Origin of the sequence: Tateyamaria pelophila (assembly GCF_019966495.1) — a bacterium.
In the GTDB taxonomy this organism is placed as follows: Bacteria; Pseudomonadota; Alphaproteobacteria; order Rhodobacterales; family Rhodobacteraceae; genus Tateyamaria; species Tateyamaria pelophila.
This window is the reverse complement of sequence record NZ_JAIMIA010000030.1, coordinates 1-46,184: the sequence shown is the minus strand read 5'-3', so window position 1 is coordinate 46,184 and position 46,184 is coordinate 1. Positions and strand designations below refer to the sequence as shown.

General features: G+C 57.9%; 44 protein-coding genes. 20 read left to right on the top strand and 24 right to left on the bottom strand.

The window, feature by feature from the left end:
- The first annotated feature begins 98 nt into the window (after positions 1-98).
- Entirely contained in the window at positions 99-2,351 is a 2,253-nt protein-coding gene (locus LC354_RS11725; RefSeq protein WP_223424009.1) for an alpha/beta hydrolase, read from the top strand.
- 529 nt (positions 2,352-2,880) lie between these two features.
- Here the strand turns inward: LC354_RS11725 and LC354_RS11720 are convergent.
- The 12 genes from LC354_RS11720 to LC354_RS11670 all read right to left on the bottom strand — a co-directional run bounded on the left by LC354_RS11720 (position 2,881) and on the right by LC354_RS11670 (position 13,530).
- Positions 2,881-3,678, bottom strand: coding sequence for a substrate-binding domain-containing protein (locus LC354_RS11720; protein WP_223424007.1), 798 nt, complete (start codon positions 3,676-3,678; stop codon positions 2,881-2,883).
- Positions 3,675-4,391, bottom strand: a complete 717-nt coding sequence (locus LC354_RS11715; RefSeq protein WP_223424005.1) for an ABC transporter ATP-binding protein — start codon at positions 4,389-4,391, stop codon at positions 3,675-3,677. The genes LC354_RS11720 and LC354_RS11715 overlap by 4 nt, the downstream gene beginning before the upstream one ends.
- Positions 4,385-5,089, bottom strand: a complete 705-nt coding sequence (locus LC354_RS11710) for an ABC transporter permease (RefSeq protein WP_223424003.1) — start codon at positions 5,087-5,089, stop codon at positions 4,385-4,387. Before LC354_RS11710 ends, LC354_RS11715 begins: the two co-directional genes overlap by 7 nt.
- Positions 5,090-5,119: 30 nt before the next feature.
- On the bottom strand, positions 5,120-5,248 hold the full coding sequence (locus LC354_RS27695) for a hypothetical protein (protein WP_263289388.1): 129 nt from the start codon (positions 5,246-5,248) through the stop codon (positions 5,120-5,122).
- Position 5,249: 1 nt separating this feature from the next.
- Complete coding sequence (locus tag LC354_RS11705; RefSeq protein WP_223424002.1) at positions 5,250-6,545, bottom strand: c-type cytochrome; 1,296 nt, start codon at positions 6,543-6,545, stop codon at positions 5,250-5,252.
- A 30-nt stretch (positions 6,546-6,575) separates the two neighbouring features.
- On the bottom strand, positions 6,576-7,787 hold the full coding sequence (locus LC354_RS11700; RefSeq protein WP_223424000.1) for a formate dehydrogenase subunit gamma: 1,212 nt from the start codon (positions 7,785-7,787) through the stop codon (positions 6,576-6,578).
- Between the two features lie 85 nt (positions 7,788-7,872).
- Positions 7,873-8,466 (bottom strand): formate dehydrogenase FDH3 subunit beta, encoded by a 594-nt coding sequence (fdh3B, locus tag LC354_RS11695; protein WP_223423998.1) that lies wholly within the window; start codon positions 8,464-8,466, stop codon positions 7,873-7,875.
- A gap of 13 nt (positions 8,467-8,479) precedes the next feature.
- Positions 8,480-11,449 (bottom strand): formate dehydrogenase subunit alpha, encoded by a 2,970-nt coding sequence (locus tag LC354_RS11690; RefSeq protein ID WP_223423996.1) that lies wholly within the window; start codon positions 11,447-11,449, stop codon positions 8,480-8,482.
- 113 nt (positions 11,450-11,562) lie between these two features.
- Positions 11,563-11,751: a twin-arginine translocation signal domain-containing protein gene (locus LC354_RS11685; protein ID WP_223423994.1), complete on the bottom strand. Its 189-nt coding sequence runs from the start codon at positions 11,749-11,751 to the stop codon at positions 11,563-11,565.
- Positions 11,752-11,807: 56 nt separating this feature from the next.
- Entirely contained in the window at positions 11,808-12,395 is a 588-nt protein-coding gene (locus LC354_RS11680) for a TorD/DmsD family molecular chaperone (protein WP_223424013.1), read from the bottom strand.
- Between the two features lie 14 nt (positions 12,396-12,409).
- The gene (locus LC354_RS11675; protein WP_223423992.1) at positions 12,410-13,003 is read right to left on the bottom strand and encodes a DUF3306 domain-containing protein; all 594 of its coding nucleotides are present in this window, start codon (positions 13,001-13,003) and stop codon (positions 12,410-12,412) included.
- Positions 13,000-13,530 (bottom strand): DUF3305 domain-containing protein, encoded by a 531-nt coding sequence (locus LC354_RS11670; protein ID WP_223424011.1) that lies wholly within the window; start codon positions 13,528-13,530, stop codon positions 13,000-13,002. Before LC354_RS11670 ends, LC354_RS11675 begins: the two co-directional genes overlap by 4 nt.
- 348 nt (positions 13,531-13,878) lie before the next feature.
- Between LC354_RS11670 and LC354_RS11665 the strand changes: the two genes are divergently transcribed.
- A complete protein-coding gene (locus LC354_RS11665) occupies positions 13,879-15,825 on the top strand; it encodes a 4Fe-4S binding protein (RefSeq protein ID WP_223423990.1) in 1,947 nt (648 codons plus the stop codon).
- On the opposite strand, the gene LC354_RS11660 is transcribed toward LC354_RS11665, so the two are convergent.
- On the bottom strand, positions 15,819-16,544 hold the full coding sequence (locus LC354_RS11660; protein ID WP_223423988.1) for a hypothetical protein: 726 nt from the start codon (positions 16,542-16,544) through the stop codon (positions 15,819-15,821). The genes LC354_RS11665 and LC354_RS11660 overlap by 7 nt on opposite strands.
- A 94-nt stretch (positions 16,545-16,638) precedes the next feature.
- On the opposite strand from LC354_RS11660, the gene LC354_RS11655 reads away from it, so the two are divergent.
- Genes LC354_RS11655 through LC354_RS11640 form a run of 4 tightly spaced genes read left to right on the top strand, consistent with a single transcriptional unit; the run spans position 16,639 to position 19,086 of the window.
- Positions 16,639-16,830 carry a DUF6494 family protein gene (locus LC354_RS11655; RefSeq protein ID WP_223423986.1) on the top strand — a complete coding sequence of 64 codons (192 nt, stop codon included), beginning with the start codon at positions 16,639-16,641 and terminating at the stop codon, positions 16,828-16,830.
- The gene (locus LC354_RS11650) at positions 16,831-17,889 is read left to right on the top strand and encodes an Mrp/NBP35 family ATP-binding protein (RefSeq protein WP_223423984.1); all 1,059 of its coding nucleotides are present in this window, start codon (positions 16,831-16,833) and stop codon (positions 17,887-17,889) included.
- Positions 17,886-18,587, top strand: coding sequence for a biotin/lipoate--protein ligase family protein (locus LC354_RS11645; RefSeq protein ID WP_223423983.1), 702 nt, complete (start codon positions 17,886-17,888; stop codon positions 18,585-18,587). The genes LC354_RS11650 and LC354_RS11645 overlap by 4 nt, the downstream gene beginning before the upstream one ends.
- 4 nt (positions 18,588-18,591) lie before the next feature.
- A complete protein-coding gene (locus LC354_RS11640; RefSeq protein ID WP_223423981.1) occupies positions 18,592-19,086 on the top strand; it encodes a DUF6505 family protein in 495 nt (164 codons plus the stop codon).
- Between the two features lie 27 nt (positions 19,087-19,113).
- Here LC354_RS11640 and LC354_RS11635 read toward each other — a convergent pair whose 3' ends face one another.
- Positions 19,114-19,395 (bottom strand): hypothetical protein, encoded by a 282-nt coding sequence (locus LC354_RS11635; protein ID WP_223423979.1) that lies wholly within the window; start codon positions 19,393-19,395, stop codon positions 19,114-19,116.
- A 184-nt stretch (positions 19,396-19,579) separates the two neighbouring features.
- Between LC354_RS11635 and LC354_RS11630 the strand changes: the two genes are divergently transcribed.
- Together LC354_RS11630 and LC354_RS11625 are read left to right on the top strand one after the other, a co-directional pair.
- Positions 19,580-19,795, top strand: coding sequence for a hypothetical protein (locus tag LC354_RS11630; protein WP_223423977.1), 216 nt, complete (start codon positions 19,580-19,582; stop codon positions 19,793-19,795).
- Positions 19,796-19,837: 42 nt separating this feature from the next.
- A complete protein-coding gene (locus LC354_RS11625; protein ID WP_223423975.1) occupies positions 19,838-20,215 on the top strand; it encodes a YmgD family protein in 378 nt (125 codons plus the stop codon).
- A gap of 241 nt (positions 20,216-20,456) precedes the next feature.
- Here the strand turns inward: LC354_RS11625 and LC354_RS11620 are convergent, their stop codons facing one another.
- On the bottom strand, positions 20,457-21,356 hold the full coding sequence (locus LC354_RS11620; protein ID WP_223423973.1) for a DMT family transporter: 900 nt from the start codon (positions 21,354-21,356) through the stop codon (positions 20,457-20,459).
- 424 nt (positions 21,357-21,780) lie between these two features.
- Positions 21,781-22,743, bottom strand: a complete 963-nt coding sequence (locus LC354_RS11615; RefSeq protein ID WP_223423971.1) for a Gfo/Idh/MocA family protein — start codon at positions 22,741-22,743, stop codon at positions 21,781-21,783.
- A 232-nt stretch (positions 22,744-22,975) separates the two neighbouring features.
- Here LC354_RS11615 and LC354_RS11610 point away from each other — a divergent pair, with 232 nt between their 5' ends.
- From LC354_RS11610 to LC354_RS11585, 6 genes are all read left to right on the top strand, one after another.
- Positions 22,976-23,884 carry a DMT family transporter gene (locus tag LC354_RS11610; RefSeq protein WP_223423969.1) on the top strand — a complete coding sequence of 303 codons (909 nt, stop codon included), beginning with the start codon at positions 22,976-22,978 and terminating at the stop codon, positions 23,882-23,884.
- Positions 23,885-24,143: 259 nt separating this feature from the next.
- On the top strand, positions 24,144-24,407 hold the full coding sequence (locus tag LC354_RS11605) for a hypothetical protein (RefSeq protein WP_223423967.1): 264 nt from the start codon (positions 24,144-24,146) through the stop codon (positions 24,405-24,407).
- Between the two features lie 278 nt (positions 24,408-24,685).
- Positions 24,686-25,669: an extracellular solute-binding protein gene (locus LC354_RS11600; RefSeq protein WP_223423966.1), complete on the top strand. Its 984-nt coding sequence runs from the start codon at positions 24,686-24,688 to the stop codon at positions 25,667-25,669.
- A 68-nt stretch (positions 25,670-25,737) separates the two neighbouring features.
- Positions 25,738-26,829 (top strand): ABC transporter ATP-binding protein, encoded by a 1,092-nt coding sequence (locus tag LC354_RS11595; protein ID WP_223423964.1) that lies wholly within the window; start codon positions 25,738-25,740, stop codon positions 26,827-26,829.
- A complete protein-coding gene (locus LC354_RS11590) occupies positions 26,829-28,475 on the top strand; it encodes an ABC transporter permease (protein WP_223423963.1) in 1,647 nt (548 codons plus the stop codon). Before LC354_RS11595 ends, LC354_RS11590 begins: the two co-directional genes overlap by 1 nt.
- Positions 28,476-28,483: 8 nt before the next feature.
- Positions 28,484-29,440: a hypothetical protein gene (locus LC354_RS11585; RefSeq protein WP_223423961.1), complete on the top strand. Its 957-nt coding sequence runs from the start codon at positions 28,484-28,486 to the stop codon at positions 29,438-29,440.
- Between the two features lie 270 nt (positions 29,441-29,710).
- On the opposite strand, the gene LC354_RS11580 is transcribed toward LC354_RS11585, so the two are convergent.
- Both LC354_RS11580 and LC354_RS11575 read right to left on the bottom strand, forming a co-directional pair.
- Positions 29,711-30,652, bottom strand: coding sequence for an ROK family protein (locus tag LC354_RS11580; protein ID WP_223423959.1), 942 nt, complete (start codon positions 30,650-30,652; stop codon positions 29,711-29,713).
- Positions 30,645-31,748 (bottom strand): tagatose-bisphosphate aldolase, encoded by a 1,104-nt coding sequence (locus LC354_RS11575; protein ID WP_223423957.1) that lies wholly within the window; start codon positions 31,746-31,748, stop codon positions 30,645-30,647. The genes LC354_RS11580 and LC354_RS11575 overlap by 8 nt, the downstream gene beginning before the upstream one ends.
- A gap of 134 nt (positions 31,749-31,882) precedes the next feature.
- On the opposite strand from LC354_RS11575, the gene LC354_RS11570 reads away from it, so the two are divergent.
- Genes LC354_RS11570 through LC354_RS11545 form a run of 6 tightly spaced genes read left to right on the top strand, consistent with a single transcriptional unit; the run spans position 31,883 to position 37,956 of the window.
- A complete protein-coding gene (locus tag LC354_RS11570; RefSeq protein ID WP_223423956.1) occupies positions 31,883-32,641 on the top strand; it encodes a FadR/GntR family transcriptional regulator in 759 nt (252 codons plus the stop codon).
- Positions 32,634-33,785, top strand: a complete 1,152-nt coding sequence (locus LC354_RS11565; RefSeq protein ID WP_223423954.1) for an aminotransferase class I/II-fold pyridoxal phosphate-dependent enzyme — start codon at positions 32,634-32,636, stop codon at positions 33,783-33,785. The genes LC354_RS11570 and LC354_RS11565 overlap by 8 nt, the downstream gene beginning before the upstream one ends.
- Before the next feature lie 40 nt (positions 33,786-33,825).
- Complete coding sequence (locus LC354_RS11560; RefSeq protein ID WP_223423952.1) at positions 33,826-35,085, top strand: ABC transporter substrate-binding protein; 1,260 nt, start codon at positions 33,826-33,828, stop codon at positions 35,083-35,085.
- Positions 35,067-36,017 carry a carbohydrate ABC transporter permease gene (locus tag LC354_RS11555; RefSeq protein WP_223423950.1) on the top strand — a complete coding sequence of 317 codons (951 nt, stop codon included), beginning with the start codon at positions 35,067-35,069 and terminating at the stop codon, positions 36,015-36,017. The genes LC354_RS11560 and LC354_RS11555 overlap by 19 nt, the downstream gene beginning before the upstream one ends.
- Positions 36,018-36,024: 7 nt before the next feature.
- Positions 36,025-36,867, top strand: a complete 843-nt coding sequence (locus LC354_RS11550) for a carbohydrate ABC transporter permease (RefSeq protein ID WP_223423948.1) — start codon at positions 36,025-36,027, stop codon at positions 36,865-36,867.
- A gap of 9 nt (positions 36,868-36,876) precedes the next feature.
- Complete coding sequence (locus LC354_RS11545; protein WP_223423946.1) at positions 36,877-37,956, top strand: ABC transporter ATP-binding protein; 1,080 nt, start codon at positions 36,877-36,879, stop codon at positions 37,954-37,956.
- Between the two features lie 72 nt (positions 37,957-38,028).
- On the opposite strand, the gene LC354_RS11540 is transcribed toward LC354_RS11545, so the two are convergent.
- From LC354_RS11540 to LC354_RS11515, 6 genes are all read right to left on the bottom strand, one after another.
- The gene (locus LC354_RS11540) at positions 38,029-39,225 is read right to left on the bottom strand and encodes a cytochrome P450 (RefSeq protein WP_223423944.1); all 1,197 of its coding nucleotides are present in this window, start codon (positions 39,223-39,225) and stop codon (positions 38,029-38,031) included.
- On the bottom strand, positions 39,218-39,625 hold the full coding sequence (locus tag LC354_RS11535) for an OsmC family protein (RefSeq protein ID WP_223423942.1): 408 nt from the start codon (positions 39,623-39,625) through the stop codon (positions 39,218-39,220). Before LC354_RS11535 ends, LC354_RS11540 begins: the two co-directional genes overlap by 8 nt.
- Positions 39,626-39,640: 15 nt before the next feature.
- On the bottom strand, positions 39,641-40,933 hold the full coding sequence (locus LC354_RS11530; RefSeq protein WP_223423940.1) for a TRAP transporter large permease: 1,293 nt from the start codon (positions 40,931-40,933) through the stop codon (positions 39,641-39,643).
- Positions 40,933-41,463 carry a TRAP transporter small permease gene (locus LC354_RS11525; RefSeq protein ID WP_223423938.1) on the bottom strand — a complete coding sequence of 177 codons (531 nt, stop codon included), beginning with the start codon at positions 41,461-41,463 and terminating at the stop codon, positions 40,933-40,935. The genes LC354_RS11530 and LC354_RS11525 overlap by 1 nt, the downstream gene beginning before the upstream one ends.
- A 15-nt stretch (positions 41,464-41,478) precedes the next feature.
- Positions 41,479-42,492 carry a TRAP transporter substrate-binding protein DctP gene (gene dctP, locus LC354_RS11520; protein ID WP_223423937.1) on the bottom strand — a complete coding sequence of 338 codons (1,014 nt, stop codon included), beginning with the start codon at positions 42,490-42,492 and terminating at the stop codon, positions 41,479-41,481.
- 254 nt (positions 42,493-42,746) lie between these two features.
- Positions 42,747-46,064 (bottom strand): hypothetical protein, encoded by a 3,318-nt coding sequence (locus tag LC354_RS11515; RefSeq protein WP_223423935.1) that lies wholly within the window; start codon positions 46,062-46,064, stop codon positions 42,747-42,749.
- Positions 46,065-46,184: the final 120 nt, after the last annotated feature.

The window sequence follows — 46,184 nt, the reverse complement described above, 5'->3', positions numbered from 1 at the left end:
ACATCACGCAATTTCCTGTCGATGATCAAACTGGCATCCGTCAGGCTGTGGATCGAGTTTTATGAGTCCGCTGCCTAGATAATGCACTCAAAGGTTACGTGAAACGGATCGACGAAAGCTATGAAGAGTCAACGGAGGTCGCCAACGATCTCTGGAACTTGGCGAAGGATAAATTGGGCGGATTCACATTACGCGAGCGCTTCGAATTCGACAAAGCCTACTATAAGTGTGATATGCAGCACGATGTCGGTCCTGCATTCAAGGAAATTACTGCATATCTGGACAAGATCATTTCGATCATATTTGAGCCTAACGCACCAAATACCGAAAAAGCCAAGGATCTGATCAAATATTTTACCACGGTTGTCGGCGATATTTCTCCGTCTTTGAGCTTTGACGAAACGATGCGCGGCAGCTTGGGCACTCCGATTGCAGGTGTGGGGCGCGACAATCCAATCTCGGATGCCTATGTCGTGAACGCGGCGTCAGGTGCCGCAGAGGGGTGTACGGTCGTTGGCAACTTTACGGTCTTGTCACCGGATCTCGAAAAGACAACGAACGATTGCAACCATGCGGCGGGGCTTTCGGGTCATGTCATAATCAACCGCCCTGACGGAAGCGACCCCAAGGACTATACGATATCGAATGGTGTGTTCGAGTTGCTTAAGCTCGACACCGAACATGTCGACAAATGGTTGATGACCTATAGCGGTGACCTGGATAAACATAAGAAATTCAAAGGCTACAAGACACTTAACCGCCGTCCTGGCAGCAATTGGTGGACGGATTTGACGACGTTGAATGTCGATATCATCGAAGATGACGCTGTCATCCTGCAAGGCCAGATGAAGCTCGGGTTGCAAGATCTGCTCAAGCAGGCACAGACGATACGTGCCAAATACGACACTGACGAAACGATTACGGAGTTGGTCAAAACAGCCCTTGATGCTATTGCGGATCAGACCTTCAAGGATCTTGTCAAAGACAAGGACTATCTAAACAAGTTTTTTCGCTTTGCCATCAACTATTTTGGAAAGGATGCGGAAGGAAAGCCCAAATCGGCGCTTGCCGATCTTGAGATGTATTTCGAGGCCCAGGCCGGAGCGCTCTTTGCCAAGCTGGTCTTTGAAACCTATGGCGGCCTGCCTGCCTATCTGTACAATTTCCCGGCACAGAACGAGCCCAAAGATATCATGCCGCGGCAAGAGGACGGCCATGTGCCGGACTTCCCTGATATTCTCGGTAAGACGACCAAAGCGACGACGCCCGATGGCGCGCGCATCCAACTGACGCGCTTTGAAGCCGGTACCAAGGGCCCGGTCATTCTGGCCTCTGGCTTTGGCGTCAAGGCCATGAGCTTTGCGTTGAACACCACCGACACGTCGATCGTGCGCGAGTTGATCAAGGAAGGCTACGATATCTGGCTGTTTGATCACCGTGCCAGCCCTGCCAATACCCCGGCCAATGTCGGTGACTACTCGGTGGACGACATCGCCAGTGTCGACTGGCCCTGGGCTGTCGAAACTGTCCTCAAAGCACGCTCGGACGTCGACTCCGTTCAGGTCGTGGCCCATTGTCTTGGTGCCCTCACGGTCATGATGTCCGTGCTGGGCGGCTACAGCACCAATATCAGGCAACTGATCATCAATCAGTTCAGCGTTCATCCGGTCACCGGGTCGTTCAACCAGATCAAGTCGGACATCAACATCGCCAAGATGATCCGCGAAGGTCTGTCGCCGGAATGGCGTGCGGCGATCGAAAAACTGACGGGAAGTGCGGCCACGGCCAGCCTGTTTGCGCCCCGGAAATCTTTTGATCTGACGACGCATGCACCGCCGAGCGGCGACATGGACGACAAGGCAACGACCGATCTGATGATCAACACATTGCTTTGGAATGTTCCGTTCCCCAGTGGAGAGCCGTGTTACAGCCCGACGTGTCACCGGATTTTCGGAGCCTTCGGGCCCGTCTACCTGCATGCGAACCTGAACCAGAAAACCCATAACGCACTTGGCGAACTTGTCGGTCCGGTTGCCACCTTTGCGTTCGAGCAACTGGGGCTGATCATGTCCAAGGGGCGTGCGGTAAATGCCGCGGGCGAGAACGTCTACCTGACCCATCCGGAGCGGCTCGACTTTCCGGTTCACATGATGGCCGGGTCGCTGAATGAACTGGTATTGCCAGACACGACTTTGCGCACGCAACACTGGCTGCGCCATGCCTTACCGAGCAGCGCCGACAAGTTCACCCGTCAGGTCTTTTCCGGGTACGGGCATCTGGACTGTTTCTGGGGCCGTGATGCAGGGCGGGACATTTATCCTTCGATCCTGAAGGAACTCGCCAAATATTGACCTTTGGGTTCGCCCAAAACTCCCCGGTTCGGGTGAGGATTGGGCTGCCCTTTGATAAGAAAAGGAAAGGAACAGTTCAAATGTGAGCCCGGGACGGATCGTCAGGGTAGAGCTTCTTCTGAAAATGTTCGGCCACATCGGGCAGCGTTCTGAGACGTATCCAACCTTGACGACAGGATACACAAAAGACGAAGAGACGCGGTTTTTCAGGCAAATTCAAAGTGACGGCGGCGCCTGATCCGTCGCGTGCTGACAAGACGGCGCAAAAGATTGCGGCCAAGCACAAGGCTCATCTATTATCGGCAAGTGTTTGCATACAAACACTGAGAGGCGCCGCAGGTGACGACATGGAAGCGTCACGCCCTTGCAAGCCGGGTGATCTGGTACTGGTCTTGGCCAAATTGTACATCTGATCGTTGATATTCGGGCCGCGTCGGATTAGATATGATGACCCGACGAGACCCCTCTTTGTTAGCCGTATTTGTAGTTGAGGGTGATAGCACCAACCATAAATCGACATGGCTGTCGCCTACCCCTCGGCGTTGAACACAAACAGCGATGTGCCTTCGATCCTGTAGCCATTGATCAAAGCCTCTGCCTTTGGGCTGGTCAGCCAATCTTCCAAAGTGCGCTGTGCTTCGGCTTTGACATGAGGATGGCGCGCGGGATCGATCGGCAAATAGGCATACTGGTTGAAGAGCGCCGGGTCCCCTGAAAAGAGTAAGGCCAGCGTGCCCTTATTGGCAAAATTCAGCCAGCTTGCTCTATCCGCCAGAATATATGCATCCAGTCCCGACGCCGTGTTCAAACTGGCGCCCATGCCCGCACCGACGGCCTTGTACCAGCTGCCGAACTGCGCAGGGTCCAGCTGCGCGGCGCTCCATAGCGACAACTCCTTTTTGTGCGTGCCGCTCTCATCACCGCGGCTGACAAAGGGGGCTTCCGTCTCAGCAATACGGGTCAGCGCGTCGGCTGCATCCCCTGCACTTGCAATCTTTGCGGCATCCGACTGAGGACCGATGAAAACGAAGTCATTATACATGATCTCTCGGCGATAGGGCGCAAATCCCTTGGCGACAAACGCCTCCTCGGCAGCGCGGGAATGCACGAGGATGGCATCCACATCGCCCGCTTCACCCAGTCGCAAGGCCTGCCCCGTGCCGACGACAAGTAACTGAACCTCCAGTCCGGTGTCCTCGAGAATGACAGGGAGCAGAACATCGGACAGCCCGGAATTATGAAAGCTGGTGGTGACTGCGAGCTTCATCGTCTCGGCTGCCGCCATGGTTGAAAACAGCGACAAAACAAAAACCAGCAAACGTATCATTCGACAATATCTCCTTGGAAAAAGGCCTTGGCCTCAGGCGTTTGGGGCGCGCGTAACACGTCTGTAGCCCGCCCCTGTTCATGGAGTCTTCCATTCAACAGAAAGACGATGTCGCTGGCAAGACGCCGCGCCTGTCCCAGGTTGTGAGTGGTCATGATGATCCGGGTGCCCGCCGCGTTTGCCCTTTGCAAGACCCCTTCGATTTCACGGGTGGAGCGGCCGTCGAGATTTGCGCAGGGCTCGTCCAGAAAGAGAACCCGTGGGGTGCGGATCAAGGCACGCCCAAGGGCGAGCTTTTGTTTTTCTCCTCCCGACAAGCGTGTTGCGGGCCGGTCAAGCATCTCGGTCAGGCCGATCTGCGCGGCCCAGAAGGTCACGCCATTGTCGATGTCGGATGCAGATGCCCCGACCAACTTGAGTGGGTAGGCCAGGTTTTGGCGTACCGAGCGCCGCAACATGACGGGGCGCTGAAACACGTAGGCCTGCGTTTGCCGCGCGACCGCGTCCGGAACAGACCATTTGACGGTGCCCGATGACACCCGCTCGACCCCGTGCAGCACCTTGAGCAAGGTTGTTTTGCCCGCTCCGTTTGGCCCCAGCACGATCGTAAACCCGTCGTCCAAGAGGTCGAGATTGACTGGCCCGAGGATGGTTTTGCCCCGCCGTTTCACGCAGGTATCACGTAACGCTACAAGGATTGAGGCGTCTACCATGTCCCCTCCTGCTCTGTGCGCGACAGGGTGTGGATGGCAAAGTTCACCAGCAGGGCCAGCGCGATCAAAACGAAGCCCAGCCCAAGCGCCAGTGCAAAATCGCCCTTGCCCGTTTCCAACGCAATGGCCGTGGTCAGCACGCGCGTGGCGTGGTCGATATTGCCGCCAACGATCATGATGGCTCCGACTTCTCCGATGGCGCGGCCAAACCCGGCCAGCGCCCCGGTCAGCAAGGCGCGCCGCCCGTCCCAGATCAACGTGGCGATGCGCTGGCGGCTGGTCGTGTTGAGCGAAATCAGGAGGTCATGATATTCGGCCCAAAGCTCGCGCATGGCTTGATGGGTCAGCGATGCGATCAGCGGTGTGATGATGATCACCTGGGCGATGATCATCGCAGTGGGTGTAAAGAGCAGCCCCAGAACCCCAAACGGACCGGAGCGCGACAAGAGCAGGTAGACGATGAGGCCCACAACCACAGGCGGCAGCCCCATCAATGCATTCAGCGTGGCAATTGTCGCGCGCCGGAACCGAAACCGGCGGATGGCCAGCCATGTTCCCAAAGGCAGCGCGATGACGCACGCAATCACCAGAGCCGACAGGCTGACCTGCAACGAGCGCAGCGTGATTTCTACCAGATCGGCGTCCAGCGTCACAATCAGCCGGAACGCCGCGAGCATGCCGGCCCAGATCTCATTCATTGTGGCGCTGTCCTACCCAAAAAAGACGCGTCAGTCGTCCAGACGCACAGCCGCGCCCGACGCCCGTTCCTGGGTCGAGAACCCGACTTGCTGAAGGATGTAGTTGGACCCGACGGAGATGACGGCGATGGCCACAAAGGCTGCCAGCATGGCTTTCATTTCAGTTCTCTCCCTGCACCGTTTTGGTGCGCAAATAATCGATCAGGTCGTCCCGATCCCTTTTTCTCACGATCCGTTGCATCGGCATCTTGGTGCCGGGGATATAGTGATCCGGTCCCAGATCAAATAAAGCATTTATCGTCTCTGCTGACCAGATGATGTCGGAGCCGTCAAGCGTCTCCGAATAGGTGTAATCGGCGACTGCGCCCGCCTTGCGCCCGAAAAGACCATAAAGGCTTGGCCCGGCGCGGCGCGCACTGCCCTTGGTCAACGTGTGGCAGATGGAGCATTTGCGTTTGAACTGACGTTCCCCATTGGGCAGGGTCTTGGGATCTTCTAAAAACGTTCGTGTGCCGCCGTTCATCGGAACTTGTTGGCCTGTCGCGGCGACTGGCCAAGAATAAACGATATCCTCGATCCCGCCTGCATGGATGCTTTGTCCGTCTGGGGAAAACGACAACGCCCAGATCGGGCCAGAGTTTGAGGCGCGAAAATCATTCGAGATGCGGCGCGTGTCGGTATCAATGAACATGATGTACCCCTGCCCGTCCCCTACCGCCAGTGATCTGCCGACCGGATCATAGGCCATCGACAGGATCGGGCGGCGCCCAAGGGTAAAATCGGCAAGGCTCTGTCCCGTTTCCAGATCGATCATCCGGGTGCCGCCGTCAGTCGCGCCATAGGCCAGCCAGCCCTCTGCGTCGTTGACGACCAGCCGGTTCACCCCGAACCCGTGTTTCACCACCACCGTCGAGACAGCTTTGGGATCGTGCACTTGCCATGATCGGATGGTGCCATCCACGGATGCGGAATACAGCGTTTGACCGTCTTGCGTGAAAGCAATGGCGTTCACCCCGGCGCGATGACCGGACAGGTGCACGGTGTCACGCACCTGCCAAGTGGGTATCGGCCCATCAAGCCCTTTGACAGGGGTCAGCCCGATGGTGCTGTCCCATGAGGCGGTTGCGATGGTCCGCCCATCCGGGGAAACCACGACATCTGCAATCTTGGCCGTGTGCGCAGCGGCTTGCCGTCCCTCGGCAGTGGCCGTCGACCAGAGCCAGAGTTTGAAATCATCGCCGCCGGAGGCAAGCGCGCGGTCGTTCACGAAGCTGACTGTCGTCGCAGCCGCCCGATGCCCTTCCAGCCAAAGAGGACCGTCCGGTGTCCAGACGCCGACGGTATTGTCGAAACTGGCCGTGGCGATCTGACCTGACGGGGACACCGCGACATCCATGATCGGGCCGCCGTGTCCCTTGAGGGTATAAAATTCCTGCGCCGCCAGCGGCGACGCCATTACGGATGCTATGACAACCCCCCGCAGCATCTATTCTGCGGGCGTTGCACTTTCGGAAGCGGCCTTCTTCTCCTTGGCCTTGACCTCCTCGACCCACAGCGAATGGTGTTCGCGGGCCCACTGTTCCTCAACTTCGCCAGAGCCCATTGCGTCATAGGCCCCCTCCATCCCGAGCGATCCGATATAGATATGTGCCAGAACGATGGCCATCAGCACAAAGCTGACAATGGCATGCCAGAGTTGGGCGTATTGCATCTCTTCATGCGGGGCGAGCGTTGTGCGCAACTCACCCATACCCAATGCGTTGGAGATTCCGAAACTGTTGAGCTTGTCAAAAGTGGCGGCAAACATGTTGATTTCGAAGGGAAACAGCAGCGCCAGTCCGGTGATCGAAATTGACGTGCCAAGGACAATCACTGACCAGAAAATCAGCTTTTGACCAGCATTGAACTTCTTGGCCGGCGGGTGGCCCTTGGTAAAGATACCGCCGCCCTTGAGGATCCAGTTGATGTCTGTCCGGTCCGGCAGGTTGTGAATGACCCACATTACAAAGATCATCACCAACGCCAGCATAAACGCCCATGATACGTTGTTGTGCACCCATTTCGACGCGATCGCGAGCGTCGAAAATGCCTCGTGCCCGAAGGCGGGGATCAGGACCTTGCGGCCAAAGAGGGTGATGAGTCCGGTGATCCCAAGCAAGATGAAAGAGCCGGCCAACAGCCAATGACCAAAGCGTTCCACCGCCTTGAACCGTTCGATCGTGCGGCCGGTTTTCGGGCCGTCGATGCGGATCCGGCCCCGGATGAGGTAGAACAGGGCAAGCAACAGGATAGTGCCGCCCAGCAGATAGGCGCCATAGGTGGCCAGCGGCCCCTGACGCCAAAGCAACCATTGCATACCGCCATCCTGCACCAAGGTCGTGGCGGCCGGCCCGTTATACTGCGTTGTGATATCCGCAGATCCAAAGCGCAATTCGCGCCAGAGTTCGGGATCGGACGCGCCGCCCAGAGTGCCAAGCTGGTTGGCCATGCCCGCCGCGCTGTTCGGGTCGCCGATTGCTTCGGACCGAAACGCATTGTCGACGGCCTCACCCCGCTGGCGGGCCATGATGTCTTCGAGGGTTTGTGCCCCGCCGGTCGCGGAGCGGTCAGGCCCAGCGGCCGGTGCGTCGGCCTCTTGCGCCTGCGCCACGGTGATAAACGACAGGGTCAGCAACATAGCGATCAGCGCGCGCAGCATAGGTTTTCCTCTTGTTTCGTATAGGGCAAAAAGGGCGACCCGCGTGGGGCCGCCCTGATCTGTTCAAAGGTCCAGACAGGGGCGGTTAGCCGCCCTGCTGGCCGTAAGCCGAACCCCAGCCCCAGGCACCGGAGCCAAAGCCGCGGGCCACGACGCGTTCACGGTAGATGCCGGACACGACGTCGCCATCACCGGCAAGCAGCGCCTTGGTTGCGCACATTTCGGCGCAGATCGGCAGCTTGCCTTCGGCGATCCGGTTGCGCCCGTATTTGGCAAACTCGGCTGTGGAGTGGTTTTCCTCCGGGCCACCGGCACAGAAGGTGCATTTGTCCATCTTGCCGCGTGATCCAAAGTTGCCGGCCTGCGGGAACTGTGGCGCGCCGAAGGGACACGCATAAAAACAGTAACCACAGCCAATACAGAGATCTTTGGAGTGGAGCACCACCCCTTCCTCATTTTGATAAAAACAGTCCGTTGGGCAGACCGCCATGCAGGGCGCATCCGAACAGTGCATGCACGCCACCGAGATCGACCGTTCGCCGGGCGAGCCGTCATTGATCGTGACGACTTTGCGGCGGTTGATGCCCCACGGCACTTCGTGCTCGTTCTTACAGGCTGTCACGCAGGCGTTGCACTCAATGCAGCGTTCGGCGTCTACGAGAAACTTCGCTCTTGCCATTTCTCAGGTCTCCTTATGCTGTCCAGATTTTGCAGAGAGTGGCCTTGGTCTCTTGCATCTGGGTCACTGAATCGTAGCCATAGGTCTGTGCCGTGTTCGTGCTTTCGCCCAACACGTAAGGGTCTGCGCCCTCGGGATATTTGTGGCGCAGATCTTCGCCCTCCAGATGCCCGCCAAAGTGGAATGGCATAAAGACAACGCCTTCGCCGACCCGTTCGGTGACCGTGGCCATAACCTTGACCTTGCCGCCTTCGGGGCCTTCCACCCAAACCTGTGCACCGTCACGCACGCCCAGATTGTTGGCATCGCGTGTGTTGATCTCGATGAACATGTCTTGCTGCAACTCGGCCAGCCATGGGTTTGACCGGGTTTCATCGCCGCCACCCTCGTATTCGACCAAACGACCAGAGGTCAGGATCATTGGATAATCCTTGGAAAAGTCGTTTTCCTGAATGGACTTATACATTGTCGGGACGCGCCAGAACTTGCGGTCGTCATAGGTGCCATAATCGGCCACCAGATCGCGCCGATTGGTATAAAGCGGCTCGCGGTGGATCGGTACCGGGTCCGGGAATGTCCAGACAACGGCGCGGGCCTTGGCATTGCCGAAGGGGGCACAGCCATGTTTGATCGCAACCCGCTGGATGCCGCCCGAGAGGTCGGTCTTCCAGTTGACGCCGCCGATCTTGTCGGTCCAATCCGATGGATAGGGGCCTTGCTGCGATTGCTCGCCCACTTCCGCGGTGCCGGGCCGCGTGTCGCGGAAGCCGGAGACGAATTCGATCTCTGCACGTTCGCGCGGGGTCAGGTCACCGTCCCAGCCCAGATCGATCAGCATCTGCATCGTAAATTCGGGATAGCCATCCTGAATTTCCGACCCGACGGAATAGACACCATCCGCCAAGAGGTTTTCGCCGTCCCGTTCGACACCAAAGCGGGCGCGGAAGGTCAGCCCCCCCTCGGCCACGGGCAGCGACATGTCATAAAGGTTCGCCGTGCCCGGGTGATTCATCTCGGGGGTGCCCCAGCTGGGCCATGGCAGACCATAGAAATCCCCATCTGCGGGGCCACCGACGGCGCGCAGCGTGGTGCGGTCAAACGTATGCTGGTTGGCCATGTGCATCTTGAGGCGCTCAGGCGACTGGCCGGTATAGCCAATGGTCCACATGCCGCGGTTGAATTCGCGGGTGATGTCTTCGATGTTCGGCTCGTCTTCTCCGTCCATCGAAATGTTGCGGAACAGACGATCCTCAAAGCCGAATTTCTTGGCAAATTTCGCCATGATGACGTGATCCGGCAGGCTTTCGAACAGCGGGTCAATGACCTGATCGCGCCATTGCAGCGACCGGTTCGACGCGGTGACAGATCCGCGTGTTTCGTATTGCGTGGTGGCGGGCAACAGATACACGCCGTCCTGACGATCATGCAAAATCGCCGAGACCGTTGGGAAGGGATCAACCACCACCAACATGTCCAGCTTTTCCATCGCCGTCTTCATTTCCTTCTGACGGGTCTGGGAGTTGGGCGCGTGGCCCCAAAGAACCATCGCGCGGGTGTTGTCCGGCTGGTCGATGTTTTCCTTGTCCTCTAGCACCCCGTCAATCCAGCGGCTGACGGTGATCCCGTTGAGGTTCATCATCGAGGTGTCGCCATATGTGGCATCCGAGAACCGGCCCTTGAGCCAATCCAGATCCTCGTCCCAGACACGGGCCCAGTGTGCCCAGCTGCCTGCGGACAGGCCGTAATAGCCGGGCAGTGTATCGGCCAGAACGCCAAGGTCCGTGGCGCCCTGCACGTTGTCGTGGCCGCGGAAGATATTGGTGCCGCCGCCTGCCGTGCCCATGTTGCCAAGGGCCAGCTGCAAGATGCAATACGCGCGCGTATTGTTGTTGCCGTTGGTGTGCTGTGTGCCACCCATGCACCAGATCACGGTGCCGGGACGGTTGTTGGCCAGCGTCCGCGCCACGCGCTTGAGCTGGACGGGCGAGGCGCCTGTGACGCGCTCAACCTCTTCGGGCGTCCACCGGGCGACTTCTTCCTTGATCTGGTCCATGCCCCAGACACGGGTGCGGATGAACTCTCGGTCCTCCCAGCCATTGTCGAAGATGTGGTAGAGGATCCCCCAAACCAGCGCCACGTCCGAACCGGGCCGGAAGCGCACATATTCGTCCGCATGGGCCGCCGTGCGGGTAAAGCGGGGATCGCAAACGATGACAGGCGCGTTGTTCTGCTCCTTGGCTTTCAGAAGGTGCAGCAGCGAAACGGGGTGCGCTTCGGCCGGGTTGCCACCGATGATAAAGATCGCCTTGGAATTGTGGATGTCATTGTAGCTGTTGGTCATGGCGCCGTAGCCCCATGTGTTCGCAACGCCCGCAACGGTGGTCGAGTGACAGATCCGCGCCTGGTGATCCACGTTGTTCGTGCCCCAATAGGCGGCGAACTTGCGGAACAGGTAGGCCTGTTCGTTGTTATGCTTGGCCGAGCCCAGCCAGTAGACGGAATCCGGTCCGCTTTCGTCGCGGATTTTCATCATGCCGTCGCCGATCTCGTTGATGGCTTGCTCCCAGCTGATGCGTTTCCACTCTCCACCCTCTTTTTTCATCGGGTATTTGAGACGGCGCTCGCCATGGGCATGTTCGCGGACGGCGGCCCCTTTGGCGCAATGCGCTCCCAGGTTAAAGGGGCTGTCCCATCCGGGTTCCTGCCCTGTCCAAACGCCATTGCTGACTTCGGCCACAACGGTACAGCCGACCGAACAGTGGGTGCAGACGGACTTGATGGTTTCCACGGCGCCGCTGGCGGCGGTCGCTGCGGAGGCCTGAGTGACAGTGCCACCCGTCGCCGAAATCGCAGCAAGCCCTCCAATCGCCAGGCCTGAGCCCCGCAGGAATGCACGGCGGTCTACGGATTTCTCTGCGATGTCAGATAATATGCCAGTCCGCTGGGAGCGTCGCGCAACCCCGTTGGTTTTTTTCTTCAGCATCTTCGTTCCTCCCTTGCTCGCTCGGGACAACCCCCTGCTCGCTTGGCTTTTTTGCTACCAAGGACAGTCGGGCGTCACGCAACCAGTCGTCCATGGGTCGATAGAAAAGCGTCCTAAAAGCGGGCGCTGTCGAGATAAGCGCGAGTATGCGCCGTATCCTGCATCTTCTCTGATGCCAGATCCACAGGCTGTGCTTCAGCCTGCGTCGTGCCAGCGGCAATGGCCACAGCGGCAACCGGCGCGGTGGTTCCGGCCAATTTCAGAAAGTCGCGGCGATTTGTGCCATCGGTTTCCTTGGTCATGGGATGTCTCCCTCCTGGTTGTGGCAGGCATCCCCACCGGTGATTTTGTGATCGCCCTAGCGGGCGGTCATTCGAAAAGCTTCGCGTTCAATATTCATGAATGCACGCCCCACTGCGCCCAATGATGCGTAAAGGATCGAGTTCTTGGCGGCCTCAAGATCGGAAAAGAAATGTCCGGCCCATGGCGCGATGTGCTTGTTGAAAAACATCTTCTGGTCGTCCAGCGTTGCGGGCTTGCCAAAGCGGCCGACAATCATGCCCGCCATCATTTCCATGAGCGATGCGATGTTGTCTTCGGGTTCGTATACGTTCGGGGCGCGGGTCATCGCGCGTGCCGCCATATCCGATCGCAACGCCGCCAACGGTTTTTCATTGAGAAAACCGGTCAGGTAATAGCTGGCATAAGGCAGCAACTCGCCCCGACCCAATCCGATGAAAAGCGCGTTAAACTCGCTTTCGACGCTGCGCGGCTTGCTGGCCTTTGCCACGCGTGCCAGACCTGCGATCGCCTGGCCCATCTCGCTGTCATCCCCTGTCAGATGTGCACATTGGTCCAGCAGCATCTGATCCGGCGGACCGGACAACATCAGCCCCAGAAAGTTATAGAGGTCCGCACGCAGTCGGTCTTCAGTGGCAATGGTCATATCTTCGGCGGCGTTCACGCGGGTTCCTCGATGCTGAATTTCATGCGGCGCGGCACGACTGAGGCATATGTTTCGCCTTCTGGATCCTCGACGGTCTTGACGACCTCTGGCTGCGGATCCCGCTCCGGCGCTTCGGCGACATTGCTGTCTGTGTCCGTGTCTTCGATCGCGTCATCAGGTGCCGGTGGATTGGCACGTTCTTCGGCCTGACGGGCCATTTCCTCGACATGTTTCATCATGCCTTTGCCGACCTGATAGGCGGTCTGGATATTCTCGACTGCCATCGCCGCGTCGGTGAAATCGTCACCGTAATCGACCAGCATATCCACATTGGCCAAAACCGGATTTGATCGCCACAGCATCCGCAACGCCCGGCGGCGAAGCTGATCCGGTACGGCCTTGGCCATGAAGACAGAGAAGTCATCGCCTTGCTTCAGCGTATCGGGATCCGGCAGATCAAGGGCGGCCAACATCTCCGCCTCGTCCATTCCCTCAAAGACCGCATGGTCTTTGTGTATCTTCTCCGCCTCTTGAGCGGCCCGTTCGGCCTCCGCCTCCGCGGCGACCCCTGCCCTGCGACGGGCCCAGAAATCTTCGCGGGCGGTCAATGGACCGTCTCTTTTGCACCGGGGGCGCGGTAGACATCGGCCACCTGACGAATCCGTGCATCGCCGATCCCGTCTTCCTTGCGATCCACGCGGGCCTTATCGCGGCGGCGTTTGACGAACACCTCATCCTCGTGATGCAATTCGACGAACTCGCGGATCCAGGCGATCAGACCATCGGGCATCGGAACTTTCTCGACCAGTTCCTCCCCGGTATCGGTGTAGTCCTGTGCTTCATAGGGCGAGGCGGTGACCAAAACCATATCCAGCGGCTCATCGCTCTCGGATGGGCGCATTACCACATAAATGGAGGGCACCTTGGCAGACAGCCCGTGCAAATAAGCTTCCGTATCGGTGCGAAACAGTTCCAGTGGCAGTGTCGCGGCATGGTACTCGACCGCATCGCCATCGCGCCGCATTTCTTTCCAATCCGCTGACCCCGCGCCGGGAAGAACGGCAATTGCCTTCCATACATAAGTGGCCCAACGCGTCACGCCAGGCACTCTGCGGATCACAATTCCCAACGGGATTGAAGCGGATTTCTTGTCTTGGATACTCAACGTGTTCCCGGTTTCATATCTTTGGCTATCGCGATTATGGTCTGATTCATCGACGTTCTCAAAGAACTTTCTGTGCGGTATGCACTGGTATGCAAAAATTGATCTGGCCGGTGGGTGCCACAAATGTGTCATTCGGTCAACGCACTTTAGGCCGTTACGCCATTTGGATCTTTTAAAAAACGAGAAAGTATTCTTGATTTTTGCCATGCAAAAATGCGCCCCGGTCTCCTTGGTGAAATAAATGTGGTTTACCACCGGCGTCAAACCCGTCTAGCCTTCGGGCGCACCGCCATTTCTGGCCGGTGAAGGGGGGCGAAAATGGCAAAAAAGCTGATAGTGTGCGACTGTGCGGGCAGTCAGAACGTGGACACAGATGCCATATCAAATGCCAGCGGACTGGAATGTTCCAAGGTTTACAGTAGCTTATGCACCGTGCAAATCGGCGCTGCTGCCAAGGAATTGGCGCAAGGCGACGCAATCGTCGCCTGTCAGCAAGAACGACAAATATTTGAAGATCTGGCAGACGAGATCGGCGCGGACGCCCCCGGCTTTGTCGACCTGCGCGACCGCGCTGGATGGGGCGAAGGCAATCCGACCGCGAAAATGAGTGCTCTGGCGGCCGAAGCGGCGCTGTCCCTGCCGCTTGGAAAAGCAGTTGATGTGGTGTCCGAGGGGACATGTCTGATTATCGGGGGCGTCGCCGCGATTCAGGCCGCGGCTGACCTATGTGGCGTTCTGGCGGTCACTGTTCTGGTGGAGGATGCAGACCTGATCCCGGCGGACCGCCGGTTCGATTGCGTCCTTGGAACGATCCGTACGGTCAATGGCGCGCTCGGCGACTTCACCGTCAAGTTCAACGGGTTGCAACAGATCGTGCCGGGAGGACGCGGGGCATTCACACTTGGCGCGCCTCAGGATGGTGCTGTATCCAACTGCGATATCATTCTGGATCTGAGTGGGCGCACTCCCTTGGTCCCTGCCCCGGACAAACGCGAAGGATATCTGCGCGCGGACCCTACTCACCCGCCCTCCATCGCCAAGGCAGTGTTCGACGCATCGCACATGGTCGGCACATTCGAAAAACCGCTTTATGTCCGGCTGGAGGAGTCGCTCTGCGCCCACAGTCGCGCGGAACAGCCAGCTTGCTCGAACTGTCTGAATGTGTGCCCAACCGGGGCGATTTCATCGGCGGGCGAACATGTGGCGGTGGATCCGATGATCTGCGCCGGTTGCGGATCGTGTTCCGCGGTTTGCCCGTCAGGGGCGATCAGCTATGACGCGCCGCCTGTCGATGCGATCTTTCGAAGGTTGACGACTCTTGCAACCACATATCGCAATGCCGACGGGACGAACGCGCACTTGCTGGTGCATGACGCCGGTTACGGGCTGGAAATGATTTCACTTGGCGCCCGGTTCGGGCGGGGATTGCCCGGGCATGTCATCCCGCTGGAAGTCGATGCTCTTTCGGGCTTTGGTCATGCTGAAATGGTCGCCGCGCTTGCCTGCGGGTTTGAGCATGTCAATGTGCTGATGTCACCCAAGACCGAACTTGAGGTACTGGAGGGGCAAGCAGAACTGGCGCGGGCGTTGGCAGGCGCTGATGTGGTGCGACTGTTGCACGTGGCCGACCCGGACGCGTTGTGCGAAGCGCTGTCGGAACTTGTCGTGACGCCGCTGAACTGCGCCCCGATCCTGCCCATGGGATCGCGACGGCAGGTGGCCCGACTGGCCGCAAAGGCTCTGCAACCCGAATTGTCCATCACGGATTTGCCGACAGGCGCGCCATACGGTGCCGTTTTGGTTGATACCGATGCCTGCACTTTGTGCCTGTCCTGCGTCTCTCTTTGCCCGTCCGGCGCATTGGGCGACAATTCGGATCTGCCGCAACTTCGGTTTCAGGAAGATGCTTGCCTGCAATGCGGGTTGTGCAGCAACATTTGCCCGGAACAGGCGATCACGTTGAAACCGCAGATGGATCTGACCGGCGCCGCGTTCACCCAGCGTGTTCTGTATGAAGAAGAGCCCTTTGCCTGTATCGAATGCGGTAGCTTGTTTGGATCGAAGTCCACCATCGCAAAGATCACCGAAAAACTGGCTGGAAAACACGCGATGTTCGCCACGTCCGACGCGGCCAAAATGATCCAGATGTGCGAAAACTGCCGCATTCAGGCGCAGTTTCACTCAACGGACAACCCGTTCCAGGGTGGTGAGCGGCCTCGGGTGCGCACCAGTGACGACTATTTCAGCAAACGCAAGGATCACTGAATTTGGATTGGCGATCCCAGGTTCGCTGGCGCAATCGATCCGACATAGGCGGTGATCGCCTCGACCTCCTCCACCGTGACTTCGATTGGGACGATGGGAGACGGGAGGTGTTCGGGAAAGGGTTCGGTGACGTCGATAACCTGCGTAAAGGCCGCGTGGGGCCTGAGCATGAAAAACGTCTCGAACCGTGCCTGCCAGTCGGGAAATGTTCGCATCAGAGCGAAAGAAGGAGTCGAACCGATGGCGTTCATGCGGTTGGTTTCATTGACCACATGACAGCGTCCGCATTGCGTGAGACTGGTTTCCTCGCCAAGCGCCAGATCGCCGCTCGACGCGACCGTGGCGATCACAACGGTTTCGGTCACATCGGAACTGAACAGCGCGTTGCCGTTCGGCGCATAGGCCTCGATCGTGCGCTTGCCGACGTCCGACAACAGCCACGCTTCGAACACATTCGCGTCCGCGTCGCCGGAACTGGCAAAGCGCCATACGGTATCGCCTTGCTGGAACACAGGCGTGCCATCGTCCCCAAGCCTCGCATCGCCGGTTTGCGCAGACACGGAAATCCGAATACCGGTCTTGAGCGAGAACCGGGGCAGAAGATGCTTCAGAAATCCAGTTTCAACCAGTGTAGCGGGAGCCTGCAACACAAATGCCCTGTCCTGTGCCACGACAGGTTTGGCCAGCAACAACGCGAGGACAACCAATATTCTCAGCATTACGAACCCTTCAGCCTCGTTTGTCAGGTTGCACGTCAGCCTAGGGGCGCTAGGGTGCCGACGTCAACATTTCAGCAAACCGGGAAACGTCACCATGAGCGAAGATTTCAACATGTCGATGCGCAAATTTCTAAAGCAGGTGGGCGTGACCTCCCAGCAGGCCATCGAAGACGCGATGCGCAACGCGGGCGACACAGCCGGAAAAAGCTATGAGGCCAAAGTGGTGCTGACCATCGACGGGATCGCGCTGGAACATGTCGTGACCGGCAAGATCGAAGGCGCATAGGTGTCTGTTTCCCGAGACGCCGTTCTCGCCTGTCTGAGAGATGTCAAAGCGCCCTCCGGCGTTGATCTGGTCGAGGCTGGATTGGTCCGTGCGCTGAACGTGGAAGACGGCGCGGTGCGCTTTGTGATGGAGGTGGATCAACCCGATCCGTTCATGGCGGCCAAAGCGGAGGCAGAGGAAAAACTGACCGCTTTGGGGGCTGTGTCGGTAACGATCATCATGACGGCGCACAGCCAAAAGGCGCCGCCGCCGGATCTCAAGCTGGGCCGGGCCGCGGAAGCCAAAGGCCCGGAAAAAGTGCCCGGCATCGACCGCATCATCGCAGTGGCGTCGGGCAAGGGCGGTGTGGGTAAATCCACTGTGGCAGCCAATCTGGCCTGTGCGCTGGCGGCCGAAGGACGCCGTGTGGGCATGCTGGATGCGGATGTCTACGGACCGTCTCAGCCGCGCATGCTGGGTGTGTCGGGCCGCCCGCAAAGCCCCGATGGCAAGATCATCCTGCCCCTGCGCAACTACGGGGTGACGATGATGTCGATCGGTTTGATGACCAATGAGGATCAAGCGGTGGTCTGGCGCGGGCCGATGCTGATGGGTGCGCTGCAACAGATGCTGACGCAGGTGCAGTGGGGCGCGCTGGACGTGCTGATCGTCGATCTGCCGCCCGGCACGGGTGACGTGCAGATGACATTGGCGCAAAAGGCGCATCTGGATGGGGCAGTCATTGTTTCGACGCCACAGGATGTTGCCTTGCTGGATGCGCGCAAAGGCATCGACATGTTCAACCAGATGGGTACGCCCGTCATTGGCATGATCGAGAATATGAGCACGCATATCTGCTCCAATTGCGGGCACGAAGAACACCTCTTTGGCCATGGCGGCGTCAAGGCAGAGGCGGAAAAACTGGGCGTGCCGCTCTTGGCTGAAATCCCGCTGCATCTGGATATCCGCGTGGCAGCCGACGCAGGCGCGCCGATCGTGGTGTCGAAACCGGGCTCGCCGCAGGCGCAGGCGTTTCGGGACGTGGCCAGAGCATTGATCAAGGTCGGAAAAGGAGGATGACGAAACCGACCTTCCCTCCCCTCTTTGACGGGCTGGCGGTTGACGGCCGGATCGACCCGTTTGACAAAGCCTGCGTGGAGGCGGTGCGCGGTTGCGATGCGGGGCTTGTTGTCCACAATCTGGGTGCGGATACGCTGCGGGCTGCAATAGTGTTTGCGCCGGACGTGATCCTTGAGGATTCGATGACGATGCTGCCGCTGTGCGGGGTCGGGTTTCAAAACGCCCTTGGCGCGCTCGCACCGCCAGAGGTTGCGGTACATCTGGACTGGGCCGGAGGCATCCGGGTCAATGGAGCCTCCTGCGGGCATTTGCGGGCCGCCGCATCCGGATCCGACCCGAAGGAAGAGCCGAACTGGCTGGTGATCGGGCTGGAAGTGCCGCTCTGGCCTGCATCCGACGACACCGGTGAAATGCCTGATCAAACCGCGCTCTATGCCGAAGGCTGCGCTGATGTGGATGCGGTCGCGCTGCTCGAGGCCTGGGTGAAACACACATTGGTCGGTTTAAACACCTGGCTCGAAGACGGCGCCGCACCATTGCACAAAGAATGGCGTGGACTGGCGCACGGCATCGGGGAAGAGATCGAGATACGCGGAACCCGCGGGACATTTCTGGGCATAGACGAAAATTTCGGGATGCTGCTGCGGGACGGAGCCGTAACGCATCTGATCCCACTCACCAAAATGCTGGAGGGCTGAAAACATGATGCTGGCGCGCGCAATCCATTTTGACGAAAGCGACATGAACATTTTTCATTCGCCGGCCCGGACCGGGGAGTGGTGCCTGTCGGGCGGGTTTGAATTCTCGAACTGGTCAGAGGCGGATCTGACGGGCAAGGCCCGGCAAGCCTTCTCCAACGGCTGGTTGGGGATCGAGACCTTTGGCCGCGTGTCCGTGGTGGCTGTGACACAAGTCGAGCCGTCGGAGTTGGACGCACTGACCAACGCGCTTGCCCAACATTTCGTCGATGTCTACGGCGCGCCTTCGATCCAGGACGCGAAAGCTGTGGCCCGCGATGAGTTGATGCATATGGTCGACATTTGTGACGGCCAGCATCCCAATACGCTATTGCTGGTATCGCGCGAATTGACCGACGCTGGCGTCAAGGAAAGCTATCGGATCGTGGAGCCCCGCGACGCCGGATTGGATCAATTTGCCATTCACGGCGCGCTGGACGAGGACGGCCACCACCACTAGGTTTCAAAAGCGATATTCAATCACGGCTCAAGACAGGGCCTCGGCGCTTCGGAGATAAACATCGCAGGCTTCCACCTTTTGCGTATCCGGGCCTGCATCTGCGACGCATTTCTGATATTTTTCAACAAATTCAAGGCGCTGCGCCGAAACAGCCTCTTGAGCCTGATATGCTTGATTTTGCGAACGTGCTGCACTTCTGACTGTCGCGCCCGTACATGCCGACAAAGAGATGATCGCCAAAACGCAAATGAAAGCGGGAAGTTTATTGTACACGTTAATCGTCCTGTTCGGTTTATTGCCATGCTCCAACTGTCTTTTTCTTTGCCCGCTTGTCAAGTTTTCGACGCGCTTGAAAGAACCGCAACGCGGTAGTCATTTATTGCTGACAATTCATCCCAAACGCCATTACTGTCGTGTTGGAAACACACCAGATCTGCATCGCGTCGTGCAGATCTTGAGCCGGTCGTAAAACCCACAATACGGAGATCATTGAATGAAACGCATTCGGACACCTTTTTTCGTCGCAGTAGCGCTAACCCTGAGCGTGAGCCTGGCTCTGCCGACCCCGGCGGATGCCCTGAGCAAGCGGACCAGAAACACGGTCGGTGGCGCGGCGATCGGCGCCGGCGCGGGGTATCTTATTGGCGGCAACTCGGGCGCGCGATCGGGTGCCGTTGTCGGTGCGATTGCAGGCGCCGTGCGGAACTGAGCGCGCCATCACATTTCTGATCTCAAGTAAGGACAACACGTAATGATCCCGTATTCAAAAACCATGGCGGCCGCGGCTATCAGCATTTTGGCATTGTCTGGTGCCGTATCCGCTGACGAAGAGGCGGAGAGTATCCTGGACACCGCCACACCGTTCATGCACCACAGCTGCGAGAGCATTCTCGAAACATACGAAGACGACCATCAACAGATCTCCGACATCGTGGCATTGATGGTCATGGTGTCGCTCTACAACCGAGAGATCGACATACTGGTCGAAATCGAAGACGAAAATGACCGCGAAGCCCTGGACATCGAATTTGTGGAAGAGCTTGAAGACGCCTGTGACGACGATCCGGGTATGCTGTTGGCTGGCGCCGTGGACCTTGCCGTCTTGCGCACCATGGCTGCGTTCGACTGACAGCCGTCACAGGGGCGCCTTGACCAATTGCGGTTTGCACGGGTGCCACCTGCTGTGGATGCTGAGCCCGCGTGCTGTGTCTCGGCAGATCCTGACCCAGACGCTTTTCGGTCAGATTGCTGCGTTGCACAGGTACTCGGCAAAGCTCCAGCAATCTATCTTTTGGTCGATTGGTGAGCACAGGAACATTTTGGTGGCTGACCGCGCAGGGGCATATGATGCGGACGATGCCCGTCAAACGCTAAGTGATGCGCCGCTCCCGTTCAGCGGCTGGTTTGCGTGCCGTCAGTATTGCATCACCGATAATTGCCACACCGACAAGAAAGCCACCCACCAAGACGATCACTGTCGGAAATTCGCCGATGATCAACGCGACCCAGAGCGGTGACAGAATGACCTCGATCAGGGGCAACAAAGCCAGTTGTACGGCAGGGACTGTGCGCGCCCCGATTGTATAAAGGACCAGCCCTGCGCCCGTTTGAAAGATACCCATCAAGGACGCGACGATTATGTCGTCCATGGGCACCGCAAGACCGGTGCCTGTGACCTGCGAAACGACAAAGCAAATAATGGCTGCAAACACGCCTGACAAAAGAACCGTGGGCATCATGTCGCCGTCCTTGCGCCAGCGCAGAACCAAGGTGAAAAGCGCAAAGCAAAGTGCCGATCCGACGGCATAGAGATTGCCCAGAGCATTCCCGTTGGCGATGGCCCCGCCTTGCATCACGACGATCCCGGCCATGGCTAGACTGATGGCGATCCATGTCGATCCTTGGACCTTTTCAGCGAGAAACAGCCATCCAAGGACGGCTGCAAAGAAGGGTGCGGTCGCAAATAGCAAAACCGCATCCGCGATGGTGGTCTGCTGCATCGCAAGAATGCCAAAGGCATAAGCGAACACGAGGAAGATCGCGCCAACCGCGCCCGGAAAGCCGGTCCTGCGGATCGCGTCGAAAGACCCGCGCCCATATCGGAACAAGATCACGACCGACAGGAAAGCGGTGAGCGAAACCGATCTGTAAAACAGAATTTGCCAGGCGTCAGACCCTTCAATCAGCCGAATGGCCAACCCTTGCGTCGACCAGAACAAGCCGGCGCAAAACACCATGAACAAACTGTTGCGGTAGCTGCGAAGCATCATCTGGAGTTCGGGGCCTCAATCAAGGAATGATCCTGTATGACAATACGGTTTTCTAAGCCCGGCCAGACAGGGGTACCAGCGCAAAAATCACGCAGGAGATACTGGATACGATGGCCCCGAAGCGGAAACCAGCCGTGTAAAAGCCGTCCTGGGTCCGACCGAAACGTAAATCACAGCGACAACAAGGCGTTCCGGTGCAGTCATCTGACGGTGGTTGTCGACGCAAAAACCCGCGCGATGGTGTAAGAGTACCTGAGCGAAAACGCCTCTCATGCGCAACTTCTCGGCAGCGCGGTCATGGATGCGGCCGGGACTGCGCTCTGCTCAGAGGGTTTTGTGGCGATCGGACCATTTCCGGGATGGGCCATAATTTATCCCTCCCTCATTACTCGGCAGTCATTTGTATATGTCTGGCAGCAGCCGATCAGCTTTTGCCTGCAAGCATCGTTTCCACCAGTTTTTGTACGCGCAAAGCCTCGTCCAGAGTTGCAAGCCTGTGCGGCTGACCCGCAATGCACAACAGCAGCTCATCCAGTTGCGCCTTGAGACTGACGGCACGCGGATCCGAGGGGCGCTCGGCCAGTTCGGTGAATGGGCCACCATCGGACGCGGAATCGACAGAAAAATCTGTGATGCGGCGGCTGGTCAGAGACCCCTTGATGGTCACCTCTTGACGATCCGGCTGCGCCCCACCGACGCTGGCCATGATCGTGACCGGTTTTTTCTCCGCGTTTTCCAGACGCACAAGCATTTGTGTCTCACACAGCCGGGCATTTTCGGGATAGGAGGGCTTTGCCCAGACGACCGAAAGTGGTCCAAAGATGCGTTCAGAGAAAAACAGGAAATGCGAAATGACTTCGCGTGTCATTCCCCCTTCGTCCCGGAACCGCAGCCAGTCCGCCGCCTGTTGCCACGCGCGCGGCCAAGCGGCGTAGGTAATCACCATATCGACGCCGATCAGATCCCCCATCGCACCCGATCGGGCCGCGCTGGTCACATCGGACAATGCTGCTCCGGCTGCTTGGGTAAAGTTCACCGCAGCAGGAACACCCGCGGCTGTCAGCGCCGCAACAAGGACCTCGCTCTCGGCTACATCCACCCCGAGGGGTTTCTCCAGAAAAACGGCCTTGCCTGCATCAGCTGCGGCGCGCGCATAGGCTTTTCGGGGTTCAGGAGGACAGGCCAGATAGACAAGGTCTGCGGCTGCGATTGCCTCTTGGGGGGATGACATGACGCTTGCGCCCGGTGAAATAGCTTGCGCTGCGCGACAGGCTTCGCCATCCGGATCCCACAGGGCAACGGGTGCGTAGCCTTCGTGGCGGTCCATATGCTCCAGCATTCTTCGGCCCATAATCCCAAGTCCGATAATCGCTGTTGTGATAGGCATTTTGGTGTTCTCCGTGTCGGTCGGGGACGTGTCGCATTCCGGTCTGAACCGCAACATGGCTGGATTTATCGACCTGATGCAACCGTGCACGTACTGCGGCTTTGTCGTTCTGGACATCCATTGGGCACGCAATTTCTACCGCAGTGTCACAAGAGTGCCCGCCTTTCGCTGGCGCATGCCTGCACAATGGAGTTTAATCAACTGCACGAACACCCCGTCAAAGGCCGGATCGATGAACCTCCCGAAAACACGGGCACTTGGCCTCATGGCCGCCCTTGCCACTGTGACAATCTGGGCCGCCTTCATGCTGGTCACGCGGTTCGCCGTACAGGGCAGCTTCACGGTCGAAGAACTCCTGATCCTGCGTCTGGTGCCGGGTGCCCTGGTTATGGCTCCGGTCATGTGGCGTTTGGGTGTGATGCCGCAGGGGCAGTCCTGGCCGCGCGCGGTGATGTTGATGATCGGCGCAAGCGCGGTGTTTCCCTTCGTCGTATCCTCCGGGCTGGCTTATGCACCTGCTTCGGACGGCGGCGCGCTTGCGCCGGGCATGTTGCCGTTCTGGACCGCACTGGCCGCCTATGTCTTGACCGGAGAAGTGACCGGCCCGCGTCGGCGCCTTGGGCTTGCGATGATATTGATCGGCGCCATGATCGTCAGCCTTTGGCAAATATTCGCCGGAACGGTCGATGGCGCGTGGAAGGGCCATTTGCTGTTTTTGTCCGGGTCGGGGGCTTGGGCGGTCTATTCCGTGATTTTTCGTCAAAGCGGTCTCAGCCCGCTGCACGGGCTGGTCATTGGACTGTTTTGGGGCACGCTGCTGATGTCCCCTTTGCTGCTGGCAACCGGCAATGTCAGCTTTGCCACGTCCAGCCTGACGGATATCATCGTGATGATCGTGCTTCAGAGTTTCATAATCGGTATCCTTGCGATGTTCTTGTTCGGCTATGCCGTACAGATTCTGGGCGCTGCTGAGACGGCTGCCTTTGGGGCTCTGACGCCGATCCTTGCCTTGCTCGGAGGCGCGGCATTTCTCGATGAAACCGTGACACCGCTCAAGGTGTTTGGCGTGACCCTCGTGGCAGCAGGCGTGTTTCTGGCGTCTGGTGTGCTCAGCAAACCCCAATCCGCGCACACTTCCTGATCACGAACTCACCCTGCTTGCGTCAAGGGGCAGGCCATGACTGTGCAAACCTACCGCCTAAAATACCTCTATTGGTCCGAAACCACAGCCACATGGACAATCATTTTGCTGGCGCGACGGCTTGGGTGACGTTGTTGCGTACGGTAGCATTGGGAAACTTTACGCCGACACCCAAAGTTGGCATTGCAAGCCCGAGAGATACTCTATTGTGACACGAAGACCAAAATGAGATCGCAATCAGCGATCGAGAGAGGATGTTATGAAGGACAGTTTCATTCACGAGACCGACCCGGGTTTCGAGGATTTCATAGAAAAGACGATGCAAGGTCTTGCTGAGCAAGCGCAGGAGAACGGTATTTGCCCCGAATGCCTGAGCGACCGTCTGATCGTTGAACTGGTATCTGGGATGGTGCGTTCCGGTGCCCCTGTGTCGGCCATCCTCAGTATGGTCGGTGATGGGATCGACGGCGCGTACGGTGATCCGGATACCGAAGAGAAAGAGGGATCCCGCAGAATGCACTGAAGTGTCATGCAGATCAAATCACCGGGCAGTGCGCCGTTGTTTTTATCCATGACCCAATATCCAATCCATTTCACCTGCTGCGCTCCACCTTTCGGGCGACGGGACCTCGGTCATCGCTTGCCACAAGTGTTGCGGAGATGTTCGGCCGGAATAGTTTGCCCAAATCCTGAATCACGTTGACTTTGTTTTGTTGTGAAATGCAGTCTAATTCTGGACGTGGATCTTCTGCGTCAGGCTGTGCCGGTGAAACCGGCGACAATTCTCACCTGGGAGGTCTCGTGAAAAATACTTTCAAAACAATCGCACTCACATCCGTTTTGGCCCTGAACGCTTCAATTTCTTTCGCGGACGGGTTGGTGACTGTCTACACCGCCGTGCCGCAGAATTTCATCGATGCCCTGGTTCCGATATTTGAAGAGAAGACGGGCACCAGCGTCGAGATCATCAAGGCAGGATCCGGCGAGTTGCTCAACCGTCTGACAGCTGAATCGTCAAACCCATTGGCCGATGTCCTTTGGAGCGTTGACGGGACCGTCATCGACTTCAATCCCACACTCTTCGAAGCCTATGAGGCTGCCGGGACGGACATGCTGGCTGACGGCATGAAGCAGAGCGAAATGTGGAGCCCGTTCACGGCCGTCATCATGGCCTTTATCGTCAACGAGGGGGAGCTGGACGGCAAACCCGTTCCGGACAGCTGGCAAGCGCTCGCCGATCCGATGTATGACGATATGATTTCTTCGGCGCGTGCCGAAGCTTCGGGATCTGCCTATATCCAACTGGCCACAGTGCTTCAGGCCTTCGACTCTGAAGAAGCCGGATGGGACGTCTACGAGGGCATGCTGGGCAATTTCGTACTTTCGGACAGCTCCGGCGCGGTCCCGCGTTTCGTCAATGATGGTGAACTGGCGGTGGGTGTGACGCTCGAAGATGCAGCCCTGCGCTATGTTGAAGGCGGCGGACCGGTTCAGATCGTCTATCCGGCGGAAGGAACGGCCATTGCGCCCGACGCCATGGCGCTTGTCGCCGGGGCCCCGAATGCAGACAACGCCCGCGCGTTCCTCGACTTCATGTTGTCCGCCGAAGCGCAAACCGTGGTGGCAGAGCAGGGTCGACGGCCCGTGCGGTCTGACGTGGCTTCCAATCCCCGGTTGCTGCCTTTGAACGAAGTGAACTCGGTCGGCTACGACTCGCAATGGGCCGCTGACAATCGCAAGCGCCTTGTCGAAGCGTGGCAAGATATGGTCCTCGACGTCCAGTAGTTCCAAGCGCGGGGTGCGGCAGGACCGTGCCCCATGCGACCTCTGCTCTCATTTGACAGGACACCAGCATGGCCCTCGTGGAAATAGACGGGCTCCGCAAGCTTTATGGCGACGTGGTGGCCCTTTCGGATATCAGTATCACTGTCCCGTCGGGATCGTTTTACACCCTTCTGGGCCCGTCGGGATGCGGAAAGACCACTCTGCTGAGAACCATCGCCGGGTTTCACAATCAGAATGCGGGTCAGATCCGTGTGGACGGTACGTCGATCGAGGGCCTGCCCGCCTATCGGCGCGATGTCGGCATGGTGTTTCAGGACTACGCGATTTTCCCCCATCTCAGCGTCTACGACAATGTGGCTTTCGGCTTGAAACAGCGCAAGGTGCCGAGCGCTGAAATCAAAAGCCGCGTCGGGGAAGTCCTCGAGGTCGTGCAACTTGGCGCGTTCGAGCAGCGGATGCCTCATGAATTGTCCGGTGGGCAGCAGCAGCGCGTGGGCCTGGCCCGCGCCATTGTGATCAAGCCCAAGGTCCTGTTGATGGACGAACCGTTGTCAAACCTCGATGCCCGTCTTCGGGTCGACTTGCGCGCCGAGCTGCGGCGCATCCAGCAAGACCTTGGCATAACCACAATCTATGTGACCCATGATCAGGAAGAAGCATTGGCAATGTCCGATACGGTCTGTGTCATGTACGGCGGTGTCATCCAGCAAGCGGCGAGCCCGCTCGACATCTACCTCCGCCCGGCCAATCGGTTCGTAGCTACATTTGTGGGCGCGAACAATTTTCTGGGCGTGGATCAAAACGGCGCGGACCTGACGTTGCGGGCAAGCGGGGCAGACCTGTCAGACCTTTTGTCCAGCGCGCAGCGCCCTGTGGCGATCACCAGTGCGATCCGACCGGAGGCGATGCATGTGCAGGCGGGCGAAGCCGCGGCCTCTGCCGATAGAGTAGCCATTCCCGCATCGATCAAAGAGGTCAGTTTCATCGGGCGCGAAATGGAGGTTTTTGCCATAACAAAGTCCGGTGAGATCCTGAAATCAGTGGATCGCCCGGACCCTGCCATCATCGGCCTTACCCCGGGCAGCCCCGTTACACTGACCGCACCGCGCAATGAAATCATCTTTTTCGAAGACAGCGAAACCGGAGAACGTTTGACGTGATGAAACGGCGACCAGATTTTTGGACGGTGGTCACGGTTTTGATCATCGTGACGTTGGTCGTCTTGCTGATCGTGCCCATCCTACGTGTGCTTTTGCTGTCTTTCGTGGATGCCGATACGGGCGCGTGGACATTCGGAAATTACGTCGAAGTCTTTACCCGCAACTATTATCTTACCGGCTTCAAGAATACGCTTTTTGTCGGCCTCCTTGGCACATTGGGCGCTTGCCTCCTGGGCATTCCCTTGGCTTTTTTTACGGCGCGCTTTCACCTGCGGGGTCGCGCATGGATATCGACTTTGGCCATTCTGGTGTTGGTCGCACCCCCCTTCATCGGAGCCTATGCGTGGATCATGATCCTGGGTTCAAATGGTGTGGTCACCAATTTCTTCGAAGGGTTCGGGATCGAGATTCCCACTATTTACGGGGCCCATGGGATCATTCTGGTCTTCACGCTCAAACTCTTCCCTTTCGTGTTCCTGATGACGCAGACCGCGTTGAATGCGGTGAACAAATCCTTTGAGGACGCGGCGGAGAATCTGGGCTGTACCCCATGGCAAAGGTTTACCAAGATCACGCTGCCTTTGGTGTTCCCTGCCATCAGCACGGGAGCCATCATCTGTTTCGTGCTCGCAATTGCGGATTTCGGGACGCCCGCGATTTTGGGACGCGGTTTTCGGACATTGTCGACCATCGCATTTGCCGCCTACCGCTCCGAACTTGGCGGGTTGCCAACGATGGCCGTCACTGTTTCCATGATCATGATGGCGATCTCCATGCTGGCCCTGTTCGCGCAGCGCCGCATTCTGTCCCGCCGCCGCTATGCCAGTAGCCTGACGAACCTGCCCGTCAAACAAAAGCTGACCGGCTGGCGCAATGTTGCGGTGCATGGGTTCTGCCACGGTGTTGTTCTGCTGGCGATGCTACCGACGCTGGTCGTGGTCTATACGTCCTTTCTGAAAACCAATGGTCCGGTCTTTGTCGGGGGCTTCGGTCTGGAAAGCTATTCGCGCATTCTGCGTGACACGCCCGAGGCGATTGGCAACAGCTTTCTCTTTGCGCTTGCTGCGGTGGTGCTCATTACCGCATTTTCGTCGCTGATCAGCTACGTGATCGTGCGCCGCGATACCGCAGCGTCAGGCGCGATCGATTTCCTGATGATGGTTCCCTATCTGGTGCCGGGTGTCGTCATGGCGATCGGCTTTGTCACGACGTTTCGATCCGGGTCTTTTTTCGGCCTCGGCACCGCAACCATGCTGGTCTTGCTCTATTTCATTCGGCGCCTTCCTTACGGCGTGCGGTCGACCACATCGAGTTTGCGCCAGGTCAAACCCTCGATGGAAGAGGCGGCGATCAATCTTGGCGCACCGCCATTGACTGCCTTCCTCAAGGTGACGATCCCGCTGATCATGCCCGGTCTGATCGTTGGCTCCCTCATGAGCTTCATCACCGCAATCAATGAACTGTCGGGCACGCTCATCATCTACGACGCAGGTACGCTGACGATGCCTGTGAAAATCTATCTTGCGGTGCTGGATGGAGAGTTTGGCCTTGCCGCCGCGTTGTCCACGGTTTTGTTGTTGTGCACCGGGGTCTGTGTCTACGCTGTTTTCAGGTTCGCGGATAACCGCGATTCTGCATTCCTTTAGGGTCAAACATGCATTTCGAGCTCAAAAGCCAGTCGAAATATCGTGACGGGGTTCGGTTGGGGGACGATGTCCCGTTGATTGTTCCGGGCCAGATCTATGGTGTCTTTGATGGCGCGACCGACCCGCGCGGCACAATCGTCGGGGGGATCGGAACCGGGCGGTTGGCCGCTTTGACAGTTGCCCAGCTTATGACGGACATGGCATCAACGCCCGGCCTGCGCGATATTCCCGCTCCACAGATTGTACACCATCTGACATCAGGTCTGGCGACGCGCACGGACCCGCTTGCGCTGCCGATCCCGCCGTCGACAACCTTGGCGATTGCGTTGGATTGCGGAGACGAATGGCGCTTCATGACGCTTGGCGATACCGGGATTCGGTTGAATGGCACTGAAGTGCTGAGGCACGAAAAGCTGATCGACAGCGTTTCGACCGTTGCCCGTGTCTGTGTTTTCAAACGGTTGCAAGAACGGGAGGCCGATCCCGACGTGTTGGAGAAATCCGTGCGCCGCGTCATATTTCTGGGATTTGACGCGGCGGTGCGTGAGGCTGTGCTAGATCGCGCTGCGGCGGACCAGATCATCTCTCAAGCCATCGAAGCGAACGGTTTGGAAGCTGACGCGGCAAGCGTGGTGGCCTTTCTGAACGGGGGCATTCAGACGCAATTCCGTCTGGGAAACGCCACTGGTTCACCGCTGTGCTTTGATACGTTGAATGGAACCGTCCCGCAATTGGGGCACCTGATAGACATGGTGCGCCCCAAAAGTGATGTTCAAAGCATCGAGATATTCTCCGATGGCTATCCGGACTTTCCCGAAATGGCTGTAATGTCGGAGTGGGAAGAGCGCTTTCACCGCGCCGAAGAGGTTGATTTTCACAAGACCGGGCCGTTCGCGGCGGTCAAAGGATCGACCAGCGATGAGTATTTTGACGACAGAACTGTTTTGCTCCTGTCCGGTCTTTAGGCTGTTCGCGCACGGCATGCCGATCGGCAATGTTCAGCGCCGGGCCATTCTTCTGGATGGCAAACCCCAGGCTCTGCCGTTCTGGGATGCGCTGCCCCGTGCTGAAAGTCTTTCGAATGTGCCGCAATCTACAGACCCGGGTGCACAACAAACCCGGTGACCCAGTCGGCGACACTTTGGTTCGGATGACATAGACAGACGCCCGTGCGTCGCTCGACAAAGTCAATGTGAGTCGTGTGAAATCCGGTGGCAACCCATTCCGCGACGATATCACGAGCCCTTTGCATTACGTGCCATCACTGCTGCGAACGCGGCCCCTCGGGCGCCGCTTTGCGGGCCACCTTGCGCCAGGCAGATCATCGGTCCGGTCATAGCCGTCAAAAGCTTTCCGTCGAGGGCATTTGTCAATCCGGAGACCAAGCCGGGCGCTTTTGATGCGCCGCCTCCCAGAACAATGCAATCAGGGTCGACGGTCAGGCAAAGTTCCATCACGAGCTCCGAAAGCAGATCAATCCAGATGCTCAGACAGCGTTGCAGATCCGGCGCAATGTGATCCGGATTCTTGGCAAAGGCCGATGCATCGATATCCTCTCCCGTCACGTGTTTGGCGATGCGCGACAGGCCGACGCCCGAGCCCAGCGTTTCGTAACAACCGCTGCGCCCGCATCCGCACCACAGAACCGGCAGGCCGTATTTCTGCAAGAGATGTGTCGGAATTGGGATGTGCCCGAATTCACCAGCCGCGCCATTGGACCCTTTGATCAGATTTCCACCAAAGACGAGACCACCGGCAAGTCCTGTGCCGATCACCAATCCGACCACCGTTTCGTGATCATGCCCTGCACCCAATACGGCTTCAGACAGGGCAAAGGCCCGGCAGTCGTTGATGATTACGGGATCAAATCCGGCCAGCCGCTGCACCAGATCCGTCCACAGGGGGTGGCCGGAGGCCGGCAAGTTCGCCGTCAATACGGCGCCGGTTCGGGGGTCGACAATCCCGGGCAATCCGATGCCGATCGGGATTTGCACACCGTCTCCTGTAGCGTGCAGCCAGTTGATTTCATTGACGATCACATTCAACAGGGACGCGTAGCTTGTCTTGGGCGTCGCCACCTCTCTGGCGTCGATAACATTCCATGTTTCGTCAAAAAGCTGCGCTGCAATTTTTGTACCGCCAACATCCAAGCCCGCAGCATGCCCCAGTCTAGCCATCCGGTTGCCCCAAGGGATACAGCGTCACACCGCTCACGACGCGTGTCAGCGTCGCTTGCCCCTCAAATGGGTTGTCAACATTGAGGTTCAGGGACTTTGCCCAATGCACTGCCAGCAATTGCGCAACCATGACATAGAGAACTGTGTTGGTGACGTCGGAAAGACCGGCTTCAAATGACAGGTCAGCGGTAGGATTTGTTCCGATGCAGGTTGTCGAAGCGTGCGGGAATTGCAGGGCCAACTCGGCCATCAGATCGGTATCATAGCGCAGGCTGTGCGGGTCAGACGACATGAAGCCCAGAATGGGGGTGTCCTCATTCACAAAGGCTTTGGGGCCATGCCGAAACCCGAGCATGGACTCCCACAAGGCCGGAATGCGGCCCGCACTCAATTCCATGACCTTCAGCGCCGCTTCGCGCGCAGCATAGGCCAGAGGGCCAGACCCGAGAACGACCAGTCGCGACGGTATTTTCCGGGTTTCAGCCCACTGGCTTGCCGAGTTCAACAAACTGTCTCCGACGCGCGACAACAAGTGCATTCTGTCCACGAATGCATCTGGTCGGGATTCAAAATCCGGATCCAAAATCCCCAAAGCGGTCAGCAGCATCGTTGAGAAACTGGCGGTCATCGCAAACCCGGCGTCATGGGTTTCCTCCGGCAAAACAACGACGCGTTGGTTAAAACCGCTCCGGGTCGCCAATACGCTGCCTGCATTGCATGTGATGTTCAGCCGTGGCGCGTCTGGCCAAAGCGCATCCAGCACATCCAGCGTGCCTATGCTTTCGGCGCTGTCTCCGCTTCTGCCAAAGGATACCACCAAAGGCCGGACGCCTGCGCGGCGAAACAGATGCGGTGCCGAGACCAGATCGGTCGATGCGATGGCACGCAAAGGCAATGCGCTTCTCGCCCCCAAACCTGACGCTACGATGTCACCGATGAAGGCAGACGTTCCTGCGCCGCATAGCCATATTTCGGTGGCACCGCTTTGTGCGACCCAACTGCGCAGAGCCACTAACCGCTCCGAAAAAGCCTCACCCCACGCTGCCCAAACAACTGGTTGTTGCCTGATTTCCTGTTCGGTTTTCCAGAGTTTCATCAAGCGTTCCCGAAAAAAAAGTCCTTGTCCCGCTATACCTTCTGTGGATCATTCTGGCAACTATGTCTGACAATGTTGACTTAATGTCGGACAAAGATAAGATGCAGCTGACTCGCCTTTCAAAGGACTGAAATGTGCCTGAGACCGTGTCCCGGACCCGACAAGCCAAGGCAGAAACCAACAAGGATCTGCTACAGCACCTGCGACCACTTACATCGGAGCGGGGCGTGTTGGACGCATTGGTCGAAATGATCGAGTCCGCGGATCTGCAAATCGGTGACCGGCTGCCGCCCGAGGTTGAGATCGCAAATCGGTTGAACGTTGGGCGCTCCACGATCCGTGAGGCCTTGAAAGCCTGGCAGGGCATGGGCATCGTCGTGCGCAACAAGGGGGCTGGAACAACCTTGGCGGCAGAGATTTCAGCGTCATCCATCCGCATTCCGATGACACTGAAGATCGAGGCCGAAAGCCTTCTCAGAACCAATGCCGTGCGTCGCCCGCTGGAAATCGAAGCGGTGAAAATCGCGACCAGATTGGCCACGTCGCAGCAACGCAAAATCATCGTGGCGCGGATGGCGGAACTCATGGCCGTATATGAAGCTGGCGAAGACTGGCGACCAGCCGATGCGCGTTTCCACAGTGCAATCTACGAGGCCACCGGAAACCCGTTGTTTCAACAATTGATCTCGCAGATGCACAGCGCTTTTCACGACATTTACGAAACGCCGTTCGGTAAGCCGCATTTGGGCGAAGACACAATTCCCCTGCATCGTCCGCTGGCCGAAGCCATTGCCGCAAAAGACGTCGAAGCGGCCGTCCGACTGGCCGCGGAAATCAGTGAAATGGTGGAAATTGCCGTACTTGAAGTGATGAAGGGGCAGAAAATTGACTGAAGAGCACGAAATTGCCACGCTGCTGGCAGCGGCATTTGGCGGCACGCACGGTTCTGTCACGCCGCCCATCGTGCAAAGTTCTCTGTTCACGTTCGACAGCTATCAGGCGTTCGAAGACCGGATGGCGGGCCGTTCGGATACCGCTATCTACACCCGTGTTCAAAACCCGACCGTCGCCGCGTTCGAGGCCCTGATGGCGACTTCGGAACGGGGCGAAGCCGCTGTTGGATTTGCCTCTGGCATGGCGGCGATTTCATCATCCGTCCTCGCCTTCGTCAAACCCGGTGATCGCATCGCCTGCGTCGAACACGCGTATCCGGATGCGTATCGCCTGTTTGAACGGATGTTGCGCCCGTTCGGGGTCGACATTTCATATCACTCCGTCGCCGCGTTTGAAGATGACCCTGACTTGCTCAAAGGCGTGCGGCTCGCATATCTGGAAAGCCCCAATTCCGTCGTTTTTCAGCCGATGAACTTGCCCAAAGTGGCCGAACAGGCCCGCCGTCACGGCACGCTCACCATGATTGACAACTCCTGGGCGACGCCGATTTTCCAAAACCCGCTGGTTTTGGGCATCGACATCGTGGTGCATTCAGCGTCCAAGTTCATCTCCGGGCATTCGGACACGGTCGCCGGTGTCGTCATATCCTCGGACAGGTTGATCAGGCAGATCCGTGATCTGACCCTTCCTTTGCTGGGCGCAAAGCTCGCACCGTTTGAAGCGTTTCTGCTCACCCGTGGACTGCGCACACTGGATGCCCGGATGCAGCAACATCAAAGAACGGCAAATGTCTTTGTCGACCGCCTGTCGAACCTGCCTTGCGTGACCCGTGTGCATTCGCCCGGTGGGAATTCAGTGCCCGGCCTGCACGGTCGCTCCGGGCTGATGTCCTTTGAACTGGACGACAGCATTGACATTCCGCGCCTGTCCGACGCGCTGAAACTGTTCCGGCTGGGCGTGAGTTGGGGCGGTTTTGAAAGCCTGATCCTCCCGGCCCGCGTTGGGCTCGCACAGGCGGGCGAAGAAAACTCGATGCAACGTTTCGGCGTTTCACCTTCGTTGGTGCGGATCAGCCTGGGCTTGGAAAACGTAGAAGACCTTTGGGCCGATTTCGAAGAGGCCCTGAGCAAGAGCGCCGCATGATGTGGCACCGTTTGAAACCAAAACACCAACCGGAGGAAATATGAGACATCTCTTCAAAGGTATAGGGGCCGCTGCAATGCTGCTGGCATCAGCCGCCTATGCGGACACGAACCTGAAACTGGTTGAAGTCATTACCAGTCCGGCGCGGACCGAAACACTTCAGGCTTTGGTTGACGAATATGAGGCCGCAAATGACGGCGTCACCGTCGAGATCATCAGCCTGCCCTGGGGCCAGGCGTTTGAAAAGCTGGCCACGATGGTCGCGGGTGGCGATATCCCGGATGTCGTGGAAATGCCGGATACATGGCTGGCGCTCTATGCGGGGTCTGACCAACTTGCGAGCCTTGAAGAGCATATCGCGGGCTGGGAACATGGCGGCACTCTGACCCAGAAAACGCTGGATATGGCGCGCCAGGCCGGTGATGCCTACATGATCCCATACGGGTTTTACCTCCGTGCCATGTTCTACAACAAGAAGCTGCTGGCAGAGGCTGGCGTCGACGCACCGCCCGCGACGATGGCCGAATTCATGGAAGCCTCGCGGAAAGTGTCCGAGTTGCCGGGTAAATCGGGGTATTGCTTGCGCGGTGGCCCCGGCGGCACCAATGGCTGGATCATGATGGCTGCTGTGATGAACGGCACCAACGAGTTTTTCACCGAAGATGGTCAAAGCCGTTTGAACGAGCCGGGATCGGTCGAAGGCATCCAGTTCCTGCTGGATCTCTACCAGAATGGCTATGCGCCCAAGGACAGCGTCAACTGGGGCTTTAACGAGATCGTTGCGGGCTTCTACTCGGGCACCTGTGCGTTCCTTGATCAGGATCCCGACGCGCTGATCGCGATTGCGGAACGTATGCCAGCCGAGGATTTCGCGGTTATCCCGATGCCCGTCGGGCCCTCGGGCAAAGCCTTCCCGACCATCGGTTTCGCGGGATGGTCCGTGTTCAAGGCAACTGAACATGAAAGTGACGCCTGGAACCTCGTGGCCGCATTGGCCAATCCTGATGCCAACGCGGTGTGGGCAAAGCGCGTTGGCGTGATCCCGATCCACGAAGGCGCTGATCAGGACCCGTATTTCCAGACAGAGCAGTTCAAAGGCTGGTTCGATCAATTGAACGGCGAAGAATATGTGCCGACGATCATGCCGACCTATCTGGAGCAATGGGGCTACTTCGGCAGCACGATGGTGATCGAGACAGCGCAAGAAGCCTTGTTGGGTCAACGCACGGCGCAAGATCTTGCCGATGAGTGGGCGGCCTTCCTGACCGAGGAATACGGCAAGTGGAAAGCCGCGCAGTGATCACGCGCAAACAAAACACGGTCGAGCGCGGGGAAACCCGGGCTCGACGCTCGCTCTATTGGCAATATGTCGTCGAGCCGTTTGTGTACCTGTCACCGTCGATCATCCTGATCGGCGCCGTGATGCTCATGCCGCTCATTATCGGCATTTCCTATTCTTTCCAGTCCATCGAGTTGCTGCGCCCATTCAACACGGGTTGGATCGGGTTTGAAAACTATGCAAAACTCTGGGCAGATCGCAAATTCTGGATTGCGCTGGAAAACACGTTCTGGTGGACATTCTGGTCGATCACCCTCCAATTCTTTCTGGGTCTCGGACTGGCGATGCTGCTGAACACGCATTTCTTTGGCAAGAAATTGTTCCAGGCGCTGGTCTTTCTGCCGTGGGCTGTTCCCACATTCTTGTCCGCCCTCACATGGGCGTGGCTGTTCAATCCTGTGATCGGCCCACTTCCGCATTGGCTGACCGCTTTGGGCATCCTGTCCGAACCCTACAACATTCTGGGCGACCCCGATCTGGCGCTTTGGGGTCCGATCGCCGCCAACGTCTGGTTTGGTGTTCCCTTTTTCGCCATCACCTTGCTGGCTGCACTGCAATCGATCCCGGGTGATATGTACGAGGCTGCCGAGATAGACGGGGCGAGCGCCTGGCAGACCTTTACCAAGATTACCTTGCCCTTCCTTGCCCCGATGATCGCTATTACCGTCATGCTGCGGACTATCTGGATCGCCAACTTCGCTGATCTGATCTATGTGATGACAGGTGGCGGGCCTGCAAATTCCACCCAGATCATCTCCTCCTATATCTTCACCACCGCCTTCCGGAGGTTGGATTTCGGATATGCCTCCGCCATCGCCGTTGTCCTGCTGATCCTCTTGATGATTTACGCGGTCATCCTTCTTGTCATCCGCAAAAAGCTGGTTAAGGTCTGAGGGTCGGATGGGGTTTTCACAGCTCAAGCGCCCTGCCCTTGTTGTGGGAAAATACGCAGCAATCGTTTTTTACTTGGTGTTTGCGCTATTCCCCTTGTACTGGCTGGTGAAAATCGCGGTAACGCCGGACAGGCTGATCTACACCGATGGAACCCGGCTTTGGCCCAGTGAATTCACGCTTTCCAATTTTGTAGCGGTGCTCTTTCAAACCGACTTCCTGTCGTATTTCAGCAATTCCCTGATCGTTTCGCTTGGCACTGCCGCATTGACCACGCTTTTTGCGGCGGGCGCCGGATATGCGTTCTCGCGGTTTGATTTTGGTGGCAAGAAACTCATCATCGCGATCATGTTGATCACCCAGATGTTTCCGCTGCTGATGATCATTGCGCCGATCTACAAGATCATCGCCGGTTTGGGCTTGCTCAACTCGTTGACCAGCCTGATCATCGTGTACACCGCCTTCAACATCCCCTTCGCCACGTTTCTCATGCAATCCTTCTTTGACGGTATTCCCAAGGACCTCGAAGAGGCGGCGATGATGGATGGTTGTTCAAGGTTCGAGGCGCTGCGCAAGGTCATCCTTCCGCTGACATTGCCTGGGCTTGGTGCGACGCTGGGCTTTGTTTTTACCGCCGCCTGGTCCGAGCTGCTCTTCGCGCTGATGCTGATCAGCAAGAACGACACGATGACATTCCCCGTTGGGCTTTTGACATTCGTCTCAAAATTCTCCGTCGACTGGGGACAGATGATGGCCGCCGGGGTGCTGGCACTGATCCCAAGCTGTCTCTTCTTCATCTTCATTCAACGCTATCTTGTACAGGGCCTGACGTCCGGCGCGGTCAAAGGGTAAGAGGCAGACATGGCACGTATCGAGCTCAAAAATATCGCAAAAAGCTATGGCACGGTCGAAGTGTTGCGCAACATTGATCTCGATATTCAGGATGGCGAATTCGTTGTTCTTGTCGGGCCGTCCGGGTGTGGGAAATCGACGCTGCTGCGCATGATCGCCGGGCTGGAGCCGATCACCAGCGGCGCATTCGAGATTGACGGCAAACGGATGAACGACGTGCGTCCGCGGGATCGTGACATCGCAATGGTGTTTCAATCCTACGCGCTATATCCGCACATGGATGTCGCCCGGAACATGGGGTTTTCGATGGAAATCCGTCGGGATGCCGCAGAGATGCGCAAGTCCCGCGTGGCCGAGGCTGGTAAAACACTGGGACTGAGCAAGCTGTTGCGCCGTCTGCCCAAAGAGCTTTCTGGTGGGCAGCGCCAGCGCGTCGCAATGGGCCGTGCCATCATCCGTGATCCGCGCGCGTTCCTGTTTGACGAACCATTGTCGAACCTCGACGCGGCGCTGCGCGTAGAAATGCGGCTGGAAATTGCGCGCCTGCACCAGAAACTCAAAGCCACGATGATTTATGTGACCCATGATCAGGTCGAGGCGCTGACGCTTGCGGATCGGATCGTAGTACTGGACAGCGGCGATATCCAGCAGGTCGGAAGCCCGCTCGACCTGTACGAAAGACCTGCAAACAAATTTGTGGCCCAATTCATCGGATCTCCGACGATGAATGTCGTGCCAGTGTCCGCTGCCAGTGGCGGCGTGATACTGGCTGACGGCACCTTTCTGGCGCTGCCGCATCTGGATGATACTGGCCTCGCCGTCGAGCTGGGCATTCGACCGGAACATATCGACGTGGTGGACCCCGACGCGGATGCCCTTGCGGCGGTTGCAGATGTTGTTGAACATCTCGGGTCCGACACGAACATCTATGCATTGGTGGAGGGTCTTGGGCCGATCATGGTGCGGGTCCATGGCAACATTCCCGCCAAACCCGGCGACAGGCTTGGCTTGCGCATTCAGGCACCAAACGCGCACGTCTTCAGCGCCGATGGCAGGACCTTACAGCGGGATATGACAGGGGCGGCCTGACAAACGGACCCCAACCAGAACGCGCCAGGCGCGGGCGATACCCGTGCTTTGTCGCGGTCCGTGTGCATACGTTTACCTCAAATGCACCTGCAGGGATGTCGGTCCTCTGAAGGCGAACCCTTTGAATGTCACTGCCCCTTGATCCGCCAATCGAAGGGCCGGGAACCTTTCAAACAGCCGAGGCAGCACAATATCGGCAGCCAGCAAGCGATACACATCTGCGCCGAGGCATCTATGCGCGCCCTCGCCAAAGGTCTGATGATCACCTGAAGCACGGTGGATATCGAAGCAATTCGGATCGTCCCAAGTGTCCTCGTCGTGATTTGCAGACGCCTGAACGGCCATCACGGTCTCGCCTTCGGGAATGTGCAATCCTCGCATCACCAGAGCTTTTCGGACGATCCGGGGACTGGCCTGAATGGGCGCAACCCAACGCAATCCTTCTTCGCAAGCCAGGTCCCAGGAGCCGCTGTCCTTGCAGTGGCGCAATTGGTCCGGATTGCAAAGCAAGCCGTAGATCGTGGACAGCAGGGCATCGCGCGTTTCTATCACCGCCCCTCCGACGCAGATTTTCATATTGGTCCGAATCTGCGTGACCTCAAGAGGATCGGCAGCGTTGGTCATTTCCGAAAGAACCGATCCGTCCGGCGCGGCTCTGTGCTTTGCACTCATCCGGTCAAAACAGGCGTCCATCTCTGCGTTGGCCTGATCGCTGATTGCAAAAATATCCGGATCAAAGCCGCCATTCATCGCGCCACGCACAAGTGCTTGCGCCCAGTCAAACAACTGCTCCTTGCCCGCATCATCCAGGCCCAGAACAATCTTCAGATACCCCGCTGATATCGGCACTGCAAAGGACGACAAAAGATCGATGCTTTGGTGCGGGGCAAGATCGTCCATCACCCGGTCCGTGAGCCGCGTAAAATCCGGCTTCCATCGCTGGACATGATCCGGATCAAGTGCGGGCGCCATCGCGCGGCGTTCCCGAAGATGGGGGCAACCGTCCTTACGCATCAGCGTATGACCACCAAACGCGCGCTGCATCGGGCTTGTCGTGTCGCTTGACCAGAAGTGCTCGGCATCGGTTTTGACGCGCGTTGTGTCTTCGGCCTTTGTAAAGACAATGCGCCCGCCAAGGGCCTCAAGCCTGACGATCGGAGTCGTCTGTCGCAGGCGGGCGTAAACCTCGGCAGGGGTGTCTTCGAGCATCTCGCGCGTGGTCTGTGTATCGACCGGAATCTCGCGCCCGTTCAGGCGGACTTCAGTCATCTGCCGCGGGGTCCGTTGAAACCATTACGGTGCAATTCAGTGTATTGCTGACCGTGCAAATGGATTTTGCCAGCTTTACCATCTGTCCGGCCACCACGCTGTCGTCCACCAGTTCACCGATGATGACAACGTCCATCCGCTCGACCCGACCGGGTAAATCAAGCGCCTTGGTGCCGATCACTTTCACCGCGAACGGGTGCAACGACGCTTTGTGGTCTTTCGCAGCCCATTCGATCGATTTGACGAAACAATAGGCAAGCGATGCCAGCAGCATATCAACGGGGGATCCGGCCGGCGGATGTGGCGACTTTTCTGAAGTCTGATCGCACGCGTAGCGCGTCGTTTCAGACCCGTCATGAAAGGCAATCACAGGACCAAAGGTTTTCGGCTTTGTATTCATGCGTGTTTTCTGACCTCAGAACAGGAGATTTGGAAGGAAAAGAGCGAGAATTGGGAACAATGTCAGTATCATGATCGCAAACAGATGGATCAGCCAATAGGGCACGGTCGCATAGGCGACACGCCCCAGACTGACCTCGTTTTTCGTAAGCGCTGTCAGAACGGAAAGGTTCAACCCGACGGGGGGTGTGATTTGACCGATTTCGATCACGATGGTGATGATTACCCCAATCCATATCGGATCGAAACCAAGACCTGTCAGCAATGGAAATACAACGGGCAAGGTCATGATCATCAAGGACAGACCATCAAAGAAACAGCCCAGAATGAGGTAGATCAGGATCACGATCATCAGAACGCTGTATTTGCCGAACCCGCTTTGAGCGACCGTCTCCAGTATCTGTTGAGGCAGGCCCAGGATACTGACCGATTGCGCCAGAATCGTGGCCCCCAACACCAGAAAGCCGATGGAGGAAAACAGCAGAACAGACTGGTACACAGCTTCGACAAGTTTCGAGAACGTCAGGTCGCCCCAGATCGAGCAAATGACAACGGCCAGCACCACGCCCACGCCTGCGGATTCCGTCGGTGTCGCAATACCGCCGACGATGGAGCCGATTACGCCAACGATCAGGGCCAGAAGTGGCCAGATGTGCCGCAGCCCGGCAAGGATGTCACCGAGCGAGGATGTGTTTGCATCCCGTGGCGCAATCGCGGGATTTCGGATGCACTTGACCAGAATATACAGCATGAACATCGCCCCAACCATAAGGCCGGGAACAATGCCCGCTGCAAACAACCTACCGATAGACGTTTCCGTGAGCGCGCCATAGATCAGAAAGGACAGACTGGGCGGGATCAAAAGGCCCAGTGTGCCGCCACCGGCAAGGCTGCCGACCACTGTGTCCTTGTCATAGCCGCGTTTTGACATCTCGGGATAGGCAACCGATCCGACCGCCGCCGCGGTGGAAAGGCTCGACCCGCTGACAGCGCCAAACAATGTGCAAACGGCAATGTTGGTGTGCAACAACCCTCCGGGGATCCGGCGAAAAACCGGCGAAAAGGCGGCGTAGGCTTTCTCGCTGATGCCACTGCGCAAAAGGATTTCGCCCAGCAGGATGAACATTGGGACGGCGCTGAGGGTGAACGAGTTGAAGACATTCCAAATCGCGTCAATCGCAACTGACGTGGCCCCGTTGGAATAGAATTGCAGTATGAAAAGGCCCGTAATTCCAAGGGCTGCACCCAATGCAATCCCTGTTCCGGCCGTCGCAATAACCCCGCCGACCAAGGTAAACCAAAGCGACATCAGCGCGCCTCACCAGATGTCGGCAGTTTGCCTTGGGTGTCTTCGTCGCGCTCAAGTATCCCAACGAGGCGGGCCACCAGAATGGCACCGGTCACAATCAGGGAAAGCGGCATCAAAGCCATCCATGGATACAGCAGGATACGCGTCGTTTCCGTCTTCAAACTGCGTTTGAAGGCAAACTCAAACCAGGGAATGGTTTCCCAGATCAGCCAGCCGAAAAATCCGATGCCAACCACCAATCCCGCCACTTGTAACACTGCCCGGCCTTTGCCGGTGACATAGGTTGTCAGCAGGGAGACACGCACATGTTTTGACCTGAGCGTCACCATCGGCAGCCCAAGGAACAGCGCGACACTGAGTAAAAGGCCCACGACTTCTTCGGTAATATGCAGAGGGGAGTTTGCGAATTTGCGCATCACGACACTGGTGACGATGATGCCAACGATAAGTGTCAGGCCCAAAGCCGCCAGCGCAGCAAAGGCCAGGGCCAGATACTCCAGCCCCGACGCAGTGATATTTTTGATCCGCATCCTGATGCGCGCGGCTTAGTTGCGCCCGAGTGCCGTCAGAACACGTTCGCGATACGCCGGCGCATTGCCGCCTGCTTCTTCGGCGAGCATCTTCCATGTCTCGGTGACCGAAGCCACAAACGCCTGACGGTCTTCATCCGAGAAATCCTCGCCCCAGACGATGCCACCTTCGGCAAGCGTGTCACGCGCGGCCAGTTCGCGCTGATAGTCTGCTTCGTACTGGTTCGTGCGGTCCCATAAATCATCCGCTGCCTCCGAAATGACGGCTTTGAAAGTCTCGTCCGTCTCTGCCCAAAGGTCCGCCGAAACGCCGATCACGTAAGGGCCGGACGCCATCGGATAGAGGAATGACGCATATTTGGACACTTCCTGCAACGACACGGTGTGGGCATAGAGCGCCGGATACAGCGCGCAATCCACAACGCCGGTTTTCATGGCGACATACATTTCTTCTTGTGGAATGATCTGCGCGGACACACCAAGTCGGGTGAAGGCCTCGACCTGATCACGGGCCCAGACCCGCAGTTTCTTGGACTTGAGGTCTTCGAGCGTGCGCACAGGTTCTTCGCGGCAGAACACCGAGACAGACAGCATCGGGATCGCGACATAGCCCACCGAAGCCACGTCCCATTCCGCGAATTCCTCTTCGTAGATTTCACGAACCGTGGGGATGGCCTTTTCGAACTCTTCGATAGAGCCGATGGTGCCCTGAACCACGACGGAACTGAGTGCGGGCGCGTCACGACCCAGATAGTTCGCCCACATCAGGCTCATCTCTACAGCGCCCTTGGGCAAGAACCGGAGCGTGTCCGTATTAGGAAGACCCAGGGAGCCACCGCTATAGAGTTTGAGCGTCGTCTCGCCGCCAAGGGCGTCGTTCACCTCGGTCACGAATTGCTCAAGCTGTGCGCTTTCCGGGCGTGTTTCCGGCAGAAAATTGTTGAACCGCCATTCCTCTGCCGAGGCCGCAGTCAGGCTGATGCCGGCTGCGGTCATACCGATCGTGAAGCTTTTGATGATCTCGTTCATGTTTTCCCCCTGCTGAACATGTTATGTTTCCAAGGCAATACATAGGTTTTCTGAGTATCCGTCACCTCATTTCTTGATCCAATCCGGCCCCATCGCTCTTTTCTGGCCTTGAAGCCAAAAGAAGCGCCTCATGACGTCAGGAATCTGCATCAGGACCCGCCCAATTCACGGATAGCGTGCAGTCTCGCTGTTTTGATCTGCGCGATGTCAAAACACGTCACGACCAAGGCGTTCTTGAGGTGATCAAAGCGTCCTCACAGGTCGATATCAGCCGCGTTTTCAATCAGGCTTTGCGACCCCTCGGTTCCGTCGATCTTTGGCCTGTTGTCTTCCAGCGTGGCCACTTCGTGCAACAGCGCAAGATCCAGAGACCAGACCACAAGATGCGTCCGGCCCTGCTGATCTTCACCGACCATGGCCCATACCGCCGGGGCGCAGGTCTGGTAGATCAATTGCTCCGCCCCATTGTATTGCAATTGCGGGGATCGAAATGCCTTGGCCATACGATTGAGCAGCTGGAAATTCGGATCCTGATTGAAGGCCGTCAAATCCGCCCGAAGCTGATCGCGCATTTGAGGCATGCATCCGGCGCGCGCGCCCCATGTCATCACCTGCGCAGGTCGCGGACCATAAAGCCCGCCATCCTCCGCCGTTTCGGGGCTGGCGCCATATTTGCGCAAGAGCGCGCCGACCAAGGCATCCGTTGTCACGGTGTCCGGCTCGAAAACCCGATGGCTGCCCACGGCAAGTACACGATCGGGGTCGCGGTCAGGCTCGCGCATGACGGCCAGAGCTTCGCTGCCAGTTCTGCTGAACAGGAAATGACCGTTGTGATAGGCTTGGAACAGGGCCATCGGCCCCAAAAGCGAATTGTTGCTGGCCATCTGAAAGTTCGCAGGTGCGCCGTCATTCTCCACGATGATGGCCTCGGGTAGCCTGTCCCGGGCGGATTGCAGGGCCACGTCCCAATCCATCCCGGGGGTGATTTCAAAGATATCAGAGCTGAGCGGCGGTGGCGGCAAGTCTTCCGTCGTCATGGTTTCGGCAAGCTCCAACGCCATGCGCCCGGTCTGCGGATCTTTGCCAACCATATGGACCTCGGAACGCGCCACATCGACCACAACCTGCAAAATGCCATCGGCGTCGCGTTCGATCGTGGCTGCGCCGACATCACGGAACACGCGAGCATCCTGCACCCGCTCAAGCGGTTTGCGGATCGCACCGCGTACAGTGATCATGGCAACATCCGACTGCATCCCCTCCATCTGCTCTTCGGTCAGGCGCAGGCGGTCGCGGATCGAGACATTGCATGTCTCGCTGCCGACACGGCTCGACGAGGCCAATACAGGCGATCCAAAAACGGCGTAATGCGCATCCGGCATCTTGCGGATGCCGCCGCGTACGCTTCGTTGGTACACTTGCTGCATTTGCATACGGGCTGCGTGCTGATCCTCCTCCAGGCGTTTTGCCAGGACCGCGGGTACGGACCGTGCAAAATCCTGAGCGGGCGGTGTAAACGCCGACCAGCATTGAAACCCGCCTGCTATGAGACCGGAGCTTTGCTGGACAAAGACCACGTCAGGCAACGCCGCGGCGCGCGCGGTGCTCCAGTCCTGGAATCGTTCCAGCATGACTTGCGCGCGGATCGGGTCGATCTCGCTGACGCCGGGCGGAAAGAACCACCCCCATGCAAGCGGATAGCCGCTGTTGCGCGCCACCTGCTCGCGCAGCATCCGATCGTACATCATCCGTGTCCATGTTGCCTCCGACAACGCGTCGCCGGCATCGCGGATCCTGAACAAATCAAGGTAGTCGGAATCGAGCGCAATCTGACCGGGGGCCTGCAACGCGATGCTTGCTGCATCCGTCGCCGCAGCCACACCATCCTCCCCGGCCTCGGGCGTGACTTCGACATAGGCTGCGGGATATCCGGTGCCATCCTCGGCACCCGAGTAGAATACAATGCGTTCCGGTTCGATATAGAGCGTACCGCGACGACCGTCGAAATTTGCAATAGTCGGTTTGGCCCAGACGATTATGGGAACCGTCGTGCCGGACCCCCGGTCTTGCTCCAACAGGCGTTTCGCGGTGTCTACATCAACTTGCAACCGTCCAAACAATTCCGGTGTGACAAGTCGCACAATCGGGGGCTGAACGCCGATTTCGCCACGCGTCGATCTGAAATTCAGACCTGCGATCGGAAAGAACTGATCGGCCACGTTATACGCGCCAAGTGATGCTTCGCCGGTCAGTTTGAGCATGTCAGGCATTGGCATCGATGCAAGCCGCGCCTGCATGTCCTGCGTGACCTGTACCAGGTCAAATTGCCCGGCCGATCGCACTTCGTTTGAATTCTGCACCAGGTGCGCGAGGTAGTCCGGCGTCGGGCTCAACTTCAATGTCGCGGCATTCAGGTCGTCTGATGTGCTGAACTCACCCGCCCGAACCTCGGCCCAGTACGCAATGGTTTCGGCGTCCGCGACCGGACGTTCGGGCCCGCGATAGGCGGCCAGATCGAATTGTTTGACCTGCTGACCCATCGGATCGGGGTCTGGTATACGTTGATTATACGCGTGCAGAGAAATCGATTGCGGCTCGATCACGGGCAAAAGCGTTTCCGTGTTCCGGTTTTGCTGGCGTTGAACACGCGCATCGGTCACCCGGTACCGGGCAACAAGGGTCATCTGGCGATTGCCGGGCCCGAATTTGCTTTCCAGATAAGCGACAAGCTGGCGCGCTTGTTCAAGCGGGCTGGGCAGGAAGTCGGGCAATCCGCTGAACGCAGGATACTGCCCCTGGGCTGCAATACCCAGTGCGTTGACGCCACTGGAATTGATGGCAAATCCGCCGCTGGAACTGTCATATTCGCCCAAGTTTCCGGGGATGCGCACGATCACATCAAACGGAAACTCGGGCAACCGCGCCCTTACGACGGGCCAGAGCACGTTGTCCACACGGTCCAGGAGCTCCGCGCGCTCGAATTCATCGACGGATTGATCAAAGTTGAACGCGTTGCTGTTGCCCCGATACTGGCCAAAATAATGCGGCGGGATCACCGCATCCCGCTCTTGCTGCGTCGCAAGCTGGAAGAAGACTTCCGTGCGCAATCTGTCGTCGAGCTTATCAGGTGCGTTGGCCTTGAGGTTCGCCAGTCGCATGAGCCGGGCCGCGGCGTTTTCCGATCGGCCATCTGAACCGTAGGGCTGTCCGTCAAGAACTGCACCCTGATGCGTGTCTATTCCCAGGAGCGCGGACATTCCGGCAATCCCGTTTTCAGGCGGGGTGGCAGGTTGTGGCGGGAAGACCGCGACGAGCTTTGTCGGATCTATCGTCTGGTCCCGACCCTGCGGTTTGCTGAAAAGACCTGCAAACCTGACCTGACCGCGTGCCACCGTCCGAAAGTTTGTCTGGGGCGCGCCGTACACGTCGATTCGATCGATTTGTGTAACAAGCCCAACGGAAAGTTGCGGCGCCTGTTGCTGCATATAGGCGGCCTGTTCAGGGTTCATCGCCAATTCAGAAACTTCGTATTGTGAAATTGCGCGCACCTCCACGGTCGTCTCACCGCTCACAGGGCAATCGCGTTTGGCATCATGCCTCTTACAGCCCATTGAGAACGCTGCATAAGAATGCCTCGTCCCATCCAGCTCGCTTGAGTTTAATGCTGAGAGAGCCTTTGGATGTGTCGCGTC

Bases quoted from the DNA above. Each gene is read 5' to 3' on its own strand.
- LC354_RS11720 (WP_223424007.1), bottom strand. From the start codon at position 3,678: ATGATACGTTTGCTGGTTTTTGTTTTGTCGCTGTTTTCAACCATGGCG.
- LC354_RS11715 (WP_223424005.1), bottom strand. From the start codon at position 4,391: ATGGTAGACGCCTCAATCCTTGTAGCGTTACGTGATACCTGCGTGAAA.
- LC354_RS11710 (WP_223424003.1), bottom strand. From the start codon at position 5,089: ATGAATGAGATCTGGGCCGGCATGCTCGCGGCGTTCCGGCTGATTGTG.
- LC354_RS27695 (WP_263289388.1), bottom strand. From the start codon at position 5,248: ATGAAAGCCATGCTGGCAGCCTTTGTGGCCATCGCCGTCATCTCCGTC.
- LC354_RS11705 (WP_223424002.1), bottom strand. From the start codon at position 6,545: ATGGCGTCGCCGCTGGCGGCGCAGGAATTTTATACCCTCAAGGGACAC.
- LC354_RS11700 (WP_223424000.1), bottom strand. From the start codon at position 7,787: ATGCTGCGCGCGCTGATCGCTATGTTGCTGACCCTGTCGTTTATCACC.
- fdh3B (WP_223423998.1), bottom strand. From the start codon at position 8,466: ATGGCAAGAGCGAAGTTTCTCGTAGACGCCGAACGCTGCATTGAGTGC.
- LC354_RS11690 (WP_223423996.1), bottom strand. From the start codon at position 11,449: ATGCTGAAGAAAAAAACCAACGGGGTTGCGCGACGCTCCCAGCGGACT.
- LC354_RS11685 (WP_223423994.1), bottom strand. From the start codon at position 11,751: ATGACCAAGGAAACCGATGGCACAAATCGCCGCGACTTTCTGAAATTG.
- LC354_RS11680 (WP_223424013.1), bottom strand. From the start codon at position 12,395: ATGACCATTGCCACTGAAGACCGACTGCGTGCGGACCTCTATAACTTT.
- LC354_RS11665 (WP_223423990.1), top strand. From the start codon at position 13,879: ATGGCAAAAAAGCTGATAGTGTGCGACTGTGCGGGCAGTCAGAACGTG.
- LC354_RS11660 (WP_223423988.1), bottom strand. From the start codon at position 16,544: ATGCTGAGAATATTGGTTGTCCTCGCGTTGTTGCTGGCCAAACCTGTC.
- LC354_RS11655 (WP_223423986.1), top strand. From the start codon at position 16,639: ATGAGCGAAGATTTCAACATGTCGATGCGCAAATTTCTAAAGCAGGTG.
- LC354_RS11645 (WP_223423983.1), top strand. From the start codon at position 17,886: ATGACGAAACCGACCTTCCCTCCCCTCTTTGACGGGCTGGCGGTTGAC.
- LC354_RS11640 (WP_223423981.1), top strand. From the start codon at position 18,592: ATGATGCTGGCGCGCGCAATCCATTTTGACGAAAGCGACATGAACATT.
- LC354_RS11630 (WP_223423977.1), top strand. From the start codon at position 19,580: ATGAAACGCATTCGGACACCTTTTTTCGTCGCAGTAGCGCTAACCCTG.
- LC354_RS11625 (WP_223423975.1), top strand. From the start codon at position 19,838: ATGATCCCGTATTCAAAAACCATGGCGGCCGCGGCTATCAGCATTTTG.
- LC354_RS11620 (WP_223423973.1), bottom strand. From the start codon at position 21,356: ATGATGCTTCGCAGCTACCGCAACAGTTTGTTCATGGTGTTTTGCGCC.
- LC354_RS11615 (WP_223423971.1), bottom strand. From the start codon at position 22,743: ATGCCTATCACAACAGCGATTATCGGACTTGGGATTATGGGCCGAAGA.
- LC354_RS11610 (WP_223423969.1), top strand. From the start codon at position 22,976: ATGAACCTCCCGAAAACACGGGCACTTGGCCTCATGGCCGCCCTTGCC.
- LC354_RS11605 (WP_223423967.1), top strand. From the start codon at position 24,144: ATGAAGGACAGTTTCATTCACGAGACCGACCCGGGTTTCGAGGATTTC.
- LC354_RS11595 (WP_223423964.1), top strand. From the start codon at position 25,738: ATGGCCCTCGTGGAAATAGACGGGCTCCGCAAGCTTTATGGCGACGTG.
- LC354_RS11590 (WP_223423963.1), top strand. From the start codon at position 26,829: ATGAAACGGCGACCAGATTTTTGGACGGTGGTCACGGTTTTGATCATC.
- LC354_RS11585 (WP_223423961.1), top strand. From the start codon at position 28,484: ATGCATTTCGAGCTCAAAAGCCAGTCGAAATATCGTGACGGGGTTCGG.
- LC354_RS11580 (WP_223423959.1), bottom strand. From the start codon at position 30,652: ATGGCTAGACTGGGGCATGCTGCGGGCTTGGATGTTGGCGGTACAAAA.
- LC354_RS11575 (WP_223423957.1), bottom strand. From the start codon at position 31,748: ATGAAACTCTGGAAAACCGAACAGGAAATCAGGCAACAACCAGTTGTT.
- LC354_RS11560 (WP_223423952.1), top strand. From the start codon at position 33,826: ATGAGACATCTCTTCAAAGGTATAGGGGCCGCTGCAATGCTGCTGGCA.
- LC354_RS11550 (WP_223423948.1), top strand. From the start codon at position 36,025: ATGGGGTTTTCACAGCTCAAGCGCCCTGCCCTTGTTGTGGGAAAATAC.
- LC354_RS11545 (WP_223423946.1), top strand. From the start codon at position 36,877: ATGGCACGTATCGAGCTCAAAAATATCGCAAAAAGCTATGGCACGGTC.
- LC354_RS11540 (WP_223423944.1), bottom strand. From the start codon at position 39,225: ATGACTGAAGTCCGCCTGAACGGGCGCGAGATTCCGGTCGATACACAG.
- LC354_RS11535 (WP_223423942.1), bottom strand. From the start codon at position 39,625: ATGAATACAAAGCCGAAAACCTTTGGTCCTGTGATTGCCTTTCATGAC.
- LC354_RS11530 (WP_223423940.1), bottom strand. From the start codon at position 40,933: ATGTCGCTTTGGTTTACCTTGGTCGGCGGGGTTATTGCGACGGCCGGA.
- LC354_RS11525 (WP_223423938.1), bottom strand. From the start codon at position 41,463: ATGCGGATCAAAAATATCACTGCGTCGGGGCTGGAGTATCTGGCCCTG.
- dctP (WP_223423937.1), bottom strand. From the start codon at position 42,492: ATGAACGAGATCATCAAAAGCTTCACGATCGGTATGACCGCAGCCGGC.